The organism is Pseudomonas oryzihabitans (assembly GCF_007665395.1).
Lineage (GTDB): Bacteria > Pseudomonadota > Gammaproteobacteria > Pseudomonadales > Pseudomonadaceae > Chryseomonas > Chryseomonas psychrotolerans_C.
In genome coordinates this window covers 1-54879 of the sequence record NZ_VDND01000005.1, presented here as the reverse complement: position 1 = coordinate 54879, position 54879 = coordinate 1, and the positions used below count along the sequence as shown (strand labels likewise).

Sequence of the window (54879 nt, the reverse complement as noted above, 5' to 3'; positions counted from 1 at the left end):
TCCTCGATATCAGTATCCTCGACGAAGACCAGGATCTCCTGGGATTGGAGAAACCCCCGATGAGCATTACCCCGCAAGCCCCCCAACTCAACGCCAGCATCTTCCGCGCCTACGACATCCGTGGCGTGGTCGGTGACTCCCTGACCGCCGAAGCCGCCTACTGGATCGGGCGCGCCATCGGCTCGGAGAGCCTGGCACGTGGCGAGCCCAACGTGGCCGTCGGCCGTGACGGCCGCCTGTCCGGCCCCGAGCTGGTCGCCCAACTGATCAAGGGCGTGGCCGACAGCGGCGCCAATGTCAGCGACGTCGGCATGGTGCCGACCCCGGTGCTCTACTACGCCGCCAACGTGCTCGAAGGCAAGTCCGGCGTCATGCTGACCGGCAGCCACAACCCGCCGGACTACAACGGCTTCAAGATCGTCATCGCCGGCGAGACCCTGGCCAACGAATCCATCCAGCGCCTGCGCCAGCGCATCGAGACCGGCGAGGTGGCCAGCGGCCAGGGCCAGATCCAGCAGGTCGACGTGCTCAAGAGCTACGCCGACTACATCCGCAACGACGTGGTGCTGGCCAAGAAGCTCAAGGTGGTGGTGGACGCCGGCAACGGTGTCGCCGCGGTCAACGCCCCGCAGCTGATCGAATCCCTCGGCTGCGAGGTCATCCCGCTGTTCTGCGAGGTGGATGGCAACTTCCCCAACCACCACCCGGATCCGGGCAAGCCCGAGAACCTGGAAGACCTCATCGCCAAGGTCAAGGAAACCGGTGCCGACCTGGGCCTGGCCTTCGACGGCGACGGTGACCGCGTCGGCGTGGTGACCAACGAAGGCAAGATCATCTATCCCGACCAGCTGCTGATGCTGTTCGCCAAGGACGTGGTCTCGCGCAACCCGGGCGCCGACATCATCTTCGACGTCAAGTGCACCCGTCGCCTGAACAACCTCATCGCCGGCTACGGCGGTCGTCCCATCATGTGGAAGACCGGCCACTCGCTGATCAAGAAGAAGATGAAGGAAACCGGCGCGCTGCTGGCCGGCGAGATGAGCGGCCACGTGTTCTTCAAGGAGCGCTGGTTCGGTTTCGACGACGGCATCTACAGCGCCGTGCGGCTGCTGGAGATCCTCAGCCAGGAGAAGGGCAGCGCCCAGCAGGTGTTCGATACCTTCCCGGTAGACATCTCCACCCCGGAGATCAATATCCAGGTGACCGAAGAGAACAAGTTCGGCATCATCGAGACCCTGCAGCGCGACGCCCAGTGGGGCGATGCCCAGATCACCACCCTGGACGGCGTCCGCGTCGATTACCAGAACGGTTGGGGCCTGGTGCGTGCGTCCAACACCACGCCGGTGCTGGTGCTGCGCTTTGAGGCGGAAACCCTCGAGGAGCTGGAGCGCATCAAGACGGTGTTCCGCAAGCAGTTGCTGGCGGTGCAGCCGGATCTGAACCTGCCGTTCTGACCCCTGGTCAGCGGTAGCACAGAGGGCGCCTAGGCGCCCTCTGTCTTTTCTATGTCGACCTTGAGAGGTGAGCCATGACCCTGAGCCGCGAGGATGCCTCGCACGTCGCCGAGGTGCTGTCCGAGGCGCTGCCCTATATCCGCCGGTTCGTCGGCAAGACGCTGGTGATCAAGTACGGCGGCAACGCCATGGAGAGCGACGAGCTCAAGGCCGGCTTCGCCCGCGACATCGTGCTGATGAAGGCGGTGGGCATCAACCCGGTGGTGGTGCACGGCGGCGGCCCACAGATCGGCGACCTGCTCAAGCGCCTGTCCATCGAGAGCCACTTCATCGATGGCATGCGCGTCACCGACGCCCAGACCATGGACGTGGTGGAGATGGTGCTGGGTGGCCAGGTCAACAAGGACATCGTCAACCTGATCAACCGCCATGGCGGCAAGGCCATCGGCCTGACCGGCAAGGACGCGGGTCTGATCCGCGCCACCAAGCTCAAGGTCAGCCGGCAGACGCCGGAGATGACCAAGCCGGAGATCATCGACATCGGCCACGTGGGCGAGGTCACCGGGGTCAACACTGACCTGATCAACATGCTGGTCCGCGGTGACTTCATCCCGGTCATCGCGCCCATCGGCGTGGGCCAGGACGGCGAGTCCTACAACATCAACGCCGACCTGGTGGCGGGCAAGGTGGCCGAGGCGCTCAAGGCCGAGAAGCTGATGCTGCTGACCAACATCGCCGGCCTGATGGACAAGCAGGGCCAGGTGCTCACCGGGCTGTCCACCGAGCAGGTCAATTCGCTGATTGCCGACGGCACCATCTACGGCGGCATGCTGCCGAAGATCCGTTGTGCCCTGGAAGCGGTGCAGGGCGGCGTGCAGAGCGCCCACATCATCGACGGCCGGGTACCCAACGCGGTGCTGCTGGAGATCTTCACCGACATCGGCGTGGGCACCCTGATCACCAATCGCAAGCGCTGAGCGCAGCTCATCCGCGAGACGAAAACGGCGCCCAAGGGCGCCGTTTTTCATGGCTGGCCCTGACTCACTGTTCCCAGCTGGCCTTGGGCAGGGTCAGGCCGTGCTGGCCCTGGTAGGCCGCCCGCTTGGGCGGCTCCCAGCCTTGCAGCAGGCTGTCCTCGACGCGGTAGATCTCCACTCCCAGCGGCCGGCAGACACTGAGCGGGTCCTGGGCTTCGGGCCCCCACATGGCCAGCGACAGGTCGCCGCCCGGGCAGGTGGAGAGGGCGCAGAGCACGTCGATCTCGGCGAAGAATTCCAGGTAGTCGCCCGGCTTGGCCGGGCAGGCCTTCATGAAGTAGAGGTCGTCATGATTGAGGCCGGTGCACTGGAAGATGTTGAGTACGTCGTGCACATCGAATTCTGTGAGGCCGTGGGGCAGTACCGCGCGGGTCAGGTTCGAGTGGCAATGGTGGTGGAAGTCCTCGCCGGTGAGCATCTTGTTGACGTAGGGGTCGCAGCGGGTGCCGAGCAGGTCGTGCAGGCGGCCGCCGTGTTCGTCGATGCCGTAGCCGGCCAGGCTGTCGTCTGTGATGGTCAGCAGCGGGCGCAGGAAGGGCAGGTTCGACCAGAGCCGGTCGTAGGTGCTGACATGGGCGCCCTGCAACTGGCGGGTGCGCGCGGCCCACAGTCGCTCGCGCGGGTCATGGGCGTTCCACACGTTGAAGTCGCCGACCTGGGGGCCGTGCGGGGCGGTGACGCGGAACAGGTGGCCGGCCGGGACCTTCCAGGCGCGGCCGGTGCGGATCGGGATCTCGAACTGCTCGATCAGGGTGCGGGCGTCCTGGCGTTCGCGCAGCCGGGTGTAGAAGGCCTGGTCGACCTGCAGGGCGGAGCCCTGGGTAGCCTGGTAGGCGGCGGGGTAATCCTTGTACATGGGAGATCTCCTCGGTCAGAGTGGCTTGGCGGAGCTCAGCAGATCCAGCAGCCGGTTTTCGGAATCGTCGAGATAGCTGGCCATGGCGTCGGCGGCGTCCTGGGTCCGACCGGCACTGAGCAGGTCGTGGATCTCGCGGTCGCGCGCCATCCAGGGCCGCTGGAAGTGCGCCTCGTCGGCGGCGAGGGAAAACAGCAGGCGCATCTGGGCGGCGACCGTGGCGAAGAATTCGTCGAACAGCGGACTGCGCAGCAGGCCGACGAGGTGCCGATGGAATCTCAGGCTGTGGGTGCCACAGGCGCGCCAGTCTTCGCGCGACTGCGCCAGTTCGGCGGCCTCCAGGGCGTCCAGCATGGGCCCGGACTGGGCGTCGCGCAGCGGCCGGCTGCCGCGAATGGCCTGCAGCTCCAGGGTGCGGCGCACCAGGAAGAGGTCGCGGACCTCCGCCAGCCCCAGGTGGCGGACCATCACGCCGCGGTGGCGGACATGGGTGGCCAGGCCCTCGCGGACCAACTGGTGGAGGGCCTCGCGAATGGTATTGCGCGAGGCGTTGTAGGCCTTGACCAGTTCGTTTTCGACCAGCGGCGTGCCTGGCAGCAGGCGCCCGCCGATGATGTCCTCGCGCAGCTCCAGCAGCAGCTGCGCGCCCAGGGCCAGTCCGGCCGTTTCCTTGCCACTCATGGACAGTCCTCGCCGATCCACGGCCTCGTGGTTCGCCTAACGGTCCACGCTGGGTCATGGTCGGATTGTTCAACAATGAATGACGAAAGGCTTAGCACGGTGCGTGCCAGCCGGCCAAGTGGCTGCCTGGATGAGGTGAGGCTGGAAAGTGGTCGGCTCGACGAGCCCAGGGCTGGTACGGGTGGCTGCGACGGGTGCCCCTCGAGGTCGCGAGGAGCGTTGCGGAGGAGGGGCGCCGCACACGGCGGGCCGACGGCGCGCGCGGGCCCGGCACGGCGCCTAGCGGCTGGTGTCCTCGGCGGCGTCCAGGCGCTGCATCCGGGCCCGGTCGGCATCGAAGGTGGCACTGGTGCTGAGGCGTAGGTCGGCGTAGCGCTGCAGATCGGCCTGGAGTCGTAGCAGATCGGCGGCGGCGGCGTCGAGGCGCGCCCGCAGGTCGTCGGTGAGCGCCTGGCCATTGCGCTGCTGCACCGCGGCCTGTTCCATCAACTGGCCTTGCAGGTGCCGCGCCGCCTCCAGGTTGGCCTTCTTGATCTGCATCAGGCCATCCAGCTCCGCCAGCTTGCGCGCCTTGGCCCGGTCGACATCCTCGACGTTGCTGTAGAGCTTGCGCAGCTGGCCATCGGCGAGCGCCTGTTGCCGCTCCTGCTGCTGGCGGTCGAGCTCCGCGGCGGGCAGCGCCGGCGCGACCCGGCGGATCACCCGGCCCTGCTCGTTGAGCACGTCGTAGCCCTTGCCGGCGTATTCCGGCGGCACGCCCTGGCGGTCGATCACCAGGGTGCCGTTGCGATCCAGGTAGCGATACAGCTCGGCGGCCTGGCCAGCCAGCGGCAGGGCGAGCAGCAGCAGGCTGGCAGCGGCGCGGCGTACGACCATGGCCGTTTCTCCTCGGCTAGATGCCGTATTGGGCGCGATAGTCCTGCACGGCAGGCAGGTGACGCTTGAGCTCGGCATCCTCGGCCAGGTATTCCAGCACCTGGTCCAGGGCCACGATGCTCAGCACCGGAATGCCGTAGTCGCGCTCGACTTCCTGGATGGCCGACAGCTCGCCGCGCCCGCGCTCCTGGCGATTGAGGGCGATGAGCACCCCGGCCGCGCTGGCGCCCTGCGCCTGGATGATCTGCATGACCTCGCGGATGGCGGTGCCGGCGGTGATGACATCGTCGATGATCAGCGCCTTGCCGGTCAGGGGCGCGCCCACCAGCAGGCCACCTTCGCCATGATCCTTGGCTTCCTTGCGGTTGAAGCACCAGGGCAGGTCGCGGCCATGGTGCTCGGCCAGGGCCACCGCGGTGGCTGCCGCCAGGGGGATGCCCTTGTAGGCCGGGCCGAACAGCACGTCGAACGGCAGGTTGGCCGCGACCAGGGCATCGGCGTAGCAGCGCCCGAGCTCGGCCAGCGCCGAACCGCTGTTGAACAGGCCGGCATTGAAGAAATAGGGGCTGATACGACCCGATTTCAGGGTGAATTCACCAAAACGCAGAACTCCGCGCTCGATGGCGAAACGAATGAAATTACGCTGATACGCCTGCATATAAGTCCTTGCGCGGCTTGTATTTAGCTAAACCGGTTTAGCTCGGGTATCATACATCCACGATTTTTTGGGGGCCATTTATGCGGATCATCAGCTTGAACGTCAATGGTATTCAGGACGCTGTCGAGCGGGGCCTGTTGCCCTGGCTTAAGGCGCAGAATGCCGACGTGATCTGCTTGCAGGATACCCGCGCCTCTTCCTACGACATGGACGATCCGGCCTATGCGCTGGACGGCTACATCCTCTATGCCTGCGACGCCGAAGTGCCGTCCCAGGGTGGAGTCGCGCTCTATACGCGGGTTCAGCCGAAGGCGGTGATCAGCGGTCTGGGCTTCGAGTCGTGCGATCGCTTCGGCCGCTACCTGCAGGCGGACTTCGACAAGGTCAGCATCGCCACCCTGCTGCTGCCTTCGGGCAAGCGCGGCGATGAAGATCTGAACATGAAATTCAAGTTCATGGACGACTTCACCCACTACCTGAACAAGCAGCGCCGCAAGCGCCGCGAGTACATCTATTGTGGCTCGCTGTACGTGGCGCACCAGAAGCAGGACGTGAAGAACTGGCGCGACTGCCAGCAGATCCCCGGCTTCCTGGCGCCCGAGCGGGCCTGGATGGACGAGGTGATCGGCAACATGGGCTATGTGGATGCCCTGCGCGAAGTGAGCCGCGAAGGCGACCAGTTCAGTTGGTGGCCCGACAGCGACCAGGCCGAACACCTGAACCTGGGCTGGCGCTTCGACTACAACATCCTCACCCCCGGCCTGCGCCGCTTCGTGCGCTCGGCGCGCCTGCCGCGGCAGCCGCGCTTCTCCGAGCACGCGCCGCTGATCGTCGACTACGACTGGACGCTGAGCATCTGATCCCGTCGACGTCCGCAAACAGCAAAACCAGCCCGCGGGCTGGTTTTTTGTTGGGCGCTCATTTCACCAGGATCACCGGCAAGGGCACCTGGTGCACCACCCGCTGGGTCACCGAACCGAGCAGCAGGCCGCTGAGCGAACCCAGGCCACGGGTGCCCATGACCAGGGTATCGACCTGCAGCTGCCGCGCCATCTCGCCGATGGTCTCGGCGATGGCGCCGAAGCCGACGTGGGTCTGGGCTTCGATACCGGCTTCCAGCAGCGCCGGGCGCGCCCTGGCCAGGAGGTCCTCGGCCTTGTCCCTGAGGCTGCCGCGCCATTCGCGCAGGATGCGTTCGTCGAAGGGCGCGCCGTAGATCTCCGGCTCGTTCTGCACGTTGAGCAGGTGCAATTCCAGCGTCAGACCGGCCTGCACCAGGTCGAGAACGTAGCGCAGGGCATTGTCGGCGCTGGGGGAACCATCGTAGGCGACCAGGACGGTGTGCATGGGACTTCTCCACGAGCGGGGTATGTCTTCATGCTAGACCGCCGTGGCCCGGGTCGTTTGATCCCGATCAAGGCGGGGCGGGCGACCTCAGTGGCCCACCCAGTTCTTGGCCGTCTTGGGAATCACCTCGGATTCGTCCAGCTTGCTGGCGAACATGCTCACCGCCTCGACGGCATCGCTGGCGCCGTCGCGGATCTGCACGATCACCGCGCCGGCCTGGTCCGCCAGCTCCACGCCCTTGGCCGCCCGTCCCTGGGTGCTTTCCATGCTGGCGACCGCCTGCTGGGTTTCACCGAGGATGCGGCCGATCATCTCGGCGATTTCCGCCGTCGCGCTGCTGGTACGCCCCGCCAGCTGGCGGACCTCGTCGGCGACCACGGCGAAGCCGCGGCCCTGGTCGCCGGCGCGGGCGGCCTCGATGGCCGCGTTGAGCGCCAGCAGGTTGGTCTGGTCGGCGATGCCACGGATGGTGTTGACGATGGCGGTGATCTGCTCGGAGCGCTGGCCCAGCTGGCCGATCACCTCGGCGGACTGGCTGACGTTCTGCGCGATCTCGCGCATCTCGCTGGCGGCGGCCTGGATGATCCGGGTGCCGTGCTCGGCGACCTTCTCGGTCTCCGCGGAGATGTGATAGGCCCGCGAGGCGCTGCGGCCGTCGCTCTCGTGCTTCTCGACCCGCTCGCTGATGTCGCTGGCGTACTTGACCACCTTGTACAGCCGGCCGCTCGCGTCGTACACCGGGTTGTAGCTCGCTTCCAGCCAGACCACCCGGCCGTGCTTGCCCAGGCGCTTGAACTGGCCGCGGAAGAATTCGCCGGCGTTGAGGCGGCGCCAGAAGTCGGCGTATTCGCTGCTGTTGACCAGGCCGGGTTCGCAGAACAGGCGATGCTGCTGGCCCTGGATCTCCTTCAGGCTGTAGCCCAGGGTGGCCAGGAAGTTGTCGTTGGCGGTGAGGATGCGCCCCTCCAGGTCGAATTCGACCCGCGCCAGGGCCCGGTCCAGGGCCTTGAGGTTGCTCTGCGCCTCGCTGTCGCGCTCGACCTGCCGGGTGACGTCGAGGGCGTACTTCACCACCTTGGCGATCTTGCCACTGGCATCGGGCACCGGGTTGTAGCTGGCTTCGAGCCAGAGCGTCCGACCCTGGGCGTCGAGGCGCTGGAAGGTGCCGGAGACGAAGTCGCCACGCCCCAGGCGCGCCCAGAACTCGCCGTAGTCGCGACTCTGCACCACGGCGGCGGGGCACAGTCGCCGGTGATGCTGGCCGACCAAGGCGTCGGCGCCGTAGCCGGTCAGCCTGAGGAAGTTGGCGTTGGCGCGCAGGATCGTCCCGTTGAGATCGAACTCGATCACCGCCATGGAGCGTTCCAGTGCCTGGGTCAGGCCCTGGCTGGCGCGGACCTCGGCCTCCAGTCGAGCGATGGTCTTCTTGTGGCGCGCATTGAACATGGCAGAACTCGCTGGCGGGGGGATTGAATGGTCAATCTATCGGCGCGAATCGAACCGGCTTGATGACGACCGGCGAACGGCATCGCTCGGCGGCTGGATGGCTGTCGCAAACGCGCCGGCCCGGGGCGTAAACAGGCATCTTGGGGGTTGGGGCCAGGCCTACCATCGCCGCCAAGGGGGTGGTTTTCACCGCCACAGACTTTAGGAGCGCCGCGATGTTCAGCAAGCAGGACCGAATCCAGGGCTACGATGACGCGTTGTTCGCCGCCATGGGCGAGGAAGCGCGGCGCCAGGAACATCACCTGGAGCTGATCGCGTCGGAAAACTACACCAGCCAGCGCGTCATGGAAGCCCAGGGCAGCGTGCTGACCAACAAGTACGCCGAAGGCTATCCGGGCAAGCGCTACTACGGTGGTTGCGAGCACGTCGACAAGGTCGAGCAGCTGGCCATCGAGCGCGCCAAGCAGCTGTTCGGCGCCGACTACGCCAACGTCCAGCCGCACTCCGGCTCCCAGGCCAACTCCGCCGTCTACCTGGCGCTGCTGCAGCCCGGCGACACCATCCTCGGCATGAGCCTGGCCCATGGCGGTCACCTGACCCATGGCGCCAAGGTCAGCTCCTCCGGCAAGCTCTACAACGCCGTGCAGTACGGCATCAATACCGACACCGGCCTGATCGACTACGACGAGGTCGAGCGCCTGGCCCGGGAGCACCAGCCGAAGATGATCGTGGCGGGCTTCTCCGCCTACTCCAAGACCCTGGACTTCCAGCGCTTCCGCGACATCGCCGATAGCGTCGGCGCCCTGCTGTTCGTCGACATGGCCCACGTGGCCGGCCTGGTCGCCGCCGGGGTCTACCCGAACCCGGTGCCCTTCGCCGACGTGGTCACCACCACCACCCACAAGACCCTGCGCGGTCCCCGTGGCGGCCTGATCCTGTGCAAGGCCAACGCCGACATCGAGAAGAAGCTCAACGCCGCGGTGTTCCCGGGCGCCCAGGGCGGCCCGCTGATGCACGTCATCGCCGGCAAGGCGGTGTGCTTCAAGGAAGCCCTGGAGCCGGGCTTCAAGACCTACCAGCAGCAGGTGATCCGCAACGCCCAGGCCATGGCCGGGGTGTTCAAGGCGCGCGGCTTCGACGTGGTCTCCGGCGGTACCGACAACCACCTGTTCCTGGTCAGCCTGATCAAGCAGGGCATCACCGGCAAGGACGCCGACGCCGCCCTGGGGCGCGCCTGCATCACCGTGAACAAGAACGCCGTGCCCAACGATCCCCAGTCGCCCTTCGTGACCTCGGGCCTGCGCATCGGTACCCCGGCGCTGACCACCCGCGGCCTCGGCGTCAGCGAGAGCGAGCGCGTCGCCGGCTGGATCTGCGACATCCTCGACCACCTCGGCGATGCCGACGTGGAAGCCCAGGTGGCGCGCCAGGTGGCCGATCTGTGCCGTGACTATCCGGTGTATCGCTAACCGCGGCGCGTCCGGCCCACCCCTATCCCACCCCTTGCCCCGCCGCGGGGAAGGGGCGTCGTCTGCAGGAGTCTCCAGATGCAACGTTATTCCGGCTTCGGCCTCTTCAAGCACTCCCTGAGCCATCACGAGAACTGGCAACGGATGTGGCGCACCCCGACGCCCAAGCCGGTCTACGACGTGGTCATCGTCGGCGGTGGCGGCCATGGCCTGGCCACTGCCTACTACCTCGCCAAGCAATTCGGCGTGAAGAACGTCGCGGTGATCGAGAAGGGCTGGCTGGGCGGCGGCAACACCGCGCGCAACACCACCATCGTCCGCTCCAACTACCTGTGGGACGAGTCGGCGCATCTCTATGAGCACGCCATGAAGCTGTGGGAGGGCCTGTCTCAGGACCTCAACTACAACGTCATGTTCTCCCAGCGCGGCGTCTACAACCTCTGCCACACCCTGCAGGACATGCGCGATTCCGAGCGCCGGGTCAGCGCCAACCGCTTGAACGGCGTGGACGGCGAATTGCTCGACACCCGCCAGGTGGCCGAGGAGATTCCCTACCTGGACTGCAGCAAGAACACCCGCTATCCGATCTTCGGGGCCACCGTGCAGCGCCGCGGTGGCGTGGCCCGGCACGACGCCGTGGCCTGGGGCTTCGCCCGCGCCGCCGACGCCCTGGGCGTGGACCTGATCCAGCAGACCGAGGTCACCGGCTTCCGCAAGCAGGATGGCAAGGTGATCGGCGTGGAAACCAACCGCGGCTTCATCGGCGCTCGCCGCGTCGGCGTGGTCACCGCCGGCAACTCCGGGCACATGGCCAAGCTCGCCGGCTTCCGCCTGCCGCTGGAATCCCACCCGCTGCAGGCGCTGGTGTCCGAGCCGATCAAGCCCATCATCGACAGCGTCATCATGTCCAACGCGGTGCATGGCTACATCAGCCAGTCCGACAAGGGCGACCTGGTGATCGGCGCCGGGATCGACAGCTGGGTCGGCTACGGCCAGCGTGGCTCCTACCCGGTGATCGAGCACACCCTGCAGGCCATCGTCGAGATGTTCCCGATCCTCTCGCGGGTGCGCATGAATCGCCAGTGGGGCGGCATCGTGGATACCTGCCCGGACGCCTGCCCGATCATCTCCAAGACGCCGGTGGAAAACCTGTTCTTCAACTGCGGCTGGGGCACCGGTGGCTTCAAGGCCACCCCCGGTTCGGGCAACGTCTTCGCGGCGTCGCTCGCTTCCGGCGAGATGCATCCGCTGGCCAAACCCTTCTCCATCGACCGTTTCCATACCGGTGCGCTGATCGACGAACACGGCGCTGCGGCCGTCGCGCACTAAGGAGCCCGAGCATGTTGTACATCCGTTGCCCCCACTGCGGGGAGTTGCGCTCCGAAGAAGAATTCCACGCCGCCGGCGAGGCGCACATCCCGCGCCCGCTGGACCCCGAGGCCTGTAGCGACGCGGAGTGGGGCGATTACATGTTCTTCCGCACCAACCCGCGTGGCCTGCGCCACGAGCTGTGGGTCCACGCCTCAGGTTGCCGCCAGTACTTCAACGCGACCCGTAACACCGAGACCTACGAAATTCTCGAAACCTATCCGATCGGCGAGCAACCCCGCTTCACCGCCGAGCGAGGAGAGCGCACATGAGCCAGGTCCATCGACTCACCCAGGGCGGTCGCCTGGACCGCAGCCAGGCCATCACCTTCACCTTCAACGGCCAGACTTACCAGGGCTTCAAGGGTGACACCCTGGCCTCGGCGCTGCTGGCCAACGGCGTGGACGTGATCGGGCGCAGCTTCAAGTACTCCCGGCCGCGCGGCATCGTCGCCGCCGGCGCCGAAGAGCCCAACGCCATCATGCAGATCGGTGCCACCGAGGCCACCCAGGTGCCCAACGTGCGGGCCACCCAGCAGGCGCTGTACCAGGGCCTGGTCTCCGCCAGCACCAACGGCTGGCCGAGCGTCAACAACGACCTCATGGGCATCCTCGGCAAGGTCGGCGGCAAGATGATGCCGCCCGGCTTCTACTACAAGACCTTCATGTATCCGCAGAACCTGTGGATGACCTACGAGAAGTACATCCGCAAGGCCGCCGGCCTCGGCCGGGCGCCGACCCAGGTCGATCCGGACACCTACGACAACTTCAACCAGCACTGCGATGTGCTGGTGGTGGGCGGTGGCGCTGCCGGCCTGGCCGCGGCCCTGGCCGCCGGTCGCAGCGGCGCCCGGGTGATCCTCGCCGACGAGCAGGAAGAATTCGGTGGCAGCCTGCTGGACAGCCGCGAGCGGCTCGATGGCGCCCCGGCGGCCGACTGGGCCGCCAAGGCCGTGGCCGAGCTGCAGGGCCTGGACAACGTGGTGCTGCTGCCGCGCGCCACGGTCAACGGCTATCACGACCACAACTTCCTCACCATCCACGAGCGGTTGACCGACCACCTCGGCGATCGCGCCCCCCACGGCCAGGTGCGCCAGCGCCTGCACCGCGTCCGCGCCACCCGCGTGGTACTGGCCACCGGCGCTCACGAGCGGCCGCTGGTCTACGCCAACAACGACCTGCCGGGCAACATGGTGGCCGGCGCCGTCTCCACCTACATCCGTCGCTACGCCGTGGCCCCGGGCCAGCGCCTGGTGCTGTCCACCAACAACGACTACGCCTACCGCGTAGCCCTGGACTGGCTCGAGGCCGGTCGCCAGGTGGTGGCCGTGGCCGATGCGCGACCCAATCCGCGCGGCGCCTGGGTCGAGGAAGTGCGCAAGCGTGGCGTGCGCGTCATGGGCGGTACCGCCGTGAGCGAAGCCCGCGGCAACACCCGGGTGACCGGCGCCAAGATCGCCACCATCGACTTGACCGCCTTCCGCACCCTGGGCGGCGGCGAGTGGCTGGACTGCGACCTCATCGCCACCTCCGGTGGCTACAGCCCGGTGGTCCACCTGGCCTCGCACCTGGGCGGTCGTCCGCTCTGGCGTGACGACATCCAGGCCTTCGTGCCCGGCCCGGCGCCGCAGAAGCGCGTCTGCGCCGGCGCGGTGAACGGGGTCTTCGCCCTGGGCGACGTCCTCGCCGACGGTTTCGAGGCCGGCGCCACCGCCGCGGCCGAAGCCGGTGCCAAGGTGGTCAGCGGCGAGCTGCCCCAGGCCGAATTCCGTCAGGAAGAGCCGACCCTGGCGCTGTTCCAGGTGCCCCACGACAAGCCGTCGTCGCGGGCCCCCAAGCAATTCGTCGACCTGCAGAACGACGTGACCGCCGCCGGCATCGAACTGGCCTGCCGCGAGGGCTTCGAGTCCATCGAGCACGTCAAGCGCTATACCGCCATGGGCTTCGGTACCGACCAGGGCAAGCTGGGCAACATCAACGGCCTGGCCATCGCTGCCCGGGTGCAGAGCAAGGCCATCCCGGAAGTCGGCACCACCATGTTCCGCCCGAACTACACCCCGGTGACCTTCGGCGCCATCGCCGGTCGCCACTGCGGGGCCCTGTTCGAGCCCAAGCGCTACACCGCGCTGCACGCCTGGCACCTCAAGCAGGGCGCGCTGTTCGAGGACGTCGGCCAGTGGAAGCGTCCCTGGTACTTCCCCAAGGCGGGCGAGGACCTGCACGCCGCGGTCAACCGCGAGTGCCTGGCCGTGCGCCGTAGCGTCGGCCTGCTCGACGCCTCCACCCTGGGCAAGATCGACATCCAGGGCAAGGACGCGCGGGAATTCCTCAACCGCGTCTACACCAACGCCTGGACCAAGCTGGACATCGGCAAGGCCCGCTACGGCCTGATGTGCAAGGAAGACGGCATGGTCTTCGACGATGGCGTCACCGCCTGTCTCGCCGACAACCACTTCCTGATGACCACCACCACCGGCGGCGCCGCGCGCGTCTTCGAATGGCTGGAGCTCTACCACCAGACCGAATGGCCGGAGCTGGAGGTGTACTTCACCTCGGTCACCGACCACTGGGCGACCCTGACCCTGTCCGGCCCCAACAGCCGCAAGCTGCTGGCCAAGCTGACCGACATCGATCTGGACAACGCCGCCTTCCCCTTCATGGCCTGGAAGGAAGGCCAGGTAGGCGGGGTACCGGCGCGGGTGTTCCGCATCTCCTTCACCGGCGAGCTCTCCTACGAGATCAACGTACCGGCCAACTACGCCATGGGCGTGCTGGAGCAGGTGGTCGCCGCGGGCAAGGAATTCGACCTCACCCCCTATGGCACCGAGACCATGCACGTGCTGCGGGCGGAGAAGGGCTTCATCATCATCGGGCAGGACACCGATGGTTCGGTCACGCCCCAGGACCTGGGCATGGGCTGGGCGGTGAGCCTGAACAAGAGCTTCTCCTTCATCGGCAAGCGCGGCATGCATCGCCAGGATTGCGTCCGCGAGAATCGCAAGCAGCTGGTCGGCCTCAAGCCCCTGGATGCCCGCGATGTCCTGCCGGAAGGTGCGCAGCTGGTGTTCGAGCGCAACCAGCCGATCCCGATGGACATGGTGGGCCACGTGACCTCCAGCTACCACAGCGCGACCCTGGGCTACGGCTTCGCCATGGCCATGGTCAAGGGTGGCCTGGGCCGCATGGGCCAGACCGTCTACGCCCCGCTGGCCGATGGCCGCTACATCGCTGCCGAGATCGTCTCGCCGGTGTTCTACGACCCCAAGGGTGAGCGGCAGAACGTCGCCTAACGAGGAAGCGCCCCATGAACGACATCAATGTGTACGACCAATATTCCGCCACGGCGCGCGCCGAATCCCCGCTGTTCCACGCCGAACTGAGCAAGCTCGCCGGACGCGGCCCGGCCACTGCCGGGGTGACCCTGCGCGAGCGGGCCTTGCTGGGGCATCTGGTCATCCGTGGCGACGCCCACGACGAAGGCTTCACCGGCGCCGTGCAGAGCGTGGTCGGCCTGGAGGTACCCGGTCCGCTGGCGATCACCCAGCAGGGCGAGACCTCGCTGCAGTGGCTTGGCCCGGACGAGTGGCTGCTGGTGGTGCCCGGTGGCAGCGAATTCGCCACCGAGCAGGCGCTGCGCCAGGCCCTGGGCGAGCGCCATGTCGCCATCGTCAACGTCGGTGGTGGCCAGACCCTGGTCGAGCTGAAGGGCCCAAAGGTCCGCGAAGTGCTGATGAAGTCCACCTCCTACGACGTCCATCCGAGCAACTTCCCGGTGGGCAAGGCCGTCGGGACGGTGTTCGCCAAGTCGCAGCTGGTGATCCGCCACACCGCCGAGGACACCTGGGAGCTGGTGGTGCGCCGCAGTTTCGCCGACTACGTCTGGCTGTGGCTGCAGGACGCGAGCGCCGAGTACGGACTGCGCATCGACGCCTGATCACGGCTCGCCTCGGTCCCGCTCCAGCGAACCCGGCCTGCGTAACGCGCAGGTCGGGTTTTGCGGTTTTGGCTTCATCTTCATGCACAGGAATTCACCATGAGCCGCACGCCCGATACCTGGATTCTCACCGCCCAGAGCCCGAGTCGCCTCGGCACCGTGGACGTGGTCACCCGCTACCTGTTCGAGCAGGGCTGCTACGTCACCCAGCACCACAGCTTCGATGACCGCGAAGCCCAGCGCTTCTTCATCCGGGTGGAATTCCAGGTACCCCGAGACTTCAACGAGGGCCTGTTCCGCGTCGGCCTGGACCTGCGCTTCACCCCCTTCGACATGACCTTCGAGCTGACGCCGCCGGCCTACCGCGCCAAGGTCGCCATCATGGTCTCCAAGGCCGACCACTGCCTCAACGACCTGCTCTATCGCCAGCGCATCGGCCAGCTGCCCATGGACGTGGTGGGGGTCATCTCCAACCACCCGGACCTGGAGCCGCTGGCCGCCTGGCATGGCATTCCCTATCACCATTTCCCGCTGGACCCGCAGGACAAGCCGGCCCAGGAGGCCCAGGTCTGGCAGGTGTTGCAGGAGACCGGTGCGGAATTGGTGATCCTCGCCCGCTACATGCAGGTGCTGTCGCCCGAACTGTGCCGCCGCCTCGACGGCTGGGCGATCAATATCCACCACTCGCTGCTGCCGGGCTTCAAGGGCGCGCGACCCTACCACCAGGCCTATGCCAAGGGCGTGAAACTGGTGGGTGCCACGGCGCACTACATCAACAACGACCTGGACGAAGGCCCGATCATCGCCCAGGGCGTCGAGCCGGTGGACCACGCCCACTACGCCGAGGACCTGGTCGCCAAGGGCCGCGACATCGAATGCCTGACCCTGGCGCGGGCCGTGGGCTATCACCTGGATCGACGGGTCTTCCTCAACGCCGGGCGTACGGTGGTGCTCTAAGCAGCTGTTCACGATCTGCTGCGCGGCGGCCAAACGGCGTTGAACAGGCCCTGGATCGCCAGCCTGGGCTGGGCGGTCCGGTCGGAATGCTCCTGTACCCCTCGTAAACTCGCGCGCGAGCCCGGTCGAGCGCGAGTCCGGTCCGCCTGTTCAGGCAGTTGATTTGCTAGCGCTCACCCTAGGGGCCAGCCGTTGGCTGTGACTCCCGCTGGTCGTTGCGTCTTGTTTGGCTCTCGCTCGCGAGCTCCTGAACAGGCCTTGGCGCGGCCATGGCGATCCCCCTCTGGGTAGGTGTCGCCGTGATCGTAGCGTGGAAAACGGCGCAGCCCTTTCCACTGGCGGCTGCGGCATGCCCTCACCCCAACCCTCTCCCGCGGGGAGAGGGGGCTAGCCGAGCGGGCATTCATCTCCAGCAGCACCGGCAGGATCATGATCAGTCGTCGCGCCGCCACCTTGGGAGCAACCATGGTGGTCCGTGGCGGTGACCGCTCCTACGGGTACGAGGCGCGCCTGTAGGAGCAACTGCCTCAATCGCGTATCGCGGCCATGGCGGTCCGCCGATGCGGCCGCTCCTACAGGTTCGATGTGACCGTAGCAGCGGCCGCGATGAAGACAGTGGCTACCACGGGTAGATCATATGGCAAGCGCCAGGAGCGGAGTCGTGACCCCGGGGCGTGGCTGTGGGCGCGAGAGCAGGGCGTTGTGATGGCCAGCAGGCAGCAGGAGAGGGGGCCCGGCACCCGCGTCTTTCCAGTAGACGGGGTGCCGGGGCGTGATATCAGCCCGCCTGGGACAGCGTCGAGCGGGCGGCGGGCGGGGCGACGTCTTCGCCGGCCTTTTCCAGATTCTTGCCCAGCAGGGCGTGGTAGAGCTCCTTGTCACCGAGGATGCCAACGGCGCGTCCATCGGTTTCCAGCACCAGCTTGTGGCCGGTGTGGTAGCGAATCTCCAGGGCGTCGCGCATGCGGATATCGGCCGGTGCCAGGGTCGGCTGGCGTTGCAGGCTGGTGACCGGCATGCCCGGGGTCCAGCGTTGCAGCGCCAGGCTCTCGCCACCGCGGCGCAGCGCCTTGACCGTCTGGCCATCCAGGGCCAGCCAGATGTCGTGGCTGCGCTCCAGGCAGATCTCGTTGCCTTCGCGACCGCACTTGTCCAGGCCGCGCATCAGGCTGTAGCCGCTGAGCACGTTGAGCGGATTGGTGTGGGCGACGAAGGTGCGCACGTATTCGTCCGCCGGGTTGAGCACGATGTCTTCGGGGCGGCCGTGCTGGATAATGCGGCCATCCTTCATGATGGCGATATTGGTGCCGATCTTCAGCGCCTCGTCGAGGTCGTGGCTGACGAAGACAATGGTCTTGTTGACCTTGGCCTGCAGCTGCAGCAGTTCGTCCTGCAGCTGCTGGCGGATCAGCGGATCGAGGGCGGAGAAGGGCTCGTCCATCAGCAGGATGTCGGCGTCCATGGCCAGGGCGCGGGCCAGGCCGACACGCTGCTGCATGCCACCGGAGAGCGAATCGGGCTTCTTGTTGCGCCACTGGGTCAGGCCGACCAGCTCGAGCTTCTCGTCGACCAGCTTCTTGCGCTCGGCGGTCGAGCGACCCTGCATCTCCAGGCCGAAGCCGACGTTCTCGGCCACGGTCAGCCAGGGCATCAGGGCGAACTTCTGGAACACCATGGCGATGCGGGTGGTGCGCATGTCCTTGAGCACGGCGGGCGAACAGTTGGCGATGTCCACCTGGCTACCCTGGTGCTCGATCAGCAGCTTGCCGCGGCTCACGGTATTGAGGCCATTGATGCAGCGCAGCAGGCTGGATTTGCCGGAGCCGGACAGGCCCATCAGCACGCAGATCTCGCCCTTCTGGACTTCCAGGCAGGCGTCCTCGACGCCCAGCACCTGGCCGGTCTCCTGCAGGATCTCGCTGCGGCCCTTGCCCTGGTCGAGCAGTTCCAGGGCACGCTTGTTCTGCTTGCCGAAGACGACGTCGACGTGTTCGAAACGTATGGCGGTCATGACTTAGTTAACCTCGCGTGGGGCGGGTTGCTTGCACACCCGGTCGAGCAGGATGGCGATCAGGACGATGGACAGCCCGGCTTCGAAGCCCAGGGCGATGTCCGCGGTGTTGAGCGCGTTCACCACCGGCTTGCCGAGGCCATCGGCGCCCACCAGGGCGGCGATCACCACCATGGACAGCGAGAGCATGATGCACTGGGTGATGCCGGCGCCGATGCTGGGCATGGCATGGGGCAGCTCGATGCGGGTCAGCAGCTGCCAGCGCGAGCAGCCGAAGGCCTTACCGGCGTCCATCAGCTCGGCGGGAACGTCCTGGATGCCCAGGCAGGTCAGGCGGATCGGCGCGGCCACGGCGAAGACCACCGTGGAGATCAGCCCGGGCACCACGCCCAGGCCGAACAGGGTCAGGGTAGGAATCAGATAGACGAAGGTCGGGACCGTTTGCATCAGGTCCAGGACCGGGCGCAGGCCGGTGTAGAACCAGGGCTTGTGCGCGGCGAGGATGCCCAGCGGCACGCCGATGGCGATGCACACCAGGGTGGCGAAGACCACCTGGGCCAGGGTTTCCATGGTTTCCTGCCAGTACCCCAGGTTGAGGATCAGCAGCAGCGAGGCGAGGGCGAACAGCGTGAGGCCGATGCTACGTTGCAACAGATAGACCCCCACCACCACCAGGGCGATGAAGGCCAGCGGATTGAACCACATCAGACCGGCGGTGAGGCCGTGGATGAGGCCGGACAGCACGTCGGAGATCTTGTCGAAGACCCCGGCGCCATGCAGCGTCAACCAGTCGATGAAGTCGGCGATCTGCTGGCCGAGAGGGAGTTTGTGGTCTGTGAGTAACATAACGGTGCCCGTCAGGTAGGGGTGGACAGGTCGAAGCACGACGGAAGCCGAGTCGTGCTTCGGCTGTGGCAGTACCCGCCCGAACCGGCGCGGGACAGTCGAATGTTATTGTTCTGTCAGGGTGCCAGGGCGGCCTTGGCCGCTTCCGCAGCGGGCTTGCCGTCGCGTGTGGTCACGCCGGCCAGCCACTGGTCGAGCACCTGCGGATGGGCCTTGAGCCACACCTTGGCAGCGGCGCTCGCGGCTTGTTTCTCGTTGAGGACCTTGTCCATCAGCTGGTTTTCCATGTCCAGGGTGAAGGACAGGTTGGTCAGCAGCTTGCCCACGTTGGGGCATTCCTGGACGTAGCCCTTGCGCACGTTGGTGTAGATGGTGGCGCCGCCGTAGTTGGGGCCGAAGACGTCGTCGCCGCCTTCGAGATAGGCCATCTTGAAGCGGGTGTTCATCGGGTGGGGTTCCCAGCCGAGGAAGACCACCCACTGCTGGCGCCGCTCGGCGCGCTGGATCTGCGAGAGCATCCCGGCCTCGCTGGATTCCACCAGCTTGAACTTGCCCAGGTCGAAGGTGTTCTTGTCGATCATGCCCTGGATCAGGCGGTTGCCGTCGTTGCCCGGCTCGATCCCGTAGATCTTGCCGTCGAACTTGTCGGCATGCTTGGCGAGGTCGGCGAAGCTCTTGACCCCGGCGTCGTAGACGTACTGGGGCACGGCCAGGGTGTACTTGGCGCCCTCCAGGTTGGCGCGCACGGTCTCGACGCTGCCATTGTCCGCATAGGGCTTGATGTCCGCCGCCATGCTCGGCATCCAGTTGCCGAGGAAGACGTCGATATCCTTGTTCTGCAAGGACTTGTAGGTGACCGGCACGGAGATCATGTTGGTCGTGGTCTGGTAGCCGAGGGCGTGCAGCACCTCGCTGGTCACGGCCGTGGTCACCGTGATGTCGGTCCAGCCGACATCCGCGAAGCGAACCTTGGCGCAGGAAGCCGGCTCGTCTGCCTGAGCAACGAGCGGAGCCAACAGCGCAACACTCAAGAGCCAACGGGAACAACCTTTCATGGACACCTCTCCTTGCGGTTGGCGGGGTACCTTTCGGTGCGCCCCGCGTGTATTTATCTGTAACCCATCCCCCCAGGCTCGCCTACCGCCTGCGTCGCTACCAGTGTACGCGGCGTCGTAACCAGAAGCGGAAATGTCGCATCCAGCGTGAGCCCGGGGGGAGGCCCCGGCGAGCGGTACGTCGCGCCGGTGTGGCTGGGCGCGGCCGGGTCGCTTGGCTCCCGCCAGCGCCGGCCGGAGAGCGGGACGCACGGTCCCGCGGTGGGCACTCAGTTGGCCAGGCTGGCCTTGACCGCGGCGCTGCCCGGGGTTCCGCCGCGGGTGACGACGCCCTTGAGCCAGGCGTCGAGCTGCTCGGGATGTTGCTTGAGCCAATTGCGCGCGGCGCGGCGCGGGTTGTCCTTTTCGTTGAGCACCCGGTCCATCAGCTGGTTTTCCATGTCCAGGGAAAAGACTAGGTTGCCCAGCAGGCGACCCACGTTGGCGCACTGCTGGGCATAGCCCTTGCGGGTCAGCGTATAGACCGTCGCGCCGCCCTGGTTGGGACCGAAATAGTCGTCGCCGCCATCGAGGTAGGCCAGCTTGTGGCGGATGTTCATCGGGTGCGGCTCCCAGCCCAGGAAGACGATCCACTGGTTGCCCAGCAATTCCTTCATCCGCACCTGGGTCAGCATGCCCTGCTCGCTGGATTCGTTGAGGGTGAAGCCGCCCAGGCCGAAGGCGTTGCTGGCGATCATCTTCTTCACCAGGGCGTTGCCGTCGTTACCGGGTTCGATGCCGTAGAGGGTGTTGCCGAAGCGCTCCGCGTGGGTGCCGATGTCGGCGAAGCGCCTGACCCCAGCGTCGTAGACGTACTGGGGAACGGCGAGGGTGTAGCGGGCGCCCTCCAGGTTGACGTGCAGCCGTTCGACACTGCCCGCCTCGACATAGGGCTGGCTGATCTTGGTCTGGGCCGGCATCCAGTTGCCGAGGAAGACGTCGGCGTCGTTCTTCGCCAGCGCCTCGTAGGTCGCCGGCAGGGGCAGCTTGAGGACCGAGGTGTCGTAGCCCAGGGCGCTGAGCAGGTAGCGGGTCATGGCGTTGGTGACGTCGAGGTCGGACCAGCCGACGTCGACGAGGCGGACCTGCCGACAACTCTCGGGTTCTTCTGCCGCCTGCGCCATCGTACTCAGCAACAGACCGGACAACCACAGTGCTGGGGCGATCTTCATCCTGGACTCCAAGGGTTCGAGCGGGTTGGGGCCCTGCGTGTTGCACGTACCGGTCCGTCCGGCCCGCACCGTCATGGCTTTTCGCCACAAGTGGCCAGAAGGGCGACGGACGGTCGGCAAGGCTGACCTACAACCGTGCCGGCTGAGTCGCCTTGCCACATTTTGGCGCGCGTCGGTTACGTCCAGGTGTTACCGCGAGATCGAATCAGGCACGGGGTAAGGGTCGCAAGGTCGGTCTCGGATCAGTGAGGTCGCAACTGAAAACCCCATCTAATCAACGCCATTGGCGGCAACCGAGTGGAGGGCGCGTCCCAGACAGCAAGCTTGCGTCGGGGTTCACACAGTTTCGGCATGGGAATTGCGACATGACTTATGTGTCCGCGACACATTTTTCGTTCAGTGTCGTCTGCGGGATTTCATTAGAGCCCAGAAAAGGGCCTCCAGCCTGCGTGAAGGAGATTCCCACCATGTCGCCCATTCCCACCTCGTCACCGGCCCGTGCGATCCAGTCCATCGGCTTCCTGCTGCTGGACAATTTCACCCTCATCTCCCTGGCTTCGGTCGTGGAGCCGCTGCGCATGGCCAACCAGTTGTCGGGGCGGGAACTCTATCGCTGGTGCACCCTGAGCCTGGACGGCCGGCCGGTGCGGGCGAGCGATGGGCTGCAGATCACCCCGGACAGCGCCGTCAGCGCCGCCCCGGCGATGGACATGGTGATCGTCTGCGGCGGCGTGGGCATCCAGCGCAGCGTCTCGCGCGAGCACTGCACCTGGCTGCAGAGCCAGGCGCGCCAGGGGCGCAAGCTGGGCGCGGTGTGCACCGGCAGCTGGGCCCTGGCCCGCGCCGGCCTGCTCGACGGCTACGACTGCAGCGTGCACTGGGAGACCCTGGCGGCCCTGCAGGAAGCCTATCCGCGCGTGGTGCTCAGCACCCGCCTGTTCACCATCGACCGCAACCGCTGCACCGCGTCCGGCGGTACCGCGCCGATGGACATGATGCTGCACCTGATCGGTCGCGAGCATGGCCGCGAGCTGTCGGCCGCCATCTCGGAAATGTTCATCTACGAGCGCATCCGCAACGAGCAGGATCACCAGCGCGTGCCGCTCAAGCACATGCTCGGCACCAACCAGCCCAAGCTGCAGGAGATCGTGGCCTTGATGGAGGCCAACCTCGAAGAGCCCATCGACCTCGACGAACTGGCGGTCTACGTGGACGTGTCCCGGCGCCAGCTGGAGCGGCTGTTCCAGAAGTACCTGCACTGCTCGCCGTCGCGCTACTACCTCAAGCTGCGCCTGATCCGCGCCCGGCAGCTGCTCAAGCAGACCACCCTGTCGATCATCGAGGTGGCCTCGGTGTGCGGCTTCGTTTCCACCCCGCACTTCTCCAAGTGCTACCGCGAATACTTCGGCATCCCGCCGCGCGACGAGCGCCAGGGCCCGACCATCCAGCAGCCCATCGCGCTGATGCCGCTGTCCCAGGAGCTGTCGCTGATGCCGGCCTCATCGGCGCTGGCGGCCCTTAGCCAGGCCCAGGGCGAATCCACCTTCGCCAGCGTGCGCCTGTAGGACCGCCCAGGCACCTTTCGGCCAGGGCCTAGCGCCCGCTCGGCAGGCTGAGCAGCAGGGCCGCCGTCTGCAGGTCCGGCTGGCCGTCGAAGCGGCCCGGCCGGTACTTCATCTGGAAGGCGCCGATGACGTCGCGGGTGGCGGTATCGAGTACCCCGCTGCGGGGCACCGCGTAGCCGATCCGGGCGAGTTGATCCTGGAACCAGGCGGGCGGCGGCAGCACGCCGCCCAGGCTGGCCTGGCGCTGGGCGACCACCGCCGGGTCCGGCCAGTTGATCAGCCCGGCAGCGGCCAGGCGTGCCCAGGGGAACAGCGGCCCCGGGTCCTGCTTGCGCCCGGGCGCGATGTCGCTGTGCCCGACGATGGCGCGTCTATCCAGCCCGTGCCTTTGCTCGATGTCCTTGAGCAGTGGAATCAGCGCCTGGATCTGGGCTTCGCTGAAGGGGTACCACTGGCGTCCCGCCGGGGTCTCGCGGAAGCCCAGGTTGACCATCTCGATGCCGATGGAAGTGGAGTTCAGCCAGGTACGGCCTTCCCATTCACTGGCGCCGGCATGCCAGGCGCGACGATTCTCGTCCACCAGGCGGTAGATGGTGCCATCGGTATCGATCAGGTAGTGGGCGCTGACGCCGGCCTGGGTCAGCAGCTTGAGCGACTGCTGGGAATCGGCCGCGGTGTAGTGCAGCACGATGTACTGCACCCGGCTGTCCTGGTCGCGGGAGGTGTAGTCGTCGTTGATCCGTGGGCCGCTGGCGCAGCCGGCCAGCAGCAGGCCGCAGAGCAGCCAGGGGAGGAGCTTGAGCAGGTTTCGCACGGGTACCTCGCGAGGGTGAAGGAGTCAGGTCACTTCCAGGCGATCGCGTCCGGCGCGCTTGGCGCGGTAGAGCGCCTGGTCGGCACGCTCGAACACGGTATCGGCATCCTCGCCCGGCGCAAAGGCCGCAAGACCGGCGGACAGGGTGACCACCACGCGCTCACCCTTGAAATGGAAGGGGCAGGCCGCCACGGCGGCGCGCAGCTGCTCAATCAGGGTGGCGCCACCCGCCAGGGGCGTCGCGCCCAGCAGGAGGACGAATTCCTCGCCGCCGAAACGGGCGATGAAATCGGTCTTGCGCAGGCGCCGCTGCAATTCGCTGGCGATGATCTTGAGTACCTTGTCGCCAGCCAGGTGGCCGTAGCCGTCGTTGATGCGCTTGAACAGGTCCACGTCGAGCACCGCCATGAGCAGGTCGCCGCCATGGCGTTGCCAGCGCGCCACCTCCAGGTCCAGGCGCTCGCTCCAGGCGGCGCGGTTGGGCAGGCCGGTGAGCGGATCACACAGCGCCTTCTGCCGCTGCTCTTCCAGGTGACCACGATACTGCTGGGCTTCACGCTCCATCCCCGCCACCCGCTCGGTGAGGGCGCTGAGGTGCACGCTGGCTTCCTGTTCGCGGGTCTCGCGCTGGGCCTGCTGCGCCGCCAGGCTGGACAGCAGGCCCTCCAGGCGGGCATCCAGCGCCAGCTTGAGGCCGTCGAGGTCGGTCGCTTCCTGCACCTCCGCCTGCAGCTCGTTCACCTGGCCGCGCAGGGCGTCGCCAAAGGCGCGTTCCTGGGTCTGGCCGTCCGCGCGCTGGACGTGGACGTCCTGCAGACCGGTCTGGAAGGCGGCGAGGCGCTCGTTGAGCCGGCGCAGGTAGTGCTGGAATTCGCTCTGCCCGGAATGATTGAGGGCCAGGACCAGCACCGACAGGTCGTCCAGTACCGGAACCAGTTCGTACCAGTTCAGGCTGCCCTGGATCCGCTGGCGCAGGTGTTCGGCCTGGGGCTTGTGGCTGTCGGGCAGGGCCAGGTCGTCGAGCAGCCGCAGCAGGGTCGCCTCCAGGTGCGGCGCGATGGCGCTGTAGCCAGGCTCGGGCGCCGGGGGCAGGGCATAGGCCGGATCGGCTGGCGTCGCGGGGGTAAGGTCCGGTAGCGCCGGCGGGGCGGGCGTCTCCAGTGGTTCTGGCGCAGCGGTCGCGGCGGAGACGGCGGCTGGCTGAGCGGGTTCGGGTACCGGCGCAGCCTCTTCCGCGGCCTCGCCACGCCCGCCGAGCAGGCGCTGCAGCAGGCCGGGGCGGGCTGGTTGCTCGGGATGCAGCTGGGCCAGCGCCTGTTGCTGCAGGCGACTGAATTCACCGAGCAGGGCAGGCAGTTCACCCGGCTGGCCGGCAGCGGCCTGGGCGCGCTTGGCGAAGCCCTTGAGCGCCTTGCGCTGTTCGCGCGGCAGCTCCAGGGTCAGCAAGAGGCGGCAGAGTTCGGCGAAGGCCTCGGCCACCTGGCGGGTGCGCGCTTCGCGACGCTGCTCGGAGTCGAGGACGGTGCGCTCCAGGCGGGGAATCAGCCGGGCGAGGTCGGCGTCGCTGTCGTCACGGCGGAGGATGTCACGCAATTCGACCAGGCAGGCGTCCACCGCCACGTCGTTGCCTTCGGCGGCCAGACTGCTGCGCACCAGGCCGCGGCGCACCAGGTCCAGGCGGTTTTCCCACCGGGCTTCCAGGCGTTCCAGCGTTTCCAGGCTTTCCAGGTATTTGTTTTTCCAGCGTTCGACGTCCGCGCGCTCCATCCGCCTGCTCCAGAGGCTCGAGGGTGGCCGGCAGGCAGGCACGCCGAAGCGGCCAGCCGACCTGATAGTCGCTAGGGTATCGGCCGGGATGGGGAAAGTTTGAGCAGGACGACCGGAGGCGGCTTGGGCGGGACGAGCTGAGGAGGCGCCGCCGCAGGACGCGGCGGCGGCGGGCGCTTACTTGGCGGCGCGTTCCTTCTGGATCAGGAAGTCGGCGACCTTCAGGGTCTCGTCCGGACCACCCGCGGAGCCCAGGTCGAAGCGGTACTTGCCGTTGACCACCATGGTCGGCACGCCGGTGATCTGGTAGGCCATGGCCAGCTTCTTGTCCTTTTCCACCTGGCCCTTCACGGCGAAGGAGTTGTAGGTGCTGAGGAACTTGTCGCGGTCCACGCCCTGGGTGGCGAGGAAGTCGGCCATCTCCTCGGGGGTGGCCAGCTTCTTGTGTTCCTTGTGGATGGCGGCGAAGACGGCGTCGTGCACCTTGGCTTCCACGCCCATGGCCTCGAGGGTCACGAACAGCTGGCCGTGGACGTTCCAGACGCCCCCGAACATGGCCGGGACGCGCTTGAAGGCGACGTCGTCGGGCAGCTTCTTGGCCCAGGCGTTGAGGGTGGGCTCGAAGGCGTAGCAGTGCGGGCAGCCGTACCAGAACAGCTCAACCACTTCGATCTTGCCGGATTCGGACACCGGAACCGGACTGCTCAGTTCGGTGTACTGCTTGCCGGCCTGGATGTCGTCGGCATGGGCAGCCGCGCCGAACAGACTGGCGGCGGCGAACACGGCGGAGAAAAGCAGGTTGCGCATGGGGCTACTCCTGGGGGATGACACGCCCACCAACCGGGCGTTACGGATTGCGGGCATTGTAGCCGGGTGCGGGGCCGCGCCTAGTCGACAGGTCGTCGTACGCCGGCCATGTTCAGGCTTCGTTCAGGTTGCCGGCGGGCGCGGTCCTGACCCGGCGCATCCGATATACTGCTGGCTTTGCCGCGCGGTCGCGAGTACGCCCATGTCCAGCTTCAAGAATCCCATCGTCGGTCTGTGCCAGCAGGCGTCCTTTCTCATCAGCGCCGCCAAGGTCGACCAGTGCCCGGCCGACAGTGGCCGCGAGGTGGCCTTCGCCGGGCGGTCCAACGCCGGCAAGTCCAGTGCGCTCAATACCCTGACCCATGCCAACCTGGCGCGGACCTCCAAGACGCCGGGGCGCACCCAGTTGCTCAACTTCTTCTCCCTCGACGACGAGCGACGCCTGGTGGACCTGCCCGGCTACGGCTACGCCAAGGTGCCCATCCCGCTCAAGCAGCACTGGCAGGAGCACCTGGAATCCTATCTAAGCAGCCGCCATTCCCTGAGTGGCGTGGTGCTGATGATGGATATCCGCCATCCGCTAACCGAATTCGACCGCCTGATGCTGGACTGGGCCCAGGCCAGCTCCATGCCGCTGCACATCCTGCTGACCAAGGCCGACAAACTGGCCTTCGGCGCCCAGAAGAATGCCCTGCTCAAGGTCCAGCGCGACCTGCGCCAGGGCTGGGGTGATACCGCCAGCATCCAGCTGTTCTCGGCGCCCAAGCGCCAGGGCGTGGAAGACGCCCAGCGGGTGCTGGCCGCCTGGCTGGGCCTCGACGAGGCCGTCGGCGAGGCATAAAAAAACTCCGGACTTCCATCGGGGGAGGGGAGAAGTCCGGAGTTCAAGACTGGACCGCAAAGGTGGGTCCAGCATCTGCCAACACTAAACAGCAAAGGAGCAGAACGGCTATCCAAGCCATTCAGCAGTTCAGACGGGGCGCCTCGGAAAAGGTTCGCCCCGGCCGAACAGAAAGCCTGCGTCCTGACTAGCGGCCGCTGTTGAGCCCCAGACCCTCGTCGACACCCAGGTGCACGTTCATGCACTGGACTGCGGCGCCGGCGGCCCCCTTGCCCAGGTTGTCCAGCCGCGCGATAAGCGTCAGGCGCTCGGCATTGCCGAAGACGAAGAGGTCGGCGCGGTTGGTGTCATTGGTGGCCTGGACGTCGAAGAAGCCGTTGTCCAGTTCTTCCTCGGCCGCGACCGGCGCGACGCGAATGAAGGCTTCGCCTTCGTAGTGACGGGCCAGGGCGGCCTGCAGGTCGGCGGCGGTGGTACCCGGGCGCAGCTGGCTGGCGTGCAGCGGGATGGTCACCGCCAGGCCCTTGAGGAAGGGGCCGACGATGGGGCTGAACACGGGTGCGGCGGCCAGGCCGCTCTGCACGCGCATTTCCGGCAGGTGCTTGTGGCCCTGGCCCAGCGCATAGGGGCGCGGGCTCTGCAGGCGCGCGTCGCCACCAGCCTCATAGGCGGCAATCATCTGCTTGCCACCACCGCTGTAGCCGGTCAGGGAAAAGGCCGCGAGGGGCGTCTCCGGCGGCAGCAGCCCGGCGTCCACCAGCGGGCGGGCCAGCAGGATGAAGGCGCTGGCGTGGCAGCCGGGATTGGCGATGCGCTTGCTGGCGCGCAGCGCCTCGCGCTGACCCAGGGCCAGCTCGGGCAGGCCGTAGGTCCAGCCGCTGTCGGTGCGGAAGGCGGTGCTGGCGTCGATGATGCAGGTGTTGGGGTTGGTCACCAGGCCGACCGCTTCGCGGGAGGCCGCGTCGGGCAGGCAGAGGAAGGCCACGTCGGCGGCGTTGAGGAAGCGCGCGCGCTCGGCCGGATCCTTGCGCTTGCTCTCGTCGATGCGCAGCAGTTCGATGTCCGAATGGCCGGTCAGGTAATCCAGCAGGCGCAGGCCGGTGGTACCTTCCTGGCCGTCGACGAAAACTTTGAAGCTCATGGCGGTGCCTCTCGCGGATGGGCGCTGAAAAGTCGATTGTAGCGATTCGGGCAGTTCAGGGGTACGCCGCCGGTGAGGGGTACAGCTGGGCTTTAGCCGACCGGCGCAGCGGGGCCAGCCAGAGCGGTTCCCTCGATCCTGATGAGTACAGATATGATCGATATGATTTTGTACGGGTACAGTAAAGTCTGCCTGTAGGTGTTCTGTCTTGCAGTGAACGGCGAAGCTGAGTGCTCCCTGCCGCTCAGCTGGACATCGCCATGGATCACCTCTCCCTCGTTACCTTGCCCAAGCCTCTGCGTAAACGTCGCCCCCTACTCGTGCGATTGCTCGCCCTGTTCGTCCGCTGGCACTCACGCGCGCAGGGTCGCCGGCAGCTGCAGCAGCTGGATGGCCGTGCACTGGCCGACCTGGGGCTCAACCCGGCAGACCAATACCGGGAAGGGGGCAAGCCGTTCTGGCGCGAGTGAAATTGCGCGGCGAGGTGCGACTTCCTGGCGTTGGCGGTAGTCTCACTCAGGCCTATCCAGACGGGAGTCACCCATGAAAAGCCTGCACCTGGGCGCCGCCGCGGCGCTGTTCTGCCTGTCCACCGCCGCCTCGGCGTCGAGCTTCTATGTCACCACCGACATCATCGTCAACGCCATCGACGCGACGTCTGATGCCACCTCGGCCATCACCGGCTCCTTCAAGAACGACAAGCTGGTGCTCGAAGCCCGCGACGACGCCGCCAGCTTCGTCGGCAGCGCCGGCGACATCCGTGGAGTGCGCCTCGAGGCCGCCCTCGACCACCTGCGCAGCCAGGCGCCGGAACTGCGCCAGGCGAGCGATGCGCAGCTGGCGCAGGCCATCGTCGCGCTCTAGATCGGCCTGCCGTGAAACACCCCGCGCGCCGTGCCTGCTAGCCCGGAGCGGGGGGCTGCGTTAGCCTTGGCGACCAACTGCCACCGGAGGGTCGCCATCCATGTATTTCCGCCGTTCTGCCGGGTTGCTGCTCGGTCTCTGCCTCGCCACGCCGGTCCTGGCGTTCGATTCCACCACCGAGGGTCTGGTCAAGACCATCTATAGCACCAGCCAGCTCACCACCGGCCCCTTCCAGAACAAGCTGGTCCTGGCCGCCCGCGACGATGCCGCGGCCTTCGTCGCCACCGATGGCGCCCTGCGCGGTGCCCAGCTGGAAGAAACCCTGAGGGCCCTGCGCGCGGCCGATCCCGGGCTGCATGCCTCCGATCGGGAACTCGCCCAGGCCATTCTGAGTCAGTAGTCCGTTTCAATTCCGTGACATCCCTGGAGTATCCATGCGCCGTTCCCTGCTTATCGCCGCTGCCCTGACCCTGGGCGTTTCGAGCCTGGCTCAGGCCCAGACCCTGGTGGCCACCAGCAACATCGTGGTGCGGGCGCTGCAACGCAGCATCGACTTCACCTCCGATACCACCACCTCCATCCGCGACGCCAAGATGATCCAGGCCGCCCGTGGCGATGCCGCCAGTTTCGTCGCCAGTAACGGCGACATCCGCGGCGTCCAGCTGGAAGAAGCCTTCCGCAGCCTGCGTGACCAGCTCCCGGCTGCCCGCCAGGCCAACGACCTGCAGCTGGCCCAGGCCATCCTCGCGCTGTGAACGGCCGCGCTGGCCGGCTGTGGCAGTGGCTGGCCGGCCTCGCCGCCGGCCTGACCCTTGGCGGGGCTCAGGCCGCCCTGCATCTCGAACTCGATACCCAGGGCCTGACGCCCGCACAGATCCAGGCGACCCAGCAGTTGCTGGACGAGGCCCAGGCGCTGCTGCCGCCCACCTTCAAGGCGGCGCTGGACGAGCGCATCCCGGTGCACTGGAGCGACAAGCTGCTGGAGGAGGCCTACGGCGAGGCCGATCGGCGCGACCTGTTGCTCAATCGCAAATTGCTGGCGAGCCTGGTGGATGGCAGCGATACCCGCATCCAGACCGGGCGGCCCCATGGCACCCAGCACCGCGAGTTGCTGGCCACGGTGCTCCATGAGCTAACCCATTTCTATGATCGCGAGCGCGTCTGGACCCCCGCGCAGCGCCAACTGATCCTCTCCTGCGGCGGCCTCGGCCTGACCTCCGACCAGTTGCCGCTGAAATGCCAGGGCCAGGCCGGGCGCAGCTACACCCTGTCCGACGACCCCCGTCTGCTGGACCTGGCCGGCTGGCAGGTGAAGACCCGCAAGCACGGCAATCGCGAGTCGAAGAACCTGTTCATCGCCCGCAGCCCGGATCTCTACGAAGTCACCAACCCGAAGGAATTCGTGGCGGTGAACATGGAATACTTCCTGCTCGACCCCAGCTATGCCTGTCGGCGCCCGGCGCTGCAGCGCTACTTCGCCGAGCATTTCGGCTGGTCGCCCAAGCACGACGCCTGTCCCGGCCGCTATCCCTATCTCAACGCCGGCAATGACTTCGGCGAAGCGCCCCTGGGCTGGCTCGATCCGGAGCGGGTCTATGCGGTGGACTACCTGCTCGCCGAAGGCAACGAGAAGGTCATGAGCCGCTGGGGTCACAGCATGCTGCGCCTGGTGGTCTGCGCCCCCGGCCGGCCGCGCGGACCGGATTGCCGGCTGGACCTGCAATACCACCTGGTGCTGTCGTTCCGCGCCTTCGTCAACGACGTCCAGCTCTCCAGCTGGCGCGGCCTGACCGGCTCCTATCCCTCGCGGCTGTTCGTGCTGCCCCTGGCCCAGGTGGTCGACGAATACACCAAGGTGGAGCTGCGCGGCCTGCAATCCGTGCCGCTCACACTGACCCGCCCGGAGATCGCCGACTTCTTGGAACGCACGGCCCAGGTGCACTGGAGCTACGACGGCCAGTACTACTTCGTGACCAACAACTGCGCGGTGGAGACCTTCAAGCTCCTGCACGACGGGGTACCGCGGCTGGCCGCGGCCCAGCTCGACGTCATCACCCCCACCGGGTTGATGGATGCCTTGAAGATCAAGGGCCTGGTGGACACCTCGGTGCTCGACGATCCACGCGAGGCGCTGCGCCTGGGCTATCGCTTCGACAGCTTCCGCGAGCGCTTCCAGGCCATGTTCAAGGTGGCCAAGGAGCGCCTGAACCTGCCCCAGGCCGATGTGGAGGCCTGGCTGGCGCTGACTCCGCAGCAGCGGCGCGAGCAATTCCAGCGCGCCGACCTGCGCGCCAGCGCGGCTTTGCTGCTCCTGGAGCAGGCGGCCTATCGCCGGGCGTTGCTGCAGGCGCAGACCGAGCTCAAGGATCGCTACCTCGGCCAGGACGCGGTGGACAAGGCACGCTTCGGCAAGGCCGGCGGCGCCCTGGAGCAGATCCTCAAGGACAGCGGCTATCTGAGTCGTCCGGCGGAGTTGCTGGGCACCGACGGCTATGGCCTGCCACAGCCGGGCGAGTGGGAGCAGCTGACCGCCGAGAGCCAGAAGCGCCAGGCCCACCTGCGCAGCCTCAGGGATACGCTCAACAACGAGGTCCGCCAGTTGCTCTCGCCGGAGGCGCGCGATGGCCTGGACCTGACCGAAGCCAACCTCGACCTGCTGGGCAAGCACCTGCGCGAGCTGAACAAGGCGAGCGGTGGGCTGGAGCTGAAGTAGGGCGGTTGGGTCGGTTTTGAGCTTCGCTGCGCTCGACCCAACCTGTGCCAGCTACAGAAGGCGCCAGATAGCCCCCTCTCCCCAGGGGAGAGGGCTGGGGTGAGGGGAGCGGCACCAAAATGTTGGGCTTCGCTGCGCTCAACCCAACCTACGGGGTGAGGGCGGTTGGGTTGAGATGGCTCTATCGTCGAAGCCCAACGGTCAGCAGGTAGGGACGTTGTTGGGCTTCGCTGTGCTCAACCCAACCTACGCCAGCTACAGAACGTGCCAGATAGCCTCCTCTCCCCAGGGGAGAGGGCTGGAGTGAGGGGAGCGGCACCCAGGTGTTGGGCTTCGCTGCGCTCAACCCAACCTACGGGATGAGGTACGTTGGGTGGAGACGGCTCCCTTGTCGACGCCTAACGGTCAGCAGGTAGGGATATTGTTGGGTTTCGCTGTGCTCAACCCAACCTACACCAGCTACAGAAGGCGCCAGAGAGCCCCCTCTCCCCAAGGGAGAGGGCTGGGGTGAGGGGAGCGGCACCAAGGTGTTGGGCTTCGCTGCGCTCAACCCAACCTACAGGGTGAGGTAGGTTGGGTTGAGACGGCTCTATCGTCGAAGCCCAACAGCAGCACCATCCGCTAACGCTTCGGCGCCTTGCGCTGGGGTTGCGCGGGCGCTGCTGGCTGCGGGCGCTCCAGCAGCGCCAACAGCTGCTCCGGCGGGACCTCCTGGCCGTTGAGGGTCAGGCGGCCCGCCGCGTAGGCCAGGGTCGCCACCAGGTTGTCGCCCTCGGCCTTGAGCAGGCCGCTGTTCAGGCCGATGCTGGCCAGGGCTTCGGCGGTGGCGCGGGCCTGCTGCTGCAGCGCTGGCTGTGCACTGCCGGCGCCGGCCTGGAACAGGACGCCATCCACCAGGCTGCTGCGCGCAACCGAGAGGTGCGCGTCGAGACGGGACACCACCTGGGCCGCCAGTTGCTCAGGCGTCACCTCGAAGGTCGCGGGCTTGTCCAGCGTCAGGTCCAGACGCAGCTGGTTGCTGCCATTGGGCGTGTCGAGGCGCAGGTCGTCGATCACCAGCTGCGGCCGAGCGGCGAGGACATCGCTGAGGTGCTGCTGCAGAGTCGCCTGGGTGGTCGGGTCCAGGCCCGCCTCGGTGTCCAGCTGCAGGTGCTGCAGCAGGGTATTGAGCTGGGCGAGGGCCGGGCTGTCGAGATTGGCATAGCGTCCGCTCAGGCTCGCCTTGCCCAGGGTCTGGCCGGCGACGTCGAGCCGACCGAGGCTGGCCTTGAGCGTCCCGGACAGCTGCTGGCCTTGCTGCTGGGTATCGCTCTGCAACTGCAGGTCCCGCAGCTCCACCGTCGGCTTGCCGGGCATGGCCACCAGCAGGCGCGCCAGGCGCAGCTGGCCCGGGCCGAGCCAGAAGCCATCGGCGTTGCGGCTGTTGTCGCCGGTCAGGGCGAAGCCTTCCGTCTCCAGCTTGGCCCAGCCCTCGGGGGTACGGACATTCAGACTGAATTGCCCCACCGCGCCGTCCAGGCGCAGCTGGCGTGCCTCCAGGTCGGTACGGAAGGTGGCGTTCATTCCGGAGAAGGCCACGGCGCCCTGTGGCTGGTCCAGGTGCAGCGCGGCCAGGGTCAACAGGCCGTCGACGCCCTGGTCGTAGCCCAGGGTGGCGTCGAGTCGCACGGGCTCGACGCCCTTGGCCAGGGTGAAGAGGTCGGCGGTGAGCGGCGTGCGGGCCAGGGTGAAGCGATTTACCGCCATGACGGGCGTCAGCTGCAGGGACGTCAGGCGGGTCAGCGGGAAGGGCCCGTGCTGGATAGCGTCCTGCACCCGCAGCACCTCGACGGGCTGACGATCCTCGGCCTGCACGGTCACGCTGAAGGTGGCGGTGCTGCTGAACAGCCCGCGCTGCAGGTCGGTCAATTGGACCTGCAAGGGGTACTCGGGCAATTCCGCCTGCAGGGCCACCTGCGCCTGGCTGGCGGCCTGGCGCAATTCGCCTTCCAGCCGGCTGCCGGTGTACCAGGCGCCACCGACGCCGATGCCGACGGCCACCAGGGCCAGGCCGGCGAGGGTGGTGAGTAGCGGTTTCTTCATGGCGACAAGTCCCTTTGTAGGCAGCGCGGGGTGGCCCGCGGCGGATCGGTAGCGGAGTGTACGAGAGCGCCGGGCGGATGCCGAGGGGCGTGCGGCCCTCGCCCTGGTGGAGAGCAGCGGACTGTGACCGCTTTCCGGCGCCGCTCGCTGCGAGTCGACGGCTGCGCGGGTGGGTGCTAGCGTGCCGCGATTCCATTCTGCCGGAGAAGGCCTCATGACCGCCCCTGTTCGCTCGTCCGCTATCCACGTGGGTTCCTTGCCGAGGCTGCCGGCATGAGCAGTCAGCGTCCGGTAGCCGGCCTGCACCTTCCCGCCGAACTCCTGGCTCGCGCCGAGGCGCTGCTGGCTCAGCGTGGTCGCCGCCTGCTGGGCATTGCCGGCACCCCGGGTGCGGGCAAGTCGACGGTGGCCGAACTCCTGGCGGCGGCCCTGGGCGAGCGCGCCGTGGTGGTCCCCATGGACGGCTATCACCTGGCCAATCGCGAGCTGGCCCGCCTGGGTCGTGCCCAGCGCAAGGGCGCCCCGGACACCTTCGACGCCCGCGGCTACCGCGCCCTGCTGCAGCGGCTAAAGGCGCCGGTAGCGGGGGAGACCGTCTATGCGCCGCTGTTCGACCGCGAGCTCGAAGAGCCCATCGCCAACGCCATCCCGGTCCATGCCGAGACGCAGCTGGTGATCAGCGAGGGCAACTACCTGCTGCTGACCCAGGCGCCCTGGCACGATGTGGCCGAGGTGTTCGACGAGTGCTGGTACGTCCGCGTCGATCCCCAGGAGCGCCGCGACCGCCTGGTCGCCCGCCACATGCACTTCGGCCGCAGCCGCGTCGACGCCGAGGCCTGGGTGGAAAGCACCGACGAGCCCAATGCGCGCCTGATCGACGGCGACCGCGCGCGGGCGGATCTGGTGGTGGAGTGGCGGGACGCCCTATAGGTCGAGACCCTGGTTGCGCGCCGGGTGCTTTGAAAGAGGCTGTCCTAAAAGCCGCCACCTGCCTCCAGCCAGGCCTGTTCTTCCGGCGTATCCAGCCTGCCCAGTGCCCGGTTCCGATGGGGAAAGCGCCCGAAGCGAACGATGACCTCCAGGTGCGCCTGGGCATAGCGACGGTAGTGTTCGACGCCTAGGGCCTCGAACAGGGCGAGCGCGCGCTGCTGATCGGCCAGGACTTCGGAGTGCTCGAAGGGCAGATAGAAGAAGGCACGCAGCTCGGGTTCGATCTCGAGGTCCAGGCCGGCTTCGATCGCCTGGTCGGCATAGTGTAGCGACAAGCCATCGGTGGCGAAGGCATGGCCGCTGTGGCGAAAGATATTGCGCGGGATCTGGTCGAGCAGCAGGCACAAGGCCAGGGCGCCTTCGGCGGTATGTGCCCAGTCATCGAACTCGCGGCGACTGGCGGCGAAGTGCGCCAGCTCGAAACGTGTACGGCATTCGGCGTCGAAGGCAGGGCCGCCGTTGAACCATTTATGCCTGCCGGCGGTGTGCCAGAAGCTGACGATGTCTGTCGGGATCATCTGCGAGTACTCGTCAAGCGAAGGGGGCTAATCGGGTTCCACGTGAAACCTACCCTCTGCCTACGAACGGCATCTTGGTCGCCATCACCGTCAGCGTCTGGACGTTGGCGTCCAGCGGCAGGCTGGCCATGTAGCGGACGGCGTCGGCGACGTGCTTGACATCCATGCGTGGCTCCACGGCGGTGCTGCCGTCGGCCTGGAGCACGCCGTTGGCCATGCGCTCGGTCATCTCGGTGGCGGCGTTGCCGATGTCGATCTGGCCGCAGGCGATGTCGAAGGCGCGGCCGTCCAGGGCCAGGGCCTTGGTCAGCCCGGCCACGGCATGCTTGGTGGCGGTATAGGGCGCGCTGAAGGGTCTGGGTGTATGGGCCGAGATGGAGCCGTTGTTGATGATGCGGCCACCGCGCGGCGATTGCTCGCGCATCAGGGCGAAGGCGGCGCGGCTGCAGAGGAAGACGCCGGTGAGATTGGTGTTGACCGCCCGGTGCCAGGCGTCCAGTTCCAGCTCGTCGATGGGCACCGCCGGAGCGCCGACGCCGGCATTGTTGAACAGCAGGTCGAGGCGGCCGTAGGTATCGCGGATCCGGGCGAAGAGCGCCTCGACACTGGCGGCGTCGGTGACGTCGCAGGTCACCGCCAGGGCCTCGCCGCCCTGTTGACGGGCTTCTTGCGCCAGGGCCTCCAAGGGCTCGGCGCGGCGGGCGGCTAGGACCACGCGAAAGCCGTCCTGCAGTAGACCGAGGGCGACGGCACGACCGATGCCCTGGGAGGCACCGGTGACGAGGGCGATGGGGCGGACGGTGGTCATGGGCGATCCTGGTGGCGGAGGGGGTGCCCCAAGGCTAGCAGGTCGGGATGAGGTGAGGCAGGCGTCTGGCTGAAGTGCGGGGCGGCCCTCACCCTAGCCCTCTCCCAGGGGGAGAGGGGATGGTTGGATGTTCAGGATTAAGGTTCGTAATCAGCCGGCGAGTATGACGTCGTCGATATTCTTGCTGGCGGAAACGCGAAGTGATTGCCGCAAGGTCAGGGTTCGACTGCCTCAACGTAGCGTGAAGTCGGCCGGTACCAGGATCGCCTGGCCGGAGGGTCGCTCCCGCAGGCGGGTGAGATAGGCGGCGAGGCGCGGCCAGGTGGCCAGCCAGCGGGGTTCCGGCAGGCGCTCCAAATAGTCCAGCATCGGTGCCAGCAGGGCATCGGCCAGGCAGAAGTCGGGCCCGCAGAGGAAGACACTGTCACCCAATTGGCGATCGAGCACCGCCAGGGTCGCGCCGACCTCGGCGGCAGCGCGTTCATGCTCTACATCCGTGAGCTGGGGATCCGGCCGCGGGCCTGCGACGCGTAGCAGATAGCGGCGGATCAGGCGGGTATCCACCGTGGTGAGCAGGGCGCTGGTCCAGGCGTCATGCTGGGGATGGTCGGGAGCCTCGACAGCGGCGAGCAGGTGCCGATCAAGGTAGCGGCAGATGGCGAGGGTCTCGAAGACGTGGCGTTCGCCGTGCAGCAGCACCGGGACTTGGCCGAAGGGATGCAGCGCCAGATGGGCTTCGCTGCGCCAGGCGACTGGCTGCCCCGCTGGTGCGAGACCACAGGGCAGGTCCAGTCCCCGTTCCAGGCTATAGAGGCGCACGCTGCGTACCAGACTGCTGAACGCGGGACCGAAGAGATAGGGCGGCATGGGTCAGGCTCCTTGCAAAGAAGGCTGCATGCTGGCAAAGGGGACCTTATGTTCAAGAACATAATCTGGAGCAGTCATGGCCTGGCCCCTTGATCAACGCGAGCAGACTCGCCAACGCATCCTTGACAGCGCCGCCCGCCTGTTCGCCCTGAAAGGCTTCGACGCCGTCGGCCTCGACGAGCTGATGGCCGATGCCGGCCTGACGCGCGGTGCCTTCTATCATCACTTTCGCACCAAGACCGACGTCTACGACCAGGCCATCGGCCACGCCGCCCGGGTTGGCAGCGCCCGTCTCGACAGCCTCGGCGGTACAGGCCTGAGCCAGCTGATCGAGCACTACCTCAGCCGCGAGCATGCCGAGGGCGAGTCGCTGCGCTGTCCGCTGGCCTTCCTGGCGGCGGACGTCACCCATCGAGAGGTCGCCATCCGCGGCAGCTACACGCGCTTCTTCGACGGCTTCGTGCGGCGGCTGGAGCAGGATCTACTCGGCTCGGCGGCGCAGCGCCGGAGCCGGGCGCTGCAGCTGGCCACCACCCTGATCGGCGGCGTGGCCCTGGCGCGGGCGCTCGATGACGAGGATCTTGCCGAGGAGCTGCTGGCGGCCTGTCGCCAGGATGCTCACATCGGGCTGGCAGCGGAGGTGGATTTGGCAGGTTTGGCAGGCTAGGCGACACTGGTGCCTCGCCTTTCAGCCGGAGTCACCCATGCAGATTCGCCCCTTGACAGCCGCCGATTTCGACCAGGTCTGGCCAATGATCCAGCAGGTCGTCCAGGCGCAGGAGACCTACGCCTACGATCCCGACATGACCCGCGACGACGCCTGGCGCCTCTGGGTGGAGCTGCCGCGGGCGACCTTCCTCGCCGAGCGTGATGGCCAGATCCTCGGCAGCTACTACCTCAAGGCCAACGCTATGGGCCCGGGTGACCACGTCTGCAATTGCGGCTACATGGTCGCCCCCGCCGCCCGTGGCCAGGGCGTGGCCGGCGCCCTCTGCGAGCACTCGCTGCAGGTGGCCCGCGAGCTGGGCTTCCAGGCCATGCAGTTCAACTCGGTGGTGGCCAGCAACAGCGTGGCGGTACGGCTGTGGCAAAAGCATGGCTTCGAGATCGTTGGCACCCTGCCCAAGGCCTATCGACACGGGAGACTGGGGCTGGTGGATTGTTATGTGATGTATCGCTGGCTGGACTGACGGCGGCGCGTCACAACGGAACGCAATTTGCCTGACACAGCCTATCGCCCCGCTGTCACGAGTTCGCGCCATGCGCCATTTCGATACCGATGCCCTCGCTACCTTCATCGCGGTGATCGATCACGGCGGTTTCACGGCGGCGGCCGAGCGGATCGGCAAGACCCAGGCGGCGGTGAGTCTGATCGTCAGCCGGCTGGAGGAGCGGGTGGGCAAGCGGCTGCTGGAGCGCAGTCGCAAGGGGGTGAGCCTCACCGCCCACGGCGAGATCCTGATGGGCTACGCGCGGCGTATGCTGATCCTGGAGGACGAGGCGCTGTGCGCCCTGGAGTGCAAGCTGGAGGCGACGCGGGTGCGCATCGGCATGCCTGACGACTACCTGGACAGTCTCGGCGCCTGGCTGCTACAGACCTTCGCGGCGCAGCATCCGGAGATTCAGGTGGAGATCCTCTGCGACTTTTCCAAACGCCTGGAGCCCCAGGTGCAGGTGGGGGATCTGGATCTGGCTATCGTCACCCGCGAGGCTGGGCGTCCCAACGGCGAGCTGCTCTGCGCGGAGGCCCAGGTATGGTGCAGCGTGGTGGGAAAACGTCCGGAACGGGAGCAGGTGTTGCCGCTATCGCTGTTCGCCGACAGCTGTCGTGCGCGACCCGGCATCCTCGCGGCGCTGGACGAGGCCGGGCGGCCCTGGCGCATCGTCTCGTCGTCGTCGCACCTGCCCGGGGTGCTTGCCGCGGTGCGCCTGGGTGCGGCGGTGACGGTATTGCCGGCCTCGGTGGTCCCGGACGGCTGGCGCGTGCTGGGGGCGGCCGAGGGCTTGCCCCTGCTGCCGCAATTGGAGCTGGCGCTGCTGGTGCCGTCCGGGGCGCGGCTGAGCACCCGGCGGCTGGCCAATTTCATCCGCGATCGCTATCAGGAGCGGCAGCGCGCTGCGATCGCCTAAGCGTTGTCCGAACAGTCGCCGGGCGCAGGCATCGTTCGGACAAGTCCCATCCCTATGCCCAGGTCTGGGCCACCTCCGTAAAGGCCGCTTCCAGTTCCGCCAGGACAGCGTCGTCGTGGGCGAAGGTCAGGTACAGGCGGCCATAGGCGACCGGCATCATGAGTACGCCGCGGGCACGCAGGGCGAAGTGCAGGGCGCGGGTCCATTCGGCATCGACGCTGGTTTCGGCCTGGGCATAGTCGGCGGGCGCCTGGTCGCGGTTCCAGGGGGTGAAGACGCTGCCGTAGCCGCTGCTGGAAAAGGTCAGGCCCTTGGCGGCGAAGGTGCTGGCCAGCCGGGCGCGCAGGGTGTTGCCGCGGGCCAGCAGGGCGAAGTAGTCCTGCTGGACCAGCAGCTCGAGGGTGGCGAGCACTGCGGCGCAGGCTGGCGGATTGCCGCTGTAGGTGCCGGCGCGCACCACCTGGCCGCGCTCGAACAGCTCCATGATGGGCGGTTTGCCGAGCAGGGCGGCGACCGGAATGCCGCTACCGATGGCCTTGCCCACAGCCGCCAGGTCGGCGTCCACGCCTAGATAGTGGCCGGTAAGGCCGGCGTGCAGGCGAAAGCCCATCAGCACCTCGTCGAGGATCACCAGGGCGCCATTACGATGAGCGCGGTCGGTGACGTACTGCAGATAGCCGGGGGCTGGTTCCAGGCAGCCGGCATTGGCCAGCACCGGTTCCATGAGGATGGCGGCGATGTCGTCGTATTCGGCGAACAGTCGCTCCACGTCGGCGAAGTCGTTGTAGCGCAGCAGCAGCATGCCATCGCGCTCCGGACGGGCGCCGGTCATGCGCGCGGCCGGTGACTGGGCGTTGCCGAAGGCCACCGGGTCGTACCAGCCGTCGTAGGCGGCGGCGAATTTGACGATGCGACCGCGACCGGTGGCGATGCGTGCGGTGCGGCAGGCCAGGTGCACGGCCTCGCTGCCGGTGTTGAGGAAGATCACCTGCGACAGGTCACCGCAACGGGCGGCCAGGGCGGCGGCGGCGGCTTCCTCGCGAGCGTGGGCGAAGGAGGGCATGGGGCCTTCGGCCTGGGCCTGGGCGACCGCCTCCAGCACCGGGGGCGGGGCATGGCCGAGCAGGGTGGCGCCAAAGCCCATGGCGGTGTCGAGATAGCGTTGGCCGCGGTCGTCCCAGAGGTAGGCACCCGCGGAGCGGGTGACCCGGAAGGCGTGGCCCTGGAGATCGGGCAGGGCGCGTCCTGCGCTGGAGATGCCACCCACGAGAAAGGTCATGACGGAGGTACTCGGATTGCGGGTTGATCAGTAACCGAGCAGGCGGGGTAACCAGCCGCTCAGGGAAGGGAAGAGCACGAGCAGGGCGACGGCCACGGCGGTGGCGATCCAGAAGGGCACCAGGCGCCAGGAGACCTCGCCGATGGACAGCCGGGCGACGTTGCAGACCACGAAGATGTTGGTGCCTATAGGTGGGGTGAACAGGCCCCAGCCGAGGGTCACGGTGAAGATCAGGCCGATCTGGTAGGGCTCGAAGCCGGCGGCCTTGGCGATGGGCACTAGGATGGGCGCGAGGATGATCATGGCCGGGCCGAGGTCGAGCCAGAAGCCCACCACCTTGAGCGCTAGCACGATCATCAGCATGGTCAGCAGCGGACCGGTATGCAGATCGACGATCCAGCCGGCCACGGTATGGGGGACCTGCTCCACCGTGAGGATCCAGCCGAAGGGCATGGCCACCGCCATGATGATCATCACCGAGCCGGTGGTGACCACGGCTTCGTGGATCGCCGGCAACAGGTCGCGCCAGCGCAGTTCGCGATAGACCAGGGCGCCGGCGGCCAGGGCGTAGAGCACCGAGACGGCGGCGGCCTCGGTGGCGGTGGCGAAGCCGCTGACGATGGCGCCAAGCACCAGCACCGGCATCAGCAGCGCCGGCAGGGCGTAGCCGAGGTCGCGCAGCAGCTCGCGCAGTGGCAGGCGCTCGTCGACCTTGGGGAAGTTCTCGCGCACCCCGACCACATAGGCGGTGACCATGAAGGTCAGCGCCAGCAGCACGCCGGGGATGAGGCCGGCGACGAATAGTCCGCCGATGGAGGTGTTGGTCAGCACGCCATAGAGGATGAGGATGACGCTGGGCGGCACGATGATGCCCAGGGTGCCGGAAGCGGCGGTGACCGCGGCGGCGAAGGCGCGCGGATAGCCGCGTTCTTCCATGGCCGGGATCATCACCTTGGCCACCGCGCCGGTGTCGGCGGTGGCGGAGCCGGTCAGGCCGCCGTAGACGAAGGCGGTGGCCACGTTGACCAGGCCCAGGCCGCCGCGGAAGCGGCCGAGGAAGTGTTCGGCGATGCGCATGATGCGCCGGGTCAAGCCGCCGCGGTTCATCAGCTCGCCGGCCAGCAGGAACAGCGGAATGGAGCTCAGGGTGGCGGAATCGGCGCCGCGGATGGTCTGCTGGGCGAGCCAGGCCAGCGGCATGCTCAGGTCGCCCACCAGCAGGGCGACGATGCTGGCGCCGGCCATGGCCCAGACGATGGGGATGCCGGCCAGCAGCAGCACGATGAAGGCGAGGAACAGCGCGAGGACGGTCATGCCTGGGGCTCCCGACGGACACAGAGGCGCCACAGCCGCAGCAGGGCGATGACGGTGAGCATGGCGGCCGCGCTGACCAGCGCCAGGGTCATCAGGCCGGAGGGCCAGCGCAGCACCGGGGTCGGTACCCGCCCGGAGCGCTCCATCACTGCCCAGCCGCTGGTCAGCAGCCAGAGGCTGACGCCCAGCAGCACCAGGCAACCGAACACCTGCAGGGCGCGCTGACCGGCCGGCGGCAGGAGCAGCAGGACGCCGACGAAGCGCACGTTCTCGCCACGCAGCTCGGCCAGTACGCAGCCGATGAAGGTGACCCAGACGAAGCTCAGGGCGGCGATCTCGAACGACCACTCGAAGCCGGGTAAATGGAAGTAGCGCGCCACCACCCCGCCGGTGATGGCGCCGAAGGTGGCGAGGAACAAGAGGACGCCCACGGCCTGCAACAGGCGCTCGGGCCGCGAGGGACGGTGCGGGACGTGGGTCGGATCGCTCATGACTCAGCGGGCCTCGCGCGCGGCGCTGCGGGTCTGGTCGACGAAGGCCTGGCCCCATTCACCGGCGAAGCGGGTGTAGACCGGATCGACCAGGGCCTGGAAGGGCGCGCCGTCGACGCTGTTGACCTGCACGCCCTTGGCCTTGAGTTCGGCGAGGACCTTGGCGTAGGTGGCGTCCAGCTGGCCGCGATACCAGGTCACGGTGTCCTGCGCCGCCTTGCGCAGCGCCGCGCGCTGGGGCTCGCTCAGGCCGTCGTAGGTGTCCTTGTTCATGAACCAGTAGTTGGCCGACCAGATGTAGTTGGACAGCGACAGGTACTTGGCCACCTCGAACCACTTCTGGTCGTAGAAGTCGCGCATTTCCGGCTCGACGCCATCCACCACGCCGGACTGCAGGGCGCTGTAGACCTCGCCGAAGGGGATCGACTGGGCCAGGGCGCCGAGTTGCTTGAGGGTGGCGAGGATCACCGGATTCGGCGGCGTGCGGATCTTCAGGCCGGCGAGGTCGGCCGGGGCGACGATGGGATGCTTGCTGTTGGCGAACTGGCGGAAGCCCGAATCCAGGGCGCCCAGCAGCACGTAGCCGTGGTCCTGGCCGAGGTCCAGCAGGGCCTTGCCCTGGGGACCATCGAGGAAGGCGTGGACGTTGGCCGCGTCGCGGAACAGGAAGGGCAGGGAGACCACGTTGAGGCGCGGATCGATGGCGTCCACCGCGCCGCCCAGGCCGATGTCGATGGAGCCGTTGCCGACACCCTCGGCGATGGGGCCTTCGTCACCGAGCTGGCCATCGGGGAAGACCTTGACGGTCAGCTCGCTCTTGGACTCGGTCTTGAGCTCTTCGGCGAAGCGCTGCACCGCCTGGTTGATCAGGCTGTCGCTGCTGGAGGCGTGGGCCAGGCGCAGGGCGCGGGCGGCGGAGGCGCTCTGCAGGTCGAGCAGACCCAGGGTGGTGGAGAGGGCGATGGCGAGCCAGCTGAGGCGCGCCCGGGTCCGGCGTTGCGGCATGGTGCTGCTCCTGAAGGAGGGTGCCGGAAGTGGCGCCCCTGTTCAGGGATACTGCCAAGCTTTGCCGCGGCGCTGGATAAAGATGCGTAATGCTGGGATAAGCGGACCTCAGAAGGTCCCGTGCTCCACCACCCAGCGCAGCGAGGCCGGCAGCATTGGGCCATGGCCGAGGCCGGCAAGCGTTTCGTAGCGGAGCGCGAGGCCCGGGATGCGGCCGAGGCGCTCGGCCAGGCGCTGGGTGGCGTCGGCGGAGACTTCGCTCTGGAAGTGGGCGGGCAGGTCGCGCTCGGCGCTGCCTTGCAGCAGGAGCAGGCGGGCCGGGTGAGTCTTGAAGCGCTGCCGGAGTGATTCATCGTCCTGCGGCAGCACGGTAGGGCTCCACCACAGCGAGGGGCTCACGGCGTAGCCCTGGGCAAAGGCGTCGGGGCGGGTGAGCAGGGCGTGGAGGACGAACAGGCCGCCCAGGGAGTGACCCCAGAGCGCACGCTGGCGGCGGTCGAGGGGTACCTGACGCGCTACCGTCGGCTCCAGGCGGTCGAGTAGCCAGGCGAGGAAGACGTCGGCACCGCCGGTGCGCATGTCGCGAAAGCGTTCGCTGGTGGGCGCGGAGGGGGTGTAGTCATAGGCGCGGCCCGGACCGTCGATGCGCTTGCCGCCGGCATAGCCCACCGCGACCAGCACCGGAGGGTGCGGACGGCGGGCCAGTTCGTCGAGCAACTCGGCGTCCAGGCCGCCCAGGGCCGCGTTGCCATCGAGCAGGTAGAGTACCGGATAGCCCGCCGTCGGCGCCGGGGTAGCGGGCCGGGCGATCCATACCTGGTAGTGGCGGGCGCCATCGGCGGAATCCAGCTGCACGTCGCTGAAGGCATAGCTGTGGCCGGGCTGTTCGAGGACGTGGGTATCCATCGGCTGGTCGATGGGGCGGGCCTGGCCGGAGGTGGCCAGGGCCAGCAGCAGCGGCAAGGCCAGCCAGGTGCTCAGGGACACAGGGCAGAGCGAGAACGGCAACAAGGACATCGGCGAACAAGACTCATTTCGGTGTGAGCCAAGCAGCCTACCGGGCTCCGTGCGCGGTCGCCATACTGGCGAGGTGTCTTCGCGGCAAGATCAACCGGCCCTAGGTCAGGCGACCTTCAGGGGTTTTACCTGCGCACGAATCTGTTCACCCTTCGCGATCTCCGCCACGCGCAGTTCATAGGTAGCCTGCAGGTTTACCCAGAAACCAGGGGTAGTCTCGAAGGCTGCGGCGAGCCGTAGGGCCATATCGGCAGTCACCCCGCGCCGTTCAAGCACGACGTCATTCACCGTAGGAGCCGAGACGCCGAGGGCTCGAGCCAGGGCGGAGGCGCTGATACCCATGGGAGCCAAATACTCTTCCCGCAGGATCTCGCCGGGATGAACCGGGCGCATTCCGTTGGTCAGCATGGCGTTACCTCCATTCATTGTGAGCGAGCGTAGGATGTGACGTTTGCATCTGCCTGCCCCCGGAGCCGGCACGTGGCCGATGCTCCTAGTGGTAGTCGACTATTTCCACATTGATCGGCCCCTGCGCAGTCCATTCGAAACAGAGGCGCCACCGGTCGTTGATACGGATGCTGTACTGGCCCTTGCGGTTGCCATCCAACTGCTCCAAGCGGTTGCCAGGCGGTGACCTGAGGTCTTGCAGCGCTAACGCCTCATTCAGCATCGCCAGCTTGCGCGTCGCCACCTTGGCTATCTGGCTCCACTTCCGATTTTGCCCTGTCGTAAATAGCTCTTCGGTATCGCCGCAGCGAAAGCTTCGAATCATCTCGCCTCCTTGCGCGACTCATCGAAAAGTATCTTAACGAGTAACGTTAAGCGTTTCAATTGCTAGCTGGAAAGGAGAGACCAGCGCGGCGCCCGCGTTTCGATCACCTGCTAGGGCGGTGCGACTGGCTCGGTAACCGGGTAGGTCTAGGGACGCGACGAGCGATACGTGCAGGCCATCAGCTCGTCGCGGCGCCGGGCATGGACTGGATCAGCCGCAGGTAGCGGTCTGCACCACCAGGCTGGCGCTGGTGGTAATGGTCAGGCGCTGGGAGTTGAAGTCCATGGTCATGGGGTCCTGCGGGCGCACCACGCGGACCACCTGGGCGCCGGCGCGCTGCCGGCCTTCCTCGGCCAGCGCCGGGGAGAGCGCCTTGCCGACCAGATCCTGGACCGCATCGGAGTTGCAACGGCCGCTGCTGCTGACGGCGCCACTCGGGGTCGAGGGGGCCGCTGCCGGACTGTCCTGGGTTTCGTGCGAGCCGCAGCCGGCCAGCAGGGTGAAGAGGGCGGCACCGGCCAGCAGGAGAGGGGTCTTGAAGCTCATGAGTTCGCCTTATCGATCGTGAGAGAAGGAACCTTAACCCGTACGGGCCTCTGCATGGACCCCTCAAGGGCGGGCATTGTTACAAATCGCGAGCCAGCCGACCTTGGCGGCCGGTCAGCTTCCACCAATAAAGTTAATAAATATAACGTTCGGTAATCGGTCAAATCGGGGTGGGGAGGCTTGATCCATTCTGGCCATGGACCATCATCGGACCAGGGCTGCATGGCCCCCTACGGTGACGACAACAACAAGAAAGGAACACCTGTCATGACGTCTCGCTCCTTGCGCTATCCGCTCGCTCCTACCTCCCCGCCGACCGTCCGATCCGTGCCCATTCGGCACTGATCCCCGCGCCCCGAGGCGCTTTTTTCCCCTTTGCCAGGACGGTCACTCCATGTCTCTTCCGCGCTCGCCCCAGGCCTGCGCACGGGCTCGCTCGTGCCTCGCCTTCGCTTCACTCGCCTCCCTGCTGGTCAGCCAGGGGGCCTTCGCCGCGCCTTCCACCACCCTGGAAAGCGCCCGGCCCAAGCCGCTCAACAGCCTGGAGGCGGCCCGCCCCTTGCCGCCCGGGCCGCCGCGCTGGGCGGAGGACTATCGCTTCCTCGACGATCCGCAAAAGCGCACCGATCCCTTCGATGAGTTGCGCTACCAGCGCCTGGGGGAATCGGCCTGGCTGCAGACCGGCGGCGAGGCGCGCTATCGCTTCGACACCATCCGCAATCCGGTCTTCGGCCGGCGCGGAGTGAATACCGATCACTACATCCAGCAGCGCCTGCAGCTGCACGCCGACCTGCACCTGTTCGACGATGCCCTGCGTACCTTAGTCCAGGTAGAGAACACCCGCGCCTGGAACAAGGCGCTCTATGGCCCCTACGACCAGAGCCGCACCGAGCTGCACCAGGCCTTCATCGACCTCAACACGCCGCTGGCCAGCGGCAAGCTGATGACCCGGGTGGGGCGCCAGGAGCTGGGCTATGGCAACCAGGCCTTCGTCACCTACCGCGACGCCCGCAACATCCGCCTCAACTTCGACGGGGTGCGCCTGGCCTGGACCCGTCCGGACGGCTACCGGCTGGACGCCTTCGGCCTGAGACCCGTGGTGACCGGCGAGGACAGCTTCGACGACGGCTCCAACAACGCGGTCAAGTTCTATGGCCTCTATGGCACCCTGCCGCTGGCCGGGCCGCTCAAGCTGGATGTCTACGGCTTCGGCCTGGAGACCGACCAGCGCACCCTCGACGGCCTGACCGGTGCCGAACAGCGCTATACCGCCGGCATTCGCCTGTTCGGCAGTGCCGGCAACTGGGACTGGACCTGGGACCTGGCCGGGCAGGGCGGACATCTGGCCGGGGCGCAGATCCGCGCCTGGGGCCTGAGCAGCGAGACCGGCTATCGCCTGGCTGGCGCCTGGAAACCCCGGCTGGCGCTGCGGGTGGACGCGGCCAGCGGTGACCACGGCCTGGGCGACGACCGCGTCAGCACCTTCGACCCGCTCTTTCCGAAGAACGGCTTCTATGGCGACTCCGGCCTCACCACCCTGGCCAACCTCTATCTGGTCGGCCCCTTGCTGACCCTGGCGCCGCGACCGACCCTGCAGCTGGAGAGCGGCCTGTTCGGCGTCTGGCGGCAGAGCACCGAAGACGGCGTCTACCTGCCGGGCATGACCACGGTGCCGGGCACCGTCGCCAGTTCGGCGCGCAAGACCGGTACCCTCTGGCGCAACAACCTGCGCTGGATGCCCACCGCCAACCTGACCCTGGACCTGGAGTACAGCTACTTCGAGGCTGGCGCCGCCGTGCGCCAGGCCGAGGGCGACGACACCAGCTTCCTGATGGTCGCCACCACCTTCCGCTACTGAGGAGTCCGCCATGCGCCTGCTCTCGACCGCCCCGCCCGGGGCCCGCCTGACCCTCGTGCTGTGCTTCATCGTCGCCCTGCTGGAAGGCATGGACCTACAGGCCATGGGCATCGCCGCCCCGGCCATGGCCAAGGCCTTCGGCTTCCAGCCGGGGCAGATGGGCCTGGTGTTCAGCGCCAGCATTCTCGGCCTGCTGCCCGGGGCCTTCATCGGCGGCTGGTGCGCCGATCGCATCGGTCGCAAGCGGGTGCTGATCGCCTGCGTGCTGATCTTCGGCGTCTTCTCGGTGGCCACCGCCCATGTCTGGAGTCTGGAGAGCCTGCTGCTGGCGCGGCTGCTCACCGGCATCGGCCTGGGCGGCGCCCTGCCGAACCTGATCGCGCTGTCCGCCGAATCGGTGGACGAACGCGCCCGGGCCACGGCGGTCAGCCTGATGTACTGCGGCGTGCCCCTGGGCGGCGCCCTGGCGGCGGTGGTGGGACTGTTGGACGTCGGCCGCTGGCAGACGGTGTTCTATGTCGGCGGCCTGGCGCCGCTGTTGGTGGCGCCGCTGCTCGGCCGCTACCTGGTGGAGACCGCCGGCTTTTTCCGCGGGCGTGGCGCCGCTCAGGCCGCGGGGACACGCGGGGCCTGGTTGGGGGCGGTGCCGCTGTCGACCACCCTGCTGCTGTGGCTGGGCTATTTCTTCACCCTCACGGTGATGTACCTGCTGCTCAACTGGCTGCCCTCGCTACTGGTGGGGCAGGGCTTCAGCCGGGGCCAGGCGGTGGGGGTGCAGATCCTCTTCAACCTCGGCGGCGGCATCGGTTCGGTGCTGTTCGGCCTGCTGATGGATCGCTGGCGGCCGCGGCTGACGGTGCTGGCCATCTACCTGGGCATCCTGCTCGGCCTCGCCGGGTTGGGCCTGGCCAAGGCCTATCCGCTGGTGGCCCTGGCCGGTTTCGCCGCCGGGCTGTTCGTGGTCGGTGGCCAGCTGGTGCTCTATGCCCTGGCGCCGCAACTCTACCCGGCGGCGGTGCGGGCCACCGGCACCGGCGCGGCGGTAGCCGTGGGTCGCCTGGGCGCCATGGCCGGGCCGCTGCTCGCTGGCCAGGTGCTGGCGGTGGGAGGCGGGGCGGCGACGCTGGTGCTGGCCACCACCCCGGCGGTGCTGGTGGCGGCGGGCGCGGTGCTGGCCCTGCTGCAGCGGCGGACGGCGGTACCGGTGGCTACCTCGAGTGCGGAGGCACCCGGTCATGCCTAATGGCCTGAGTGCGCTGTACGAGGATGTCCTGCTGCTGGATGGCGTGCGCACACCCTGGACCGACCTGAATGGCGCCCTGGGCCAGGTCTCGCCCACCGACCTGGGCATCGCCGTGGCCCGGGCGCTGCTGGCGCGCGGGCATGACGCCGGAATGGTGGATTCCGTGCTGGCCGGCTGCGTCGCCCAGGCCAGCTTCGATGCCTATCTGTTGCCGCGCCACATCGGTCTCTATGCCGGGGTGCCCGAGGCGGTGCCGGCGCTGCTGGTGCAGCGTGTCTGCGGTACCGGCCTGGAGTTGCTACGCCAGGCCAGTGACCAGTTGCAGAGTGGCCAGGCCAGCCGGGTGCTGTGCGTGGCGGCCGAGTCCATGACCCGCAATCCCATCGCCGCCTACACCCATCGTAGCGGCTTTCGCCTCGGCGCGCCGGTGGAATTCCACGACTTTCTCTGGGAGGCGCTGAAGGATCCGGCGGCCGGGCTGGACATGCTCGGCACCGCGGAGCGGCTGGCACAGCGGCATGGCCTGGACCGGGAGGATGTCGATGCCTGGGCGCTGCGCAGTTTCGAGCGGACCCTGGCGGCCCAGCGCCAGGGCTGGTTTCGCGAGGAGATCGTGCCGGTGGCAGCGGCGCGCTTCGAGGCTGAGGGCCTGGCGCCACGGGAGTTGCGCCTGCCGCGGGGCTGCGCGGTGGTGGAGCATGACAGCCATCCGCGGGAGACCTCACGGGAGGCCCTGGCGCGGCTGACGCCGGTGCATCCGGGCGGGGTCCAGACCGCTGGCAACAGCTGCGCGGTGACCGATGGCGCCGCCGCCGTGCTGCTGGCGCGCGGCGTGGACGCCGCACCCGCGCAGGCGCTGGCCTGGGTGCGCGGTAGTTGCGTGGTGGGGGTGCCGCCGGACGTGATGGGCAGCGGCCCGGTGCCGGCCATCCAGGGCCTGCTCGAGCGTGCCGGCCTGCCGCTGGAGGCCATCGACCGGCTAGAGATCAACGAGGCCCAGGGCGCTCAGGTGTTGGCGGTGCAGCGCGCCCTGGAGTTGGATCCGGCCCGCCTGAACGTGCATGGCGGGTCCATCGCCCTCGGCCATCCGCTGGCGGCTACCGGCCTGCGCCTGGCCATCACCCTGGCCCGGCAACTGCGCGCGGAAGGGCTCAGGTATGGGGTGGCGGCGGTGTGCATCGGCGGTGGGCAGGGCATGGCGGTGTTGCTGGAGAATCCGCAGTGGCGGGGGCGTTAGGGTTTTCGCCTGGGGATGTTGGGCTTCGCTGCGTTCAACCCAACCTACGAGGGTGAGGGGGCGCGTTGGATTGCTCTCTCTCCCTCAGGGAGAGGGTTGGGGTGAGGGGGTAGGCTCTGGCCTGTTGGGCTTCGCTGTGCTCAGCGCCAACCTACGAGGGTGGGGGCGCGTCGGATTACTCCCTCTCCCTCGGGGAGAGGGTTGGGGTGAGGGGATAGGCTCTGGTGTGTTGGGCTTCGCTGCGCTCAGCGCCAACCTACGAAGCCTCCGCCGGCGGCACGGCCAGCGGCGGGAAATGGATGGCTACGCGCAGGCCCTGGCCGCTGGCCGGGGTCGCCAGTTCGATGCCGGCGTCGTGGGCGGTGGCGATGTCGCGGACGATGGCCAGGCCCAGACCGGTACCGTGGATGCCGCTGTCGAGACGATAGAAGCGCTCGAAGATGCGGTCGCGCTCGGCCTCGGGAATGCCCGGGCCATCGTCTTCGACCTCCAGGACGGTCGCGCCGGCCTGGCCATGCAGCCGTACCGTGACCTGGCCACCCCGGGGGGTATACCTCAGGGCATTGTCCACCAGGTTGTCGAGCAGGTCGCGCAGCTGGAAAGCGTTGCCCAGCACCGTGTGCGGCTCCAGTTCGTAACCCAGGTCGATGCCATGGCGGTCGGCCTCGGCCAGCTGGCTGGGGATGGCTTCGCCGATCAGTTCGTCCAGGCGCATGGGGCCACGGGGTGGGCTTTCCAGCCGGGCGGTGGCGGCGCGGGCCAGGGTGAGCAGCTGGTTGGTCTGGCGGGTCATGCGTTCGGTGGCGGCCTGGAGTTGCGCCAGGGCGGCGGCGCTTTCGGCATCGCCGGCATGGCGCTGGCGCAGCCACTGGGTCAGGGTGCTGATGCCCGCCAGCGGGGTGCGCAGCTGGTGGGCCATGTCGTCGAGGAAGGCACGCTGGTTGCGCGCGCCCTCGCGGATACGCAGCAGCAGGCCGTTGAGCGCGGTGACGAAGGTGCCCAGCTCACGCGGGGCACCCTCTTCGCGCAGGGGGGCGAGGTCATCGTAGTGACGGCTGTCGAGCTGGCGCTCCAGGCGCTCCAGGGGTTTCAGGCCGCGGCGCACCGCCCAGAGCAGCTGGGCGGCGATGAGCAGGGCGACGAGGATCTGCACCACCACCAGGGTCAGCACCATGCGCTGCAGGGCCGCGGTGTGGCGACTCAGGGTCTGGGCGACGCTGGCCACCACCGGCTGGCCGGCGACGTTGCCCAGGCGGCCGACCATGAACACCGAACGGTCGTTGATGCGGGCGCGCAGGGCGGTGGTATGGCCGTCGCGCATCTCCTCGGTGATCTCCTGGACCGGCATGGCGGCATCGCCGAACAGCAGCCGGCCGTCGAGGGAGCGGACGGCCAGCCAGACGTGATCATGGCTGTTGTGGCGCAGCAGGTACTCCACCTCGGTAGGCAGCCACAGCCTGCCGTTGCCATCCATTTCCAGCTGTTCCAGCAGCAGCACCGCGGAATCGGTGAGGTCGCCATCCAGGGCACTGAACGCCGGCTTGCGAGCGAACTGATAGCTGATCACCGCGCCCCCGAGATTGACCAGCAGCACCGGCAGCACCAGCCATTTCAGCAGGCGCCGGCGCAGGCTGGGCGCGGCAGGGGTCATGGCGTCGCCTCCTCCAGGCGATAGCCGAAGCCGCGCACGGTGCGGATGCCGACACCGGAGTCGGCCAGTTTCAGGCGCAGGCGCGAGACATAGACCTCCACGGCGTTATGGGTCAGGTCTTCGCTGCCCCAGGGGGCCAGGGCGTCGATGATCTGCTGCTTGGAGACCACCTTGCCGGCCTGGCGCAGCAGGTGTTCGAGCACCGCCCATTCCCGGGCCGAGAGGTCCAGCGGCGTCTCGCCGAGGCGCGCCTGGTGGGCGGCGGTGTCGAGGCGCAGCGTGCCGAGGGCCAGGTCGGCGCTGTTCTGGCCACCGGCGCGGCGGGCCAGCGCCTTGATCCGGGCCACCAGCTCGGGCACGGCGAAGGGCTTGACCAGGTAGTCGTCGGCGCCCACCTCGAAACCGTGCACCCGGTCGTCGATGGCGTCGCGGGCGGTGAGCAGCAGCACCGGCTGGTCGCTGCCACGCTGGCGCAGGCGGCGGACCACCTCGAAGCCGTCCAGCCCGCCGGGCAGGCCGATATCCAGCACCACCACGGCGAAGCGGGTGGTACGCAGCCAGGCGTCGGCCTCGGCGCCACTGCGCAGCAGGTCGACCTGCATGCCATGGCCTTCCAAGACGCGGCGGATGCCGTCGGCCAGGGTGGTGTCGTCCTCGACGAGCAGGATATGCATGGGGAGTCCTTAGCGTCCGGTGATCCCGGGCATTTGTAATGCAGTGTGGCCGATGCGCAGCGGATTATGAACAGGCGCTCAGCGGGGCAGGGCGCAGAAATCGCCCAGCGCCCGCAGCAGCGCCAGGCGGTGGAGGGCGTCGGGCTTGGCCGTGGCGAGGTGAGCGGCCAGGGCGCGGTCGAGCTGGGCAGGGCAGTCCTTGGCCGTGCGCAGGTCGCCGGTGGCGGCGAGCCCGGCGAGCAGCTGGGTCTGCAGGGTGTCGAGGCGGGTCCTGAGTCCAGCCAGGTCCGGCGTGGTCGCCGGTAGCGGTTGGGTACCGCGGCGCCAGGCGTCGAGCAGGCCGTATTGCACCAGTTTGTTGGCTTCCATCTGGGCAGCGAAGAAGGTCTGGGCGGTGGCTGGGCTTACGCCGGTGCCCTTGGCGGTCTGGCCGACGCTGTCGAGCACCTGGTGCTCGCGGACCTCGTCCAGCACCGGCTTGCCCGTGTCGTGCTTGCTGCGGGCGACCTGGTCGGCCACCGCCAGCCGCTGGGCCATGGCATCCAGCAACGCGGGCAGGGGCGCCGGGGCGGCCTGGGCGCCCAGGGCGAGGCTGAGCAGGGGAATGGCGAGCCAGCGAATACCCGACATGACGACCTCCAGGGCAGCGGAAAGGGCTCCGAAGCTCGCACGGGGCGGCGAAGGGGTCAAGATGGCCGGGGCAGGGCGGTTGGTTGCGGGGTGTGGGGTAGGCGCGGGGTAGGTAGGTGGAGACGGCTCCAGCGTCGAAGCGCAAAGCAGCGGAGGCGAATGCACGTGGGCGGTTTCCAGTGAAGCGGTTCCCTCACCCCAGCCCTCTCCCAGAGGGAGAGGGGGCGGAGCGCGGCTGGTGGGTTCTGGCGTAGGTTGGGTTGAGACAGCTTTATCGTCGAAGCCCAACACGGCGGAGTCGAGCCTATGCCGGTGGCTGCGCGCGTAGCGGTTCCCTCACCCCAGCCCTCTCCCAGAGGGAGAGGGGGCGGAGCGCGGCGGGTGGGTTCTGGCGTAGGTTGGGTTGAGACCGCTTTATCGTCGAAGCCCAACACGGCGGAGTCGAGCCTATGTCGGTGGCTGCGCGCGTAGCGGTTCCCTCACCCCAGCTCTCTCCCAAGGGGAGAGGGAGCAGAGCGCGGCTGGTGGGTTCTGGCGTAGGTTGGGTTGAGACAGCTTTATCGTCGAAGCCCAACACGGCGGAGTCGAGCCTATGCCGGTGGCTTCGCGCGTAGCGGTTCCCTCACCCCAGCCCTCTCCCAAAGGGAGAGGGGACGGAACGGCGCGGGTGCCGTGCCGCCGTGGATGAGGCTACGCCGTCATCCACCCTACGGAGTCGAACGCAGGCGGGGGTTCTGGCGGAGCGCGTGAGCTTCGTAGGTTGGGTTGAGACAGCTTTATCGTCGAAGCCCAACACGGCGGAGTCCAGCCTATGCCGGTGGCTTCGCGCGTAGCGGTTCCCACACCCCAGACCTCTCCCAAGGGGAGAGGCGGCAAAGCCAGGCCCTAGCCTTCCTGCGCGGCCCGTACCTCGGCGGTCAGGGCCTGGAGGCGGGTGTCGAGGGCGCTCAGGGCGCCGGCGTCGGCGGCGGTATCCAGGCTCAGGCGCAGGGCGGCCAGCACCAGCAGCTCGGTGGCGTCACCGCGGCGGCGGTCGCCCTGGATGGTGACCAGTTCGTCGCGCAGGCGCGCGGCGGCCTGTTGCAGGGCGGCGCGGTCGCCTTCGGCCACCTTGAAGCGGTAGCGGCGACCGAGCACCTCTACCTCGTCATCGGCGCCCGGGTTGGCGCTCTTCACTCGACGCTGGCCGCGTGGCGTTGCTCGGCGTCGGCGGCTACCGCCTGCTCAACCGACTGCGCGGACAGCAGGGCCAGCAGGCCTTCCACGCGCTGGCGGGTGCCGGCGCCGGCTTCTTCCTGCTCCAGCAGACTCAGTTGCAGGGTGTCGTTTTCCTCGCGCGCGGCGGCCAGGGCCTGCTCCAGTTCCTGGGTGCGGGCGGTCAGGCGCTGGTTGCGCTGCAGCAGGTCGCGGATCGCGGTTTCCAGTTCGCTCAGGGTCTTGTCCAGCATGGGCGCGGTCGTCTCTCGTGTCAGGTTCGGGGCTGCCGCGGGCGGCAGGGACTGCATTCTAGGCTGCCGGGCGACCATCGGCACCCCCTGCGTCGCGCGCTAACCCCTTGTTTTGCCAAGGGGTTCACGAGGGTGGCGAGAGAGCCGACCGGCTGTCAGGCAGTTGTCAGGTTGCGCTAAGGGGGCCGTAAGGCAGTCCCCCTTAGCCTGGGCTCATCGCGTCGGGTGTCCATGCCGGCGCCCCCTCTCCGGATGAGCCGCCATGAACGATCTGTCCCAGAGCTCCGCCCCGCGTCAGCTGGACGAGCCTTTCCTGCCGTTCTCCCGCCCGAGCATCGGGGTCGAGGAAGTGGCCGCGGTGAGCCAGGTGCTCACCTCGGGCTGGATCACCACCGGGCCCCAGGCCAACCTGCTGGAAGAGCGCTTCGCCGCCTCGGTGGGCGCGGCCCATGCGGTGGCCCTGTGCTCGGCCACCGCCGCCATGCACGTGACCCTGCTGGCGCTGGACATCGGCCCGGGCGACGAGGTGATCACCCCCTCGCTGACCTGGGTGTCGACCGCCAACATGATCACCCTGATCGGCGCCACCCCGGTGTTCGTCG

54 protein-coding genes and 2 pseudogenes are annotated in these 54879 nt (G+C 67.8%); 24 read left to right on the top strand and 32 right to left on the bottom strand.

The features are described 5' to 3' along the window. Window positions 1-59 precede the first annotated feature (59 nt). A complete protein-coding gene (algC, locus tag FSV73_RS25695) occupies window positions 60-1454 on the top strand; it encodes a phosphomannomutase/phosphoglucomutase (RefSeq protein ID WP_222119449.1) in 1395 nt (464 codons plus the stop codon). Between the two features lie 74 nt (window positions 1455-1528). Next, window positions 1529-2431 carry an acetylglutamate kinase gene (gene argB, locus FSV73_RS12375; RefSeq protein ID WP_145008144.1) on the top strand — a complete coding sequence of 301 codons (903 nt, stop codon included), beginning with the start codon at window positions 1529-1531 and terminating at the stop codon, window positions 2429-2431. A 64-nt stretch (window positions 2432-2495) separates the two neighbouring features. Here the strand turns inward: argB and FSV73_RS12370 are convergent, their stop codons facing one another. The 4 genes from FSV73_RS12370 to pyrE all read right to left on the bottom strand — a co-directional run bounded on the left by FSV73_RS12370 (window position 2496) and on the right by pyrE (window position 5562). Further along, entirely contained in the window at window positions 2496-3347 is an 852-nt protein-coding gene (locus FSV73_RS12370) for an urea carboxylase-associated family protein (protein ID WP_145008142.1), read from the bottom strand. 15 nt (window positions 3348-3362) lie between these two features. Next, a complete protein-coding gene (locus tag FSV73_RS12365; protein ID WP_145008141.1) occupies window positions 3363-4028 on the bottom strand; it encodes a GntR family transcriptional regulator in 666 nt (221 codons plus the stop codon). Between the two features lie 279 nt (window positions 4029-4307). Then, window positions 4308-4904: a DUF4124 domain-containing protein gene (locus FSV73_RS12360; protein ID WP_145008139.1), complete on the bottom strand. Its 597-nt coding sequence runs from the start codon at window positions 4902-4904 to the stop codon at window positions 4308-4310. A 16-nt stretch (window positions 4905-4920) separates the two neighbouring features. Continuing rightward, complete coding sequence (gene pyrE, locus FSV73_RS12355) at window positions 4921-5562, bottom strand: orotate phosphoribosyltransferase (protein WP_145008137.1); 642 nt, start codon at window positions 5560-5562, stop codon at window positions 4921-4923. An 80-nt stretch (window positions 5563-5642) separates the two neighbouring features. On the opposite strand from pyrE, the gene FSV73_RS12350 reads away from it, so the two are divergent. Continuing rightward, a complete protein-coding gene (locus FSV73_RS12350; protein WP_058762318.1) occupies window positions 5643-6422 on the top strand; it encodes an exodeoxyribonuclease III in 780 nt (259 codons plus the stop codon). A 58-nt stretch (window positions 6423-6480) separates the two neighbouring features. Here FSV73_RS12350 and FSV73_RS12345 read toward each other — a convergent pair whose 3' ends face one another. The 3 genes and pseudogenes from FSV73_RS12345 to FSV73_RS26120 form a co-directional block, all read right to left on the bottom strand. Then, window positions 6481-6909, bottom strand: a complete 429-nt coding sequence (locus tag FSV73_RS12345) for a universal stress protein (protein ID WP_145008135.1) — start codon at window positions 6907-6909, stop codon at window positions 6481-6483. 87 nt (window positions 6910-6996) lie between these two features. After that, window positions 6997-7473 (bottom strand): annotated as a pseudogene (locus FSV73_RS26125) (methyl-accepting chemotaxis protein); the annotation flags it as partial. Between the two features lie 111 nt (window positions 7474-7584). Further along, window positions 7585-8355: pseudogene (locus FSV73_RS26120) on the bottom strand (PAS domain-containing protein); the annotation flags it as partial. A gap of 215 nt (window positions 8356-8570) precedes the next feature. Here FSV73_RS26120 and glyA point away from each other — a divergent pair. From glyA to FSV73_RS12310, 6 genes are all read left to right on the top strand, one after another. Then, on the top strand, window positions 8571-9824 hold the full coding sequence (glyA, locus tag FSV73_RS12335; RefSeq protein WP_145008131.1) for a serine hydroxymethyltransferase: 1254 nt from the start codon (window positions 8571-8573) through the stop codon (window positions 9822-9824). A gap of 78 nt (window positions 9825-9902) precedes the next feature. Then, window positions 9903-11153 carry a sarcosine oxidase subunit beta family protein gene (locus FSV73_RS12330; protein WP_145008129.1) on the top strand — a complete coding sequence of 417 codons (1251 nt, stop codon included), beginning with the start codon at window positions 9903-9905 and terminating at the stop codon, window positions 11151-11153. An 11-nt stretch (window positions 11154-11164) separates the two neighbouring features. Then, window positions 11165-11464 (top strand): sarcosine oxidase subunit delta, encoded by a 300-nt coding sequence (locus FSV73_RS12325; protein WP_145008127.1) that lies wholly within the window; start codon window positions 11165-11167, stop codon window positions 11462-11464. Beyond that, entirely contained in the window at window positions 11461-14481 is a 3021-nt protein-coding gene (locus tag FSV73_RS12320) for a sarcosine oxidase subunit alpha (RefSeq protein WP_145008125.1), read from the top strand. The genes FSV73_RS12325 and FSV73_RS12320 overlap by 4 nt, the downstream gene beginning before the upstream one ends. Window positions 14482-14495: 14 nt before the next feature. Next, the gene (locus tag FSV73_RS12315) at window positions 14496-15125 is read left to right on the top strand and encodes a sarcosine oxidase subunit gamma (RefSeq protein ID WP_145008123.1); all 630 of its coding nucleotides are present in this window, start codon (window positions 14496-14498) and stop codon (window positions 15123-15125) included. 99 nt (window positions 15126-15224) lie between these two features. Further along, window positions 15225-16082, top strand: a complete 858-nt coding sequence (locus FSV73_RS12310) for a formyltetrahydrofolate deformylase (protein WP_145008121.1) — start codon at window positions 15225-15227, stop codon at window positions 16080-16082. A gap of 778 nt (window positions 16083-16860) precedes the next feature. Here FSV73_RS12310 and choV read toward each other — a convergent pair. The 4 genes from choV to choX form a co-directional block, all read right to left on the bottom strand. Continuing rightward, window positions 16861-18093 (bottom strand): choline ABC transporter ATP-binding protein, encoded by a 1233-nt coding sequence (choV, locus tag FSV73_RS12305; RefSeq protein ID WP_145008120.1) that lies wholly within the window; start codon window positions 18091-18093, stop codon window positions 16861-16863. A 3-nt stretch (window positions 18094-18096) separates the two neighbouring features. Continuing rightward, window positions 18097-18939 carry a choline ABC transporter permease subunit gene (choW, locus tag FSV73_RS12300; RefSeq protein WP_145008118.1) on the bottom strand — a complete coding sequence of 281 codons (843 nt, stop codon included), beginning with the start codon at window positions 18937-18939 and terminating at the stop codon, window positions 18097-18099. Window positions 18940-19055: 116 nt separating this feature from the next. Further along, window positions 19056-19994 carry a choline ABC transporter substrate-binding protein gene (locus FSV73_RS12295; RefSeq protein ID WP_145008116.1) on the bottom strand — a complete coding sequence of 313 codons (939 nt, stop codon included), beginning with the start codon at window positions 19992-19994 and terminating at the stop codon, window positions 19056-19058. Between the two features lie 269 nt (window positions 19995-20263). Further along, entirely contained in the window at window positions 20264-21205 is a 942-nt protein-coding gene (gene choX / locus FSV73_RS12290) for a choline ABC transporter substrate-binding protein (protein ID WP_145008114.1), read from the bottom strand. A 467-nt stretch (window positions 21206-21672) separates the two neighbouring features. Between choX and FSV73_RS12285 the strand changes: the two genes are divergently transcribed. Continuing rightward, window positions 21673-22770 (top strand): GlxA family transcriptional regulator, encoded by a 1098-nt coding sequence (locus FSV73_RS12285; protein WP_145008112.1) that lies wholly within the window; start codon window positions 21673-21675, stop codon window positions 22768-22770. 28 nt (window positions 22771-22798) lie between these two features. Here the strand turns inward: FSV73_RS12285 and FSV73_RS12280 are convergent, their stop codons facing one another. From FSV73_RS12280 to FSV73_RS12270, 3 genes are all read right to left on the bottom strand, one after another. Then, the gene (locus FSV73_RS12280; RefSeq protein ID WP_145008110.1) at window positions 22799-23584 is read right to left on the bottom strand and encodes an N-acetylmuramoyl-L-alanine amidase; all 786 of its coding nucleotides are present in this window, start codon (window positions 23582-23584) and stop codon (window positions 22799-22801) included. A 24-nt stretch (window positions 23585-23608) separates the two neighbouring features. Beyond that, complete coding sequence (locus FSV73_RS12275) at window positions 23609-25351, bottom strand: GGDEF domain-containing protein (RefSeq protein WP_145008108.1); 1743 nt, start codon at window positions 25349-25351, stop codon at window positions 23609-23611. 177 nt (window positions 25352-25528) lie between these two features. After that, window positions 25529-26158 carry a thiol:disulfide interchange protein DsbA/DsbL gene (locus tag FSV73_RS12270; protein ID WP_145008106.1) on the bottom strand — a complete coding sequence of 210 codons (630 nt, stop codon included), beginning with the start codon at window positions 26156-26158 and terminating at the stop codon, window positions 25529-25531. A gap of 202 nt (window positions 26159-26360) precedes the next feature. Between FSV73_RS12270 and yihA the strand changes: the two genes are divergently transcribed. After that, entirely contained in the window at window positions 26361-26999 is a 639-nt protein-coding gene (gene yihA / locus FSV73_RS12265) for a ribosome biogenesis GTP-binding protein YihA/YsxC (RefSeq protein ID WP_145008104.1), read from the top strand. 187 nt (window positions 27000-27186) lie between these two features. On the opposite strand, the gene argC is transcribed toward yihA, so the two are convergent. Further along, entirely contained in the window at window positions 27187-28140 is a 954-nt protein-coding gene (gene argC, locus FSV73_RS12260; protein WP_145008102.1) for an N-acetyl-gamma-glutamyl-phosphate reductase, read from the bottom strand. A gap of 230 nt (window positions 28141-28370) precedes the next feature. Here argC and FSV73_RS12255 point away from each other — a divergent pair, with 230 nt between their 5' ends. The 5 genes from FSV73_RS12255 (at window position 28371) to FSV73_RS12235 (ending at window position 31717) form a co-directional block, all read left to right on the top strand. Next, window positions 28371-28610 carry a DUF1127 domain-containing protein gene (locus tag FSV73_RS12255; protein ID WP_260856067.1) on the top strand — a complete coding sequence of 80 codons (240 nt, stop codon included), beginning with the start codon at window positions 28371-28373 and terminating at the stop codon, window positions 28608-28610. A gap of 73 nt (window positions 28611-28683) precedes the next feature. Further along, window positions 28684-29004 carry a DUF2388 domain-containing protein gene (locus FSV73_RS12250; RefSeq protein ID WP_145008100.1) on the top strand — a complete coding sequence of 107 codons (321 nt, stop codon included), beginning with the start codon at window positions 28684-28686 and terminating at the stop codon, window positions 29002-29004. Window positions 29005-29104: 100 nt separating this feature from the next. Beyond that, window positions 29105-29404 carry a DUF2388 domain-containing protein gene (locus FSV73_RS12245; protein WP_145008098.1) on the top strand — a complete coding sequence of 100 codons (300 nt, stop codon included), beginning with the start codon at window positions 29105-29107 and terminating at the stop codon, window positions 29402-29404. A gap of 34 nt (window positions 29405-29438) precedes the next feature. Continuing rightward, on the top strand, window positions 29439-29759 hold the full coding sequence (locus tag FSV73_RS12240) for a DUF2388 domain-containing protein (protein WP_059230344.1): 321 nt from the start codon (window positions 29439-29441) through the stop codon (window positions 29757-29759). After that, window positions 29756-31717, top strand: a complete 1962-nt coding sequence (locus FSV73_RS12235) for a DUF7844 domain-containing protein (RefSeq protein WP_145008097.1) — start codon at window positions 29756-29758, stop codon at window positions 31715-31717. The genes FSV73_RS12240 and FSV73_RS12235 overlap by 4 nt, the downstream gene beginning before the upstream one ends. Window positions 31718-32338: 621 nt before the next feature. Here the strand turns inward: FSV73_RS12235 and FSV73_RS12230 are convergent. Further along, window positions 32339-33799, bottom strand: a complete 1461-nt coding sequence (locus FSV73_RS12230) for a YdgA family protein (RefSeq protein WP_145008095.1) — start codon at window positions 33797-33799, stop codon at window positions 32339-32341. A 273-nt stretch (window positions 33800-34072) separates the two neighbouring features. On the opposite strand from FSV73_RS12230, the gene FSV73_RS12225 reads away from it, so the two are divergent. Beyond that, window positions 34073-34729, top strand: a complete 657-nt coding sequence (locus FSV73_RS12225; RefSeq protein ID WP_145008093.1) for a nucleoside/nucleotide kinase family protein — start codon at window positions 34073-34075, stop codon at window positions 34727-34729. A gap of 44 nt (window positions 34730-34773) precedes the next feature. On the opposite strand, the gene FSV73_RS12220 is transcribed toward FSV73_RS12225, so the two are convergent. From FSV73_RS12220 to FSV73_RS12210, 3 genes are all read right to left on the bottom strand, one after another. Next, window positions 34774-35307: a DUF924 family protein gene (locus FSV73_RS12220; protein WP_145008091.1), complete on the bottom strand. Its 534-nt coding sequence runs from the start codon at window positions 35305-35307 to the stop codon at window positions 34774-34776. Between the two features lie 49 nt (window positions 35308-35356). Beyond that, window positions 35357-36115, bottom strand: coding sequence for an SDR family oxidoreductase (locus FSV73_RS12215; protein ID WP_145008089.1), 759 nt, complete (start codon window positions 36113-36115; stop codon window positions 35357-35359). Window positions 36116-36346: 231 nt separating this feature from the next. Then, window positions 36347-36982 carry a glutathione S-transferase family protein gene (locus FSV73_RS12210; protein ID WP_145008087.1) on the bottom strand — a complete coding sequence of 212 codons (636 nt, stop codon included), beginning with the start codon at window positions 36980-36982 and terminating at the stop codon, window positions 36347-36349. 76 nt (window positions 36983-37058) lie between these two features. Here FSV73_RS12210 and FSV73_RS12205 point away from each other — a divergent pair, with 76 nt between their 5' ends. The 3 genes from FSV73_RS12205 to FSV73_RS12195 all read left to right on the top strand — a co-directional run bounded on the left by FSV73_RS12205 (window position 37059) and on the right by FSV73_RS12195 (window position 39112). Then, a complete protein-coding gene (locus FSV73_RS12205) occupies window positions 37059-37649 on the top strand; it encodes a TetR/AcrR family transcriptional regulator (RefSeq protein ID WP_145008085.1) in 591 nt (196 codons plus the stop codon). A gap of 37 nt (window positions 37650-37686) precedes the next feature. After that, window positions 37687-38172: a GNAT family N-acetyltransferase gene (locus FSV73_RS12200; protein ID WP_145008083.1), complete on the top strand. Its 486-nt coding sequence runs from the start codon at window positions 37687-37689 to the stop codon at window positions 38170-38172. Between the two features lie 70 nt (window positions 38173-38242). Then, the gene (locus tag FSV73_RS12195) at window positions 38243-39112 is read left to right on the top strand and encodes a LysR family transcriptional regulator (RefSeq protein WP_145008081.1); all 870 of its coding nucleotides are present in this window, start codon (window positions 38243-38245) and stop codon (window positions 39110-39112) included. 52 nt (window positions 39113-39164) lie between these two features. Here the strand turns inward: FSV73_RS12195 and FSV73_RS12190 are convergent, their stop codons facing one another. From FSV73_RS12190 to FSV73_RS12155, 8 genes are all read right to left on the bottom strand, one after another. Further along, window positions 39165-40391, bottom strand: a complete 1227-nt coding sequence (locus FSV73_RS12190; RefSeq protein WP_145008079.1) for an aspartate aminotransferase family protein — start codon at window positions 40389-40391, stop codon at window positions 39165-39167. A gap of 27 nt (window positions 40392-40418) precedes the next feature. Further along, window positions 40419-41705, bottom strand: coding sequence for a TRAP transporter large permease (locus FSV73_RS12185; protein WP_145008077.1), 1287 nt, complete (start codon window positions 41703-41705; stop codon window positions 40419-40421). Further along, on the bottom strand, window positions 41702-42196 hold the full coding sequence (locus FSV73_RS12180; RefSeq protein ID WP_145008075.1) for a TRAP transporter small permease: 495 nt from the start codon (window positions 42194-42196) through the stop codon (window positions 41702-41704). Before FSV73_RS12180 ends, FSV73_RS12185 begins: the two co-directional genes overlap by 4 nt. Before the next feature lie 3 nt (window positions 42197-42199). Beyond that, window positions 42200-43201 carry a TRAP transporter substrate-binding protein gene (locus FSV73_RS12175; RefSeq protein WP_145008073.1) on the bottom strand — a complete coding sequence of 334 codons (1002 nt, stop codon included), beginning with the start codon at window positions 43199-43201 and terminating at the stop codon, window positions 42200-42202. Between the two features lie 108 nt (window positions 43202-43309). Beyond that, window positions 43310-44218: an alpha/beta hydrolase gene (locus FSV73_RS12170; RefSeq protein WP_145008071.1), complete on the bottom strand. Its 909-nt coding sequence runs from the start codon at window positions 44216-44218 to the stop codon at window positions 43310-43312. A gap of 105 nt (window positions 44219-44323) precedes the next feature. Next, window positions 44324-44626: a HigA family addiction module antitoxin gene (locus tag FSV73_RS12165; protein WP_145008069.1), complete on the bottom strand. Its 303-nt coding sequence runs from the start codon at window positions 44624-44626 to the stop codon at window positions 44324-44326. 85 nt (window positions 44627-44711) lie between these two features. Then, the gene (locus FSV73_RS12160) at window positions 44712-44990 is read right to left on the bottom strand and encodes a type II toxin-antitoxin system RelE/ParE family toxin (RefSeq protein WP_145008067.1); all 279 of its coding nucleotides are present in this window, start codon (window positions 44988-44990) and stop codon (window positions 44712-44714) included. A 210-nt stretch (window positions 44991-45200) separates the two neighbouring features. Beyond that, on the bottom strand, window positions 45201-45536 hold the full coding sequence (locus FSV73_RS12155) for an I78 family peptidase inhibitor (RefSeq protein ID WP_145008065.1): 336 nt from the start codon (window positions 45534-45536) through the stop codon (window positions 45201-45203). 394 nt (window positions 45537-45930) lie between these two features. Between FSV73_RS12155 and FSV73_RS12150 the strand changes: the two genes are divergently transcribed. Genes FSV73_RS12150 through FSV73_RS12140 form a run of 3 tightly spaced genes read left to right on the top strand, consistent with a single transcriptional unit; the run spans window position 45931 to window position 49874 of the window. Further along, entirely contained in the window at window positions 45931-47394 is a 1464-nt protein-coding gene (locus FSV73_RS12150; protein ID WP_145008063.1) for an alginate export family protein, read from the top strand. 10 nt (window positions 47395-47404) lie between these two features. Beyond that, complete coding sequence (mhpT, locus tag FSV73_RS12145; protein WP_145008062.1) at window positions 47405-48637, top strand: 3-(3-hydroxy-phenyl)propionate transporter MhpT; 1233 nt, start codon at window positions 47405-47407, stop codon at window positions 48635-48637. Beyond that, window positions 48630-49874: a thiolase family protein gene (locus FSV73_RS12140; protein WP_145008060.1), complete on the top strand. Its 1245-nt coding sequence runs from the start codon at window positions 48630-48632 to the stop codon at window positions 49872-49874. The genes mhpT and FSV73_RS12140 overlap by 8 nt, the downstream gene beginning before the upstream one ends. A 256-nt stretch (window positions 49875-50130) precedes the next feature. On the opposite strand, the gene FSV73_RS12135 is transcribed toward FSV73_RS12140, so the two are convergent. The 5 genes from FSV73_RS12135 to FSV73_RS12115 form a co-directional block, all read right to left on the bottom strand. Continuing rightward, window positions 50131-51525: a sensor histidine kinase gene (locus tag FSV73_RS12135; RefSeq protein WP_145008058.1), complete on the bottom strand. Its 1395-nt coding sequence runs from the start codon at window positions 51523-51525 to the stop codon at window positions 50131-50133. Beyond that, window positions 51522-52199 (bottom strand): response regulator transcription factor, encoded by a 678-nt coding sequence (locus FSV73_RS12130; protein ID WP_145008056.1) that lies wholly within the window; start codon window positions 52197-52199, stop codon window positions 51522-51524. The genes FSV73_RS12135 and FSV73_RS12130 overlap by 4 nt, the downstream gene beginning before the upstream one ends. Before the next feature lie 78 nt (window positions 52200-52277). Next, window positions 52278-52829, bottom strand: a complete 552-nt coding sequence (locus FSV73_RS12125) for a chorismate mutase (protein WP_145008055.1) — start codon at window positions 52827-52829, stop codon at window positions 52278-52280. Between the two features lie 885 nt (window positions 52830-53714). Beyond that, window positions 53715-54005 carry a cell division protein ZapA gene (gene zapA, locus FSV73_RS12120; RefSeq protein ID WP_145008053.1) on the bottom strand — a complete coding sequence of 97 codons (291 nt, stop codon included), beginning with the start codon at window positions 54003-54005 and terminating at the stop codon, window positions 53715-53717. Then, complete coding sequence (locus FSV73_RS12115; RefSeq protein ID WP_145008051.1) at window positions 54002-54277, bottom strand: hypothetical protein; 276 nt, start codon at window positions 54275-54277, stop codon at window positions 54002-54004. The genes zapA and FSV73_RS12115 overlap by 4 nt, the downstream gene beginning before the upstream one ends. 298 nt (window positions 54278-54575) lie before the next feature. Between FSV73_RS12115 and FSV73_RS12110 the strand changes: the two genes are divergently transcribed. Beyond that, window positions 54576-54879, top strand: a 304-nt coding sequence (locus FSV73_RS12110; RefSeq protein ID WP_145008409.1) for an aminotransferase class I/II-fold pyridoxal phosphate-dependent enzyme, incomplete at its 3' end; no start/stop codon positions are given.

Excerpts from the sequence above, each read along its gene's own strand:
- algC (WP_222119449.1), top strand. The coding sequence starts at position 60 with ATGAGCATTACCCCGCAAGCCCCCCAACTCAACGCCAGCATCTTCCGC.
- argB (WP_145008144.1), top strand. The coding sequence starts at position 1,529 with ATGACCCTGAGCCGCGAGGATGCCTCGCACGTCGCCGAGGTGCTGTCC.
- FSV73_RS12370 (WP_145008142.1), bottom strand. The coding sequence starts at position 3,347 with ATGTACAAGGATTACCCCGCCGCCTACCAGGCTACCCAGGGCTCCGCC.
- FSV73_RS12365 (WP_145008141.1), bottom strand. The coding sequence starts at position 4,028 with ATGAGTGGCAAGGAAACGGCCGGACTGGCCCTGGGCGCGCAGCTGCTG.
- FSV73_RS12360 (WP_145008139.1), bottom strand. The coding sequence starts at position 4,904 with ATGGTCGTACGCCGCGCCGCTGCCAGCCTGCTGCTGCTCGCCCTGCCG.
- pyrE (WP_145008137.1), bottom strand. The coding sequence starts at position 5,562 with ATGCAGGCGTATCAGCGTAATTTCATTCGTTTCGCCATCGAGCGCGGA.
- FSV73_RS12350 (WP_058762318.1), top strand. The coding sequence starts at position 5,643 with ATGCGGATCATCAGCTTGAACGTCAATGGTATTCAGGACGCTGTCGAG.
- FSV73_RS12345 (WP_145008135.1), bottom strand. The coding sequence starts at position 6,909 with ATGCACACCGTCCTGGTCGCCTACGATGGTTCCCCCAGCGCCGACAAT.
- glyA (WP_145008131.1), top strand. The coding sequence starts at position 8,571 with ATGTTCAGCAAGCAGGACCGAATCCAGGGCTACGATGACGCGTTGTTC.
- FSV73_RS12330 (WP_145008129.1), top strand. The coding sequence starts at position 9,903 with ATGCAACGTTATTCCGGCTTCGGCCTCTTCAAGCACTCCCTGAGCCAT.
- FSV73_RS12325 (WP_145008127.1), top strand. The coding sequence starts at position 11,165 with ATGTTGTACATCCGTTGCCCCCACTGCGGGGAGTTGCGCTCCGAAGAA.
- FSV73_RS12320 (WP_145008125.1), top strand. The coding sequence starts at position 11,461 with ATGAGCCAGGTCCATCGACTCACCCAGGGCGGTCGCCTGGACCGCAGC.
- FSV73_RS12315 (WP_145008123.1), top strand. The coding sequence starts at position 14,496 with ATGAACGACATCAATGTGTACGACCAATATTCCGCCACGGCGCGCGCC.
- FSV73_RS12310 (WP_145008121.1), top strand. The coding sequence starts at position 15,225 with ATGAGCCGCACGCCCGATACCTGGATTCTCACCGCCCAGAGCCCGAGT.
- choV (WP_145008120.1), bottom strand. The coding sequence starts at position 18,093 with ATGACCGCCATACGTTTCGAACACGTCGACGTCGTCTTCGGCAAGCAG.
- choW (WP_145008118.1), bottom strand. The coding sequence starts at position 18,939 with ATGTTACTCACAGACCACAAACTCCCTCTCGGCCAGCAGATCGCCGAC.
- FSV73_RS12295 (WP_145008116.1), bottom strand. The coding sequence starts at position 19,994 with ATGAAAGGTTGTTCCCGTTGGCTCTTGAGTGTTGCGCTGTTGGCTCCG.
- choX (WP_145008114.1), bottom strand. The coding sequence starts at position 21,205 with ATGAAGATCGCCCCAGCACTGTGGTTGTCCGGTCTGTTGCTGAGTACG.
- FSV73_RS12285 (WP_145008112.1), top strand. The coding sequence starts at position 21,673 with ATGTCGCCCATTCCCACCTCGTCACCGGCCCGTGCGATCCAGTCCATC.
- FSV73_RS12275 (WP_145008108.1), bottom strand. The coding sequence starts at position 25,351 with ATGGAGCGCGCGGACGTCGAACGCTGGAAAAACAAATACCTGGAAAGC.
- FSV73_RS12270 (WP_145008106.1), bottom strand. The coding sequence starts at position 26,158 with ATGCGCAACCTGCTTTTCTCCGCCGTGTTCGCCGCCGCCAGTCTGTTC.
- yihA (WP_145008104.1), top strand. The coding sequence starts at position 26,361 with ATGTCCAGCTTCAAGAATCCCATCGTCGGTCTGTGCCAGCAGGCGTCC.
- argC (WP_145008102.1), bottom strand. The coding sequence starts at position 28,140 with ATGAGCTTCAAAGTTTTCGTCGACGGCCAGGAAGGTACCACCGGCCTG.
- FSV73_RS12250 (WP_145008100.1), top strand. The coding sequence starts at position 28,684 with ATGAAAAGCCTGCACCTGGGCGCCGCCGCGGCGCTGTTCTGCCTGTCC.
- FSV73_RS12245 (WP_145008098.1), top strand. The coding sequence starts at position 29,105 with ATGTATTTCCGCCGTTCTGCCGGGTTGCTGCTCGGTCTCTGCCTCGCC.
- FSV73_RS12240 (WP_059230344.1), top strand. The coding sequence starts at position 29,439 with ATGCGCCGTTCCCTGCTTATCGCCGCTGCCCTGACCCTGGGCGTTTCG.
- FSV73_RS12230 (WP_145008095.1), bottom strand. The coding sequence starts at position 33,799 with ATGAAGAAACCGCTACTCACCACCCTCGCCGGCCTGGCCCTGGTGGCC.
- FSV73_RS12225 (WP_145008093.1), top strand. The coding sequence starts at position 34,073 with ATGAGCAGTCAGCGTCCGGTAGCCGGCCTGCACCTTCCCGCCGAACTC.
- FSV73_RS12220 (WP_145008091.1), bottom strand. The coding sequence starts at position 35,307 with ATGATCCCGACAGACATCGTCAGCTTCTGGCACACCGCCGGCAGGCAT.
- FSV73_RS12215 (WP_145008089.1), bottom strand. The coding sequence starts at position 36,115 with ATGACCACCGTCCGCCCCATCGCCCTCGTCACCGGTGCCTCCCAGGGC.
- FSV73_RS12210 (WP_145008087.1), bottom strand. The coding sequence starts at position 36,982 with ATGCCGCCCTATCTCTTCGGTCCCGCGTTCAGCAGTCTGGTACGCAGC.
- FSV73_RS12205 (WP_145008085.1), top strand. The coding sequence starts at position 37,059 with ATGGCCTGGCCCCTTGATCAACGCGAGCAGACTCGCCAACGCATCCTT.
- FSV73_RS12200 (WP_145008083.1), top strand. The coding sequence starts at position 37,687 with ATGCAGATTCGCCCCTTGACAGCCGCCGATTTCGACCAGGTCTGGCCA.
- FSV73_RS12195 (WP_145008081.1), top strand. The coding sequence starts at position 38,243 with ATGCGCCATTTCGATACCGATGCCCTCGCTACCTTCATCGCGGTGATC.
- FSV73_RS12190 (WP_145008079.1), bottom strand. The coding sequence starts at position 40,391 with ATGACCTTTCTCGTGGGTGGCATCTCCAGCGCAGGACGCGCCCTGCCC.
- FSV73_RS12185 (WP_145008077.1), bottom strand. The coding sequence starts at position 41,705 with ATGACCGTCCTCGCGCTGTTCCTCGCCTTCATCGTGCTGCTGCTGGCC.
- FSV73_RS12180 (WP_145008075.1), bottom strand. The coding sequence starts at position 42,196 with ATGAGCGATCCGACCCACGTCCCGCACCGTCCCTCGCGGCCCGAGCGC.
- FSV73_RS12175 (WP_145008073.1), bottom strand. The coding sequence starts at position 43,201 with ATGCCGCAACGCCGGACCCGGGCGCGCCTCAGCTGGCTCGCCATCGCC.
- FSV73_RS12170 (WP_145008071.1), bottom strand. The coding sequence starts at position 44,218 with ATGTCCTTGTTGCCGTTCTCGCTCTGCCCTGTGTCCCTGAGCACCTGG.
- FSV73_RS12165 (WP_145008069.1), bottom strand. The coding sequence starts at position 44,626 with ATGCTGACCAACGGAATGCGCCCGGTTCATCCCGGCGAGATCCTGCGG.
- FSV73_RS12160 (WP_145008067.1), bottom strand. The coding sequence starts at position 44,990 with ATGATTCGAAGCTTTCGCTGCGGCGATACCGAAGAGCTATTTACGACA.
- FSV73_RS12155 (WP_145008065.1), bottom strand. The coding sequence starts at position 45,536 with ATGAGCTTCAAGACCCCTCTCCTGCTGGCCGGTGCCGCCCTCTTCACC.
- FSV73_RS12150 (WP_145008063.1), top strand. The coding sequence starts at position 45,931 with ATGTCTCTTCCGCGCTCGCCCCAGGCCTGCGCACGGGCTCGCTCGTGC.
- mhpT (WP_145008062.1), top strand. The coding sequence starts at position 47,405 with ATGCGCCTGCTCTCGACCGCCCCGCCCGGGGCCCGCCTGACCCTCGTG.
- FSV73_RS12140 (WP_145008060.1), top strand. The coding sequence starts at position 48,630 with ATGCCTAATGGCCTGAGTGCGCTGTACGAGGATGTCCTGCTGCTGGAT.
- FSV73_RS12135 (WP_145008058.1), bottom strand. The coding sequence starts at position 51,525 with ATGACCCCTGCCGCGCCCAGCCTGCGCCGGCGCCTGCTGAAATGGCTG.
- FSV73_RS12130 (WP_145008056.1), bottom strand. The coding sequence starts at position 52,199 with ATGCATATCCTGCTCGTCGAGGACGACACCACCCTGGCCGACGGCATC.
- FSV73_RS12125 (WP_145008055.1), bottom strand. The coding sequence starts at position 52,829 with ATGTCGGGTATTCGCTGGCTCGCCATTCCCCTGCTCAGCCTCGCCCTG.
- FSV73_RS12115 (WP_145008051.1), bottom strand. The coding sequence starts at position 54,277 with ATGCTGGACAAGACCCTGAGCGAACTGGAAACCGCGATCCGCGACCTG.